62 protein-coding genes and 2 pseudogenes (2 of these 64 running past the window's edge) are annotated in these 56,914 nt (G+C 42.9%); 41 read left to right on the plus strand and 23 right to left on the minus strand.

Going from position 1 to position 56,914, the window contains the following annotated elements:
* A protein-coding gene (locus PPM_RS03060; protein WP_013369220.1) for a glycosyl hydrolase crosses the window boundary here: on the minus strand, window positions 1-133 show its 5' end (the start). The gene continues 1,838 nt to the left of window position 1, outside the view; only the first 133 of its 1,971 coding nucleotides appear in the window; the start codon lies at window positions 131-133; the stop codon falls past the left edge of the window.
* A 439-nt stretch (window positions 134-572) separates the two neighbouring features.
* Here PPM_RS03060 and PPM_RS03065 point away from each other — a divergent pair, with 439 nt between their 5' ends.
* The 3 genes from PPM_RS03065 (at window position 573) to PPM_RS03075 (ending at window position 3,123) form a co-directional block, all read left to right on the plus strand.
* On the plus strand, window positions 573-1,367 hold the full coding sequence (locus PPM_RS03065; protein ID WP_013369221.1) for a GNAT family N-acetyltransferase: 795 nt from the start codon (window positions 573-575) through the stop codon (window positions 1,365-1,367).
* 24 nt (window positions 1,368-1,391) lie between these two features.
* Window positions 1,392-1,658: a hypothetical protein gene (locus PPM_RS03070; protein WP_013369222.1), complete on the plus strand. Its 267-nt coding sequence runs from the start codon at window positions 1,392-1,394 to the stop codon at window positions 1,656-1,658.
* 130 nt (window positions 1,659-1,788) lie between these two features.
* Window positions 1,789-3,123: an SMI1/KNR4 family protein gene (locus PPM_RS03075; protein ID WP_013369223.1), complete on the plus strand. Its 1,335-nt coding sequence runs from the start codon at window positions 1,789-1,791 to the stop codon at window positions 3,121-3,123.
* Window positions 3,124-3,235: 112 nt separating this feature from the next.
* Here PPM_RS03075 and PPM_RS03080 read toward each other — a convergent pair whose 3' ends face one another.
* Together PPM_RS03080 and PPM_RS03085 are read right to left on the minus strand one after the other, a co-directional pair.
* The gene (locus tag PPM_RS03080) at window positions 3,236-3,997 is read right to left on the minus strand and encodes an SDR family oxidoreductase (protein ID WP_013369224.1); all 762 of its coding nucleotides are present in this window, start codon (window positions 3,995-3,997) and stop codon (window positions 3,236-3,238) included.
* Window positions 3,998-4,293: 296 nt separating this feature from the next.
* Window positions 4,294-6,729: a UvrD-helicase domain-containing protein gene (locus PPM_RS03085; RefSeq protein ID WP_013369226.1), complete on the minus strand. Its 2,436-nt coding sequence runs from the start codon at window positions 6,727-6,729 to the stop codon at window positions 4,294-4,296.
* A 312-nt stretch (window positions 6,730-7,041) separates the two neighbouring features.
* Between PPM_RS03085 and PPM_RS03090 the strand changes: the two genes are divergently transcribed.
* Both PPM_RS03090 and PPM_RS03095 read left to right on the plus strand, forming a co-directional pair.
* Window positions 7,042-7,887, plus strand: a complete 846-nt coding sequence (locus PPM_RS03090; RefSeq protein ID WP_013369227.1) for a zinc ribbon domain-containing protein — start codon at window positions 7,042-7,044, stop codon at window positions 7,885-7,887.
* 65 nt (window positions 7,888-7,952) lie between these two features.
* A complete protein-coding gene (locus PPM_RS03095; RefSeq protein ID WP_013369228.1) occupies window positions 7,953-8,741 on the plus strand; it encodes a TrmB family transcriptional regulator in 789 nt (262 codons plus the stop codon).
* Between the two features lie 8 nt (window positions 8,742-8,749).
* On the opposite strand, the gene PPM_RS03100 is transcribed toward PPM_RS03095, so the two are convergent.
* Entirely contained in the window at window positions 8,750-9,382 is a 633-nt protein-coding gene (locus PPM_RS03100) for an NUDIX hydrolase (RefSeq protein ID WP_013369229.1), read from the minus strand.
* A 172-nt stretch (window positions 9,383-9,554) separates the two neighbouring features.
* Between PPM_RS03100 and PPM_RS03105 the strand changes: the two genes are divergently transcribed.
* Both PPM_RS03105 and PPM_RS03110 read left to right on the plus strand, forming a co-directional pair.
* Window positions 9,555-9,848, plus strand: a complete 294-nt coding sequence (locus PPM_RS03105) for a hypothetical protein (protein ID WP_013308601.1) — start codon at window positions 9,555-9,557, stop codon at window positions 9,846-9,848.
* A 72-nt stretch (window positions 9,849-9,920) separates the two neighbouring features.
* Window positions 9,921-10,622 carry a histidine phosphatase family protein gene (locus PPM_RS03110; RefSeq protein WP_013369230.1) on the plus strand — a complete coding sequence of 234 codons (702 nt, stop codon included), beginning with the start codon at window positions 9,921-9,923 and terminating at the stop codon, window positions 10,620-10,622.
* A gap of 84 nt (window positions 10,623-10,706) precedes the next feature.
* On the opposite strand, the gene mscL is transcribed toward PPM_RS03110, so the two are convergent.
* The gene (gene mscL, locus PPM_RS03115; RefSeq protein ID WP_013369231.1) at window positions 10,707-11,201 is read right to left on the minus strand and encodes a large conductance mechanosensitive channel protein MscL; all 495 of its coding nucleotides are present in this window, start codon (window positions 11,199-11,201) and stop codon (window positions 10,707-10,709) included.
* Window positions 11,202-11,352: 151 nt separating this feature from the next.
* On the opposite strand from mscL, the gene PPM_RS03120 reads away from it, so the two are divergent.
* Window positions 11,353-11,796 (plus strand): carboxymuconolactone decarboxylase family protein, encoded by a 444-nt coding sequence (locus PPM_RS03120; RefSeq protein WP_014599438.1) that lies wholly within the window; start codon window positions 11,353-11,355, stop codon window positions 11,794-11,796.
* A gap of 18 nt (window positions 11,797-11,814) precedes the next feature.
* Window positions 11,815-12,744, plus strand: coding sequence for a sigma-70 family RNA polymerase sigma factor (locus PPM_RS03125; protein WP_013369233.1), 930 nt, complete (start codon window positions 11,815-11,817; stop codon window positions 12,742-12,744).
* Between the two features lie 84 nt (window positions 12,745-12,828).
* Here PPM_RS03125 and PPM_RS03130 read toward each other — a convergent pair whose 3' ends face one another.
* From PPM_RS03130 to PPM_RS03150, 5 genes are all read right to left on the minus strand, one after another.
* Entirely contained in the window at window positions 12,829-13,167 is a 339-nt protein-coding gene (locus PPM_RS03130) for a DUF4870 domain-containing protein (protein ID WP_013369234.1), read from the minus strand.
* Window positions 13,168-13,311: 144 nt separating this feature from the next.
* Window positions 13,312-13,995 (minus strand): MOSC domain-containing protein, encoded by a 684-nt coding sequence (locus tag PPM_RS03135; protein WP_043886083.1) that lies wholly within the window; start codon window positions 13,993-13,995, stop codon window positions 13,312-13,314.
* A gap of 459 nt (window positions 13,996-14,454) precedes the next feature.
* Complete coding sequence (locus tag PPM_RS03140; RefSeq protein WP_013369236.1) at window positions 14,455-14,736, minus strand: hypothetical protein; 282 nt, start codon at window positions 14,734-14,736, stop codon at window positions 14,455-14,457.
* A 30-nt stretch (window positions 14,737-14,766) separates the two neighbouring features.
* Window positions 14,767-15,918 (minus strand): MGDG synthase family glycosyltransferase, encoded by a 1,152-nt coding sequence (locus PPM_RS03145; RefSeq protein WP_013369237.1) that lies wholly within the window; start codon window positions 15,916-15,918, stop codon window positions 14,767-14,769.
* Between the two features lie 43 nt (window positions 15,919-15,961).
* Window positions 15,962-16,999, minus strand: coding sequence for a serine hydrolase domain-containing protein (locus PPM_RS03150; protein ID WP_013369238.1), 1,038 nt, complete (start codon window positions 16,997-16,999; stop codon window positions 15,962-15,964).
* 364 nt (window positions 17,000-17,363) lie between these two features.
* On the opposite strand from PPM_RS03150, the gene PPM_RS03155 reads away from it, so the two are divergent.
* The 3 genes from PPM_RS03155 to PPM_RS03165 all read left to right on the plus strand — a co-directional run bounded on the left by PPM_RS03155 (window position 17,364) and on the right by PPM_RS03165 (window position 19,133).
* Window positions 17,364-17,552, plus strand: coding sequence for a hypothetical protein (locus PPM_RS03155; protein WP_007428354.1), 189 nt, complete (start codon window positions 17,364-17,366; stop codon window positions 17,550-17,552).
* A 102-nt stretch (window positions 17,553-17,654) separates the two neighbouring features.
* Entirely contained in the window at window positions 17,655-18,437 is a 783-nt protein-coding gene (map, locus tag PPM_RS03160) for a type I methionyl aminopeptidase (RefSeq protein WP_013369239.1), read from the plus strand.
* A 183-nt stretch (window positions 18,438-18,620) separates the two neighbouring features.
* Entirely contained in the window at window positions 18,621-19,133 is a 513-nt protein-coding gene (locus tag PPM_RS03165) for a GNAT family N-acetyltransferase (RefSeq protein ID WP_013369240.1), read from the plus strand.
* On the opposite strand, the gene PPM_RS03170 is transcribed toward PPM_RS03165, so the two are convergent.
* Window positions 19,122-20,381, minus strand: a complete 1,260-nt coding sequence (locus tag PPM_RS03170) for a DUF438 domain-containing protein (protein WP_013369241.1) — start codon at window positions 20,379-20,381, stop codon at window positions 19,122-19,124. The two genes, PPM_RS03165 and PPM_RS03170, sit on opposite strands and share 12 nt — an antisense overlap.
* Before the next feature lie 14 nt (window positions 20,382-20,395).
* The gene (locus PPM_RS03175; protein ID WP_013369242.1) at window positions 20,396-20,623 is read right to left on the minus strand and encodes a DUF1858 domain-containing protein; all 228 of its coding nucleotides are present in this window, start codon (window positions 20,621-20,623) and stop codon (window positions 20,396-20,398) included.
* 237 nt (window positions 20,624-20,860) lie between these two features.
* Here PPM_RS03175 and PPM_RS03180 point away from each other — a divergent pair, with 237 nt between their 5' ends.
* The 5 genes from PPM_RS03180 to PPM_RS03200 are packed head-to-tail and all read left to right on the plus strand — an operon-like array spanning window position 20,861 to window position 25,205.
* The gene (locus PPM_RS03180; RefSeq protein ID WP_013369243.1) at window positions 20,861-21,580 is read left to right on the plus strand and encodes a hypothetical protein; all 720 of its coding nucleotides are present in this window, start codon (window positions 20,861-20,863) and stop codon (window positions 21,578-21,580) included.
* Between the two features lie 41 nt (window positions 21,581-21,621).
* Entirely contained in the window at window positions 21,622-22,023 is a 402-nt protein-coding gene (locus PPM_RS03185; protein WP_013369244.1) for a GntR family transcriptional regulator, read from the plus strand.
* 5 nt (window positions 22,024-22,028) lie between these two features.
* Window positions 22,029-22,994, plus strand: coding sequence for an ABC transporter ATP-binding protein (locus PPM_RS03190; RefSeq protein WP_013369245.1), 966 nt, complete (start codon window positions 22,029-22,031; stop codon window positions 22,992-22,994).
* Window positions 22,991-23,893, plus strand: coding sequence for an ABC transporter ATP-binding protein (locus tag PPM_RS03195; protein ID WP_013369246.1), 903 nt, complete (start codon window positions 22,991-22,993; stop codon window positions 23,891-23,893). The genes PPM_RS03190 and PPM_RS03195 overlap by 4 nt, the downstream gene beginning before the upstream one ends.
* Window positions 23,886-25,205, plus strand: a complete 1,320-nt coding sequence (locus PPM_RS03200) for an ABC transporter permease (RefSeq protein WP_013369247.1) — start codon at window positions 23,886-23,888, stop codon at window positions 25,203-25,205. The genes PPM_RS03195 and PPM_RS03200 overlap by 8 nt, the downstream gene beginning before the upstream one ends.
* Before the next feature lie 216 nt (window positions 25,206-25,421).
* On the opposite strand, the gene PPM_RS03205 is transcribed toward PPM_RS03200, so the two are convergent.
* Window positions 25,422-26,003: a TetR/AcrR family transcriptional regulator gene (locus PPM_RS03205; RefSeq protein ID WP_013369248.1), complete on the minus strand. Its 582-nt coding sequence runs from the start codon at window positions 26,001-26,003 to the stop codon at window positions 25,422-25,424.
* Window positions 26,004-26,096: 93 nt separating this feature from the next.
* Window positions 26,097-27,107 (minus strand): fumarylacetoacetate hydrolase family protein, encoded by a 1,011-nt coding sequence (locus PPM_RS03210; protein ID WP_013369249.1) that lies wholly within the window; start codon window positions 27,105-27,107, stop codon window positions 26,097-26,099.
* A 165-nt stretch (window positions 27,108-27,272) separates the two neighbouring features.
* Here PPM_RS03210 and PPM_RS03215 point away from each other — a divergent pair, with 165 nt between their 5' ends.
* The 3 genes from PPM_RS03215 (at window position 27,273) to PPM_RS29835 (ending at window position 29,782) form a co-directional block, all read left to right on the plus strand.
* Window positions 27,273-28,295: an MBL fold metallo-hydrolase gene (locus tag PPM_RS03215; RefSeq protein WP_013369250.1), complete on the plus strand. Its 1,023-nt coding sequence runs from the start codon at window positions 27,273-27,275 to the stop codon at window positions 28,293-28,295.
* A gap of 720 nt (window positions 28,296-29,015) precedes the next feature.
* Window positions 29,016-29,261: a hypothetical protein gene (locus PPM_RS29115; protein ID WP_129548660.1), complete on the plus strand. Its 246-nt coding sequence runs from the start codon at window positions 29,016-29,018 to the stop codon at window positions 29,259-29,261.
* A gap of 263 nt (window positions 29,262-29,524) precedes the next feature.
* The gene (locus tag PPM_RS29835) at window positions 29,525-29,782 is read left to right on the plus strand and encodes a hypothetical protein (RefSeq protein ID WP_014599442.1); all 258 of its coding nucleotides are present in this window, start codon (window positions 29,525-29,527) and stop codon (window positions 29,780-29,782) included.
* A 479-nt stretch (window positions 29,783-30,261) separates the two neighbouring features.
* Here PPM_RS29835 and PPM_RS28300 read toward each other — a convergent pair.
* The 3 genes and pseudogenes from PPM_RS28300 to PPM_RS03235 form a co-directional block, all read right to left on the minus strand.
* Window positions 30,262-30,545, minus strand: a pseudogene (locus PPM_RS28300) (Tn3 family transposase); the annotation flags it as partial.
* Between the two features lie 137 nt (window positions 30,546-30,682).
* Entirely contained in the window at window positions 30,683-31,534 is an 852-nt protein-coding gene (locus tag PPM_RS03230) for an SPL family radical SAM protein (protein ID WP_013369255.1), read from the minus strand.
* A gap of 120 nt (window positions 31,535-31,654) precedes the next feature.
* Window positions 31,655-32,095 (minus strand): YybH family protein, encoded by a 441-nt coding sequence (locus PPM_RS03235; RefSeq protein WP_013369256.1) that lies wholly within the window; start codon window positions 32,093-32,095, stop codon window positions 31,655-31,657.
* 138 nt (window positions 32,096-32,233) lie between these two features.
* On the opposite strand from PPM_RS03235, the gene PPM_RS03240 reads away from it, so the two are divergent.
* The 4 genes from PPM_RS03240 to PPM_RS03255 all read left to right on the plus strand — a co-directional run bounded on the left by PPM_RS03240 (window position 32,234) and on the right by PPM_RS03255 (window position 35,474).
* Window positions 32,234-33,127: a helix-turn-helix domain-containing protein gene (locus PPM_RS03240; RefSeq protein WP_013369257.1), complete on the plus strand. Its 894-nt coding sequence runs from the start codon at window positions 32,234-32,236 to the stop codon at window positions 33,125-33,127.
* A 123-nt stretch (window positions 33,128-33,250) separates the two neighbouring features.
* Complete coding sequence (locus PPM_RS03245) at window positions 33,251-34,579, plus strand: replication-associated recombination protein A (RefSeq protein ID WP_013369258.1); 1,329 nt, start codon at window positions 33,251-33,253, stop codon at window positions 34,577-34,579.
* A 47-nt stretch (window positions 34,580-34,626) separates the two neighbouring features.
* Window positions 34,627-34,974 carry an MmcQ/YjbR family DNA-binding protein gene (locus PPM_RS03250; protein WP_013369259.1) on the plus strand — a complete coding sequence of 116 codons (348 nt, stop codon included), beginning with the start codon at window positions 34,627-34,629 and terminating at the stop codon, window positions 34,972-34,974.
* A gap of 74 nt (window positions 34,975-35,048) precedes the next feature.
* Window positions 35,049-35,474, plus strand: a complete 426-nt coding sequence (locus PPM_RS03255; RefSeq protein ID WP_013369260.1) for a MaoC family dehydratase — start codon at window positions 35,049-35,051, stop codon at window positions 35,472-35,474.
* A gap of 70 nt (window positions 35,475-35,544) precedes the next feature.
* On the opposite strand, the gene PPM_RS29840 is transcribed toward PPM_RS03255, so the two are convergent.
* A complete protein-coding gene (locus PPM_RS29840; protein WP_228392912.1) occupies window positions 35,545-35,709 on the minus strand; it encodes a hypothetical protein in 165 nt (54 codons plus the stop codon).
* A 151-nt stretch (window positions 35,710-35,860) separates the two neighbouring features.
* The gene (locus tag PPM_RS30555) at window positions 35,861-36,073 is read right to left on the minus strand and encodes a tyrosine-type recombinase/integrase (RefSeq protein WP_414056449.1); all 213 of its coding nucleotides are present in this window, start codon (window positions 36,071-36,073) and stop codon (window positions 35,861-35,863) included.
* Between the two features lie 478 nt (window positions 36,074-36,551).
* On the opposite strand from PPM_RS30555, the gene PPM_RS03260 reads away from it, so the two are divergent.
* On the plus strand, window positions 36,552-37,151 hold the full coding sequence (locus PPM_RS03260) for a hypothetical protein (RefSeq protein ID WP_013369262.1): 600 nt from the start codon (window positions 36,552-36,554) through the stop codon (window positions 37,149-37,151).
* A 167-nt stretch (window positions 37,152-37,318) separates the two neighbouring features.
* On the opposite strand, the gene PPM_RS03265 is transcribed toward PPM_RS03260, so the two are convergent.
* Window positions 37,319-37,921, minus strand: a complete 603-nt coding sequence (locus PPM_RS03265) for a lysozyme (RefSeq protein WP_013369263.1) — start codon at window positions 37,919-37,921, stop codon at window positions 37,319-37,321.
* Window positions 37,922-38,552: 631 nt separating this feature from the next.
* Between PPM_RS03265 and PPM_RS27965 the strand changes: the two genes are divergently transcribed.
* From PPM_RS27965 to PPM_RS29390, 11 genes and pseudogenes are all read left to right on the plus strand, one after another.
* Entirely contained in the window at window positions 38,553-38,726 is a 174-nt protein-coding gene (locus PPM_RS27965) for a hypothetical protein (RefSeq protein WP_013369264.1), read from the plus strand.
* An 83-nt stretch (window positions 38,727-38,809) separates the two neighbouring features.
* Window positions 38,810-39,298, plus strand: coding sequence for an antitoxin YezG family protein (locus tag PPM_RS03275; protein ID WP_013369265.1), 489 nt, complete (start codon window positions 38,810-38,812; stop codon window positions 39,296-39,298).
* 117 nt (window positions 39,299-39,415) lie between these two features.
* A pseudogene (locus tag PPM_RS29850) lies at window positions 39,416-39,598 on the plus strand (hypothetical protein); the annotation flags it as partial.
* 671 nt (window positions 39,599-40,269) lie between these two features.
* Complete coding sequence (locus tag PPM_RS30375; RefSeq protein ID WP_013369267.1) at window positions 40,270-40,398, plus strand: hypothetical protein; 129 nt, start codon at window positions 40,270-40,272, stop codon at window positions 40,396-40,398.
* 523 nt (window positions 40,399-40,921) lie between these two features.
* On the plus strand, window positions 40,922-41,758 hold the full coding sequence (locus PPM_RS03280) for a hypothetical protein (RefSeq protein ID WP_013369268.1): 837 nt from the start codon (window positions 40,922-40,924) through the stop codon (window positions 41,756-41,758).
* Between the two features lie 359 nt (window positions 41,759-42,117).
* Complete coding sequence (locus tag PPM_RS03285) at window positions 42,118-42,531, plus strand: contact-dependent growth inhibition system immunity protein (protein ID WP_013369269.1); 414 nt, start codon at window positions 42,118-42,120, stop codon at window positions 42,529-42,531.
* Window positions 42,532-43,221: 690 nt separating this feature from the next.
* Window positions 43,222-43,440, plus strand: a complete 219-nt coding sequence (locus tag PPM_RS03290) for a hypothetical protein (RefSeq protein ID WP_013369270.1) — start codon at window positions 43,222-43,224, stop codon at window positions 43,438-43,440.
* Between the two features lie 8 nt (window positions 43,441-43,448).
* Window positions 43,449-43,958: a hypothetical protein gene (locus tag PPM_RS03295; RefSeq protein ID WP_013369271.1), complete on the plus strand. Its 510-nt coding sequence runs from the start codon at window positions 43,449-43,451 to the stop codon at window positions 43,956-43,958.
* Between the two features lie 492 nt (window positions 43,959-44,450).
* Window positions 44,451-45,413 carry an ABC transporter substrate-binding protein gene (locus PPM_RS03300; protein WP_014599447.1) on the plus strand — a complete coding sequence of 321 codons (963 nt, stop codon included), beginning with the start codon at window positions 44,451-44,453 and terminating at the stop codon, window positions 45,411-45,413.
* A 159-nt stretch (window positions 45,414-45,572) separates the two neighbouring features.
* Window positions 45,573-47,240 (plus strand): AraC family transcriptional regulator, encoded by a 1,668-nt coding sequence (locus PPM_RS03305; protein WP_014599448.1) that lies wholly within the window; start codon window positions 45,573-45,575, stop codon window positions 47,238-47,240.
* A gap of 60 nt (window positions 47,241-47,300) precedes the next feature.
* Window positions 47,301-47,462 carry a hypothetical protein gene (locus PPM_RS29390; protein WP_014599449.1) on the plus strand — a complete coding sequence of 54 codons (162 nt, stop codon included), beginning with the start codon at window positions 47,301-47,303 and terminating at the stop codon, window positions 47,460-47,462.
* A gap of 67 nt (window positions 47,463-47,529) precedes the next feature.
* Here PPM_RS29390 and PPM_RS03310 read toward each other — a convergent pair whose 3' ends face one another.
* Together PPM_RS03310 and PPM_RS03315 are read right to left on the minus strand one after the other, a co-directional pair.
* Window positions 47,530-48,504: a bile acid:sodium symporter family protein gene (locus tag PPM_RS03310; protein WP_013369275.1), complete on the minus strand. Its 975-nt coding sequence runs from the start codon at window positions 48,502-48,504 to the stop codon at window positions 47,530-47,532.
* Between the two features lie 84 nt (window positions 48,505-48,588).
* A complete protein-coding gene (locus tag PPM_RS03315; protein WP_013369276.1) occupies window positions 48,589-49,470 on the minus strand; it encodes an AraC family transcriptional regulator in 882 nt (293 codons plus the stop codon).
* A 250-nt stretch (window positions 49,471-49,720) separates the two neighbouring features.
* On the opposite strand from PPM_RS03315, the gene PPM_RS03320 reads away from it, so the two are divergent.
* Window positions 49,721-51,007: a cellulase-like family protein gene (locus PPM_RS03320; protein WP_013369278.1), complete on the plus strand. Its 1,287-nt coding sequence runs from the start codon at window positions 49,721-49,723 to the stop codon at window positions 51,005-51,007.
* A 77-nt stretch (window positions 51,008-51,084) separates the two neighbouring features.
* Window positions 51,085-53,439 (plus strand): beta-galactosidase, encoded by a 2,355-nt coding sequence (locus PPM_RS03325; RefSeq protein WP_014599450.1) that lies wholly within the window; start codon window positions 51,085-51,087, stop codon window positions 53,437-53,439.
* 111 nt (window positions 53,440-53,550) lie between these two features.
* On the opposite strand, the gene PPM_RS03330 is transcribed toward PPM_RS03325, so the two are convergent.
* Entirely contained in the window at window positions 53,551-54,534 is a 984-nt protein-coding gene (locus PPM_RS03330) for a glycoside hydrolase family 5 protein (RefSeq protein WP_013369280.1), read from the minus strand.
* A gap of 494 nt (window positions 54,535-55,028) precedes the next feature.
* Here PPM_RS03330 and PPM_RS03335 point away from each other — a divergent pair, with 494 nt between their 5' ends.
* From PPM_RS03335 to PPM_RS03345, 3 genes are all read left to right on the plus strand, one after another.
* Window positions 55,029-55,592 (plus strand): 5' nucleotidase, NT5C type, encoded by a 564-nt coding sequence (locus PPM_RS03335; RefSeq protein ID WP_014599451.1) that lies wholly within the window; start codon window positions 55,029-55,031, stop codon window positions 55,590-55,592.
* A gap of 127 nt (window positions 55,593-55,719) precedes the next feature.
* Window positions 55,720-56,514 carry a Nif3-like dinuclear metal center hexameric protein gene (locus tag PPM_RS03340; protein WP_013369282.1) on the plus strand — a complete coding sequence of 265 codons (795 nt, stop codon included), beginning with the start codon at window positions 55,720-55,722 and terminating at the stop codon, window positions 56,512-56,514.
* A gap of 78 nt (window positions 56,515-56,592) precedes the next feature.
* Window positions 56,593-56,914 carry the 5' portion of a glycoside hydrolase family 2 TIM barrel-domain containing protein gene (locus PPM_RS03345; protein ID WP_013369283.1) on the plus strand. Its footprint extends 2,021 nt past the window's final position, so the window shows 322 of its 2,343 coding nt (coding positions 1-322); it begins with the start codon at window positions 56,593-56,595; its stop codon lies off the right edge, out of view.

Here is a 56,914-nt window from a genome sequence, read left to right on the forward strand (position 1 = left end):
CTTCAACACCGGTGACCAAGGGAGCTGATTCTGCTTTTGCTAAGCTTGGAATTAAATTGAGAGATACCAACAAAAAGGATAAGAGAACAAAGCTGAGAATACCGAAAGACCTTCTTTTCCATGGATCTGGCATATTATTCACTCCTTGAATTAGTAGATGTTACCGCCTCGATTGACCTGCAACGTATATTACAGAAAACGCTTTCATTAGTGTGTGCATATTAAGTACACTTTGAAGTAATCGATGACAGGTGAAAGACCAGCTTGCATTTTTAAGCATTCTTTCTTCATTTGTATGCGTTTTCAATATTTGTCATTAATTTTTTAGGACCTCACCTCTCTTTAATTTCATCATAAATTAGAGGCGAGGCAGGAACCATACAATGAATTTCGGAGAAAATCATCCTTAAATTATGGATTTTTATACTTCGATAGCAAACAATCTTTATATGTTTTGAAACGTATAACTCAAGATTGTTAAGGCTACATGGGATAAGCGGGAAGGATCGTTTCCATTTGTGGTATCATGCCAATAAGAATATTACCCACATGGGAATGAAAGGGACTAATACATGATTTCTCATCGACTGCTTAGCGACGAAACTGTTTATCAATTAACGAACCAGATTCATAGAGACCAACACTTGTTATTCTATAGCTATTTAAGTCAACGTAAGGAGCAAGCTAAATTTGTTGGTCAATATGTAGATGACAAGCTGACAGGGGTCTTAGCATACTTTTGCGGGCTCTCCTTCCCTGCGTTTTCTTTCCACTGCATAAACCGAGAGAAACTTAACTTTTCAGCTCTTATTGCTTTTACTGAGGAACTCATTCAACTTAAGAAAAATACCGTTTGTGGTACAATCCTGTGTGATCGTGACCTACAACTTTTTCAGTCTCATGGGCTCATAACGGGTAACCCACAACGTTTCTTAACGATGAAACATATGGATCAATCGAAACTGCTTGATTCTAACTTGGCTGAGTTAGTTAAGGAAAACGAAGTTCCAGAAATAGTGGATTTATTACGAAATGGGGGCATGAAATTTTTTACGAGGAGCGAACTCGAACAATATCCTTTCCTTGGGATCAAGGAATGTGGTCATTTTATTGCCGTAGGTGGCTTTCACTTTTATGATTCTAAGCTCGTGGAGCTCGGAAACATATATACAAGCCCTGCTCACAGAGGGAAAGGGCTAGCAAAGCACTTGACGAGCCAACTTACAAAACTGGGCAGAACGCTATCATCAGATGTCTATCTGGGAGTACTGGAGGAGAACCAAGCTGCTGTACAACTTTACAAGGGTTTAGGCTATGAGGTTACGGCTGAACAGACGATTGTTGATTTTAAACTATCTATTGATTGACGAAAGAGGAGGAGGGAGAAGGTTTTGGAACAGAATGATATTAATATTCATCAACTGACTGATGAGATCTATCAAATTTTACACAAGAGAATGGATAAACTAGGTATAGCATACGGCATCGTAACTGAATTTAGTTATAATCCTGAGGAGCCAACTTCATGGACTATTAGTATCGAGAACTCTAAAATCGTGCTCACTTCGGCCATCTTATTCCAATATATGAAACAGCATCACAATTTGGAGGATACGTTAACTCATTTTATGCGCGATCACTTTTCATACTTCAATTAAACAGTATCCACCGTATTATAAAAACTTACTTAAAGATACATATCAATGTAAAGAGGTAAGACCCATAAAGAATGAAATTGCTGAATAAGCAAATAAAGGAAACTGGCTAAGTCAACTGGAGGGTGCAGATATGTGGTTTGGGAAGAACGAAACGCAACTGGATCGAATAAAAGACAAACTGAATCAGGCCATGCACAAAGACAAGGATTTCTCGGTGTTTGGAGCATCCTCACATCAGTACAGGGTTAAAGAGAAGCTTACAGCAAAAGAGCTGGCGGACTGGCAAGCCCACAATCAAGTCATCCTACCCGAGCCTTACGCGCTGTTTTTAACAAACATCGGCAACGGAGGCGCCGGACCCTATTATGGAATTTATCCGATTGAAAAGGCAACTTCCTATACCGAGCACCAGGCACTCCTTGCAAAATCCGTTCTGCATCTCGGGATGGCCAAAGAGGAATGGAACCATCTGATTGAGCCCTTGACCAAGGATGAGGACATCCCTGATGAGGAATACGATGACGCCCGTAATAAGGTGCTGGGCGGCATGTTGTGCATAGGTACCCAAGGCTGCGAATACGACATGTATCTCGTACTTGAAGGGAAATACAGGGGGAGAATTGTGTACACCTCCGATTTTCATCCCGATCATCCCTTTTTCTTTGTCTATGAAGACAGCTTTCTGGACTGGTACGAGCGCTGGCTGGATGAAATTATTTTGGATTATGATATCGGGTGGTTTGGCAGTCGAATGCCGGGTGATGAGAATGCACTGATCCAGATGTATCAGAGCGCTCCAAACGAAGAAATCCAAGCAAAGGCGCTTGATGGAATGTTCAAGTTTAAGGAAGTTGCCCAGCCAACCCTTGGTTTTTTGAAAAACATTGCGGAGCAAAGCCCAAAAAATCGGACCACAGCTGTTTGGCTAATCTGCAAAACTTCTTTTGACACGGGTAGAAAATATCTTCTGGAATTGTTGCAATCGGATGAACATAGGGATTTTCTGCAAGCTTTAACGATTCTGCACGCTTCCAGTAAAACAGCAAATTTAACGGAATTTATTCCAGTGATTTTGCAAAGTCTTGACAGGATTCATGACCCGGAAACGTTGCGTTATGCAGGATATATTTTAGAGGATTACGGTGAGATTACGCTCCGAAATTTTGCGCCTTTCCTGTGTCACGCCGACCCGAAAATGCAGACCACTGCCATCTATGCCGCGCGTAGTTGCGAAAACAAGCAGGGAAGCTGGCAGATCATCGAACAGATGTTGATAGGGAGCGATCCGCAGGTTCTAAAAAACATGATTTTATACTGGGGCATTATTCCACATGAGAAGTTGCTGCCTTACTATAAGGCGGTATGGCCGGAATATAAAAAAAATCCGAATTTCAAAGAAAAATTTATCGGTTGCTTGCGAGAACTACATTTGCCAGATGATTATTTCAATAAAGACGAATCGTGAGAAATGAGATTTGGGAATTATGATAACGTGCCAGCAAATTCTACAAGGTAAATCAATAAAAAGCGAAATAAAGGAAAGGGCAATCCCGCAAAAGGACAGCCCCATAAGCGAGCTATTCTATTGAATTTTTCGTTGCCTTATACATATTCTCTACGTGTTCGTCGACTTCATTTCGTGACATGCGTAAGCGAGCCACAGAAGTACCATATCCGATTTCTATTTTACCTTCTTCTAATCCTTTGAAAATTCCATCTGCGAAGTCATCTAATGGTTCTCCTTGCGTGTGCAATCCTGCTCCACCTAAATCTGTATTCACTGCCGGAGGGACAACTTCAATTACCTCTACAGACGTATCAGAAAGTTGGTGTCTTAGGCTAATTGTAAATGAATGAAGTGCCGCTTTCGTTGCTGAATAAATCGGAGCAATCACAAACGGCGTAAAAGCTAACCCAGAAGTGACATTAATGATAGTCGCCTCTTCTTTTGTTGCAAAATATGGAGCCAGCAGCATGGATAGATGGAAAGGTGCTTCAATGTTAGTTGTGATTTCTTTACTGAAATAATCCCAATTGTTTTTTGCATCCGTTTTTAGAACGTTAAAGCGTTGTTGAATACCGGCGTTGTTAACTAACACATTTACTTCTGGATAGTTGGTTGTTACCCAATCCGATACTGCTATACGCTCGGATTCAATATTCAAATCACTTACATGAGTAATAAGGCTAGGCAATTTCTCTTTCGCTTTTTGAAGTACATGTTCACGTCGTCCAGTAACAATGACTTTATTGCCAGCTTTTAAAAATCGTTCTGCAAAAGCTAATCCTATTCCAGTACTTCCACCGGTAATTAGTATTGTATTTCCTGAAAGTTTCATTATATGTTCTCTCCTTTAATCAGTTTTTGTTCTTGTTTCCTGAATGCGTTGTGTCTAAACTATAAATTTAACTTAGATAAAATTATATATAAAAAAACGGCAGGCTAGGATTTTATTCTCACATCCTAGTCTACCGTCTTTTATTTTATTTAGTCTGTCTAAAACTTATTTTTGCAGGGTGCCGGGAAAATGTACATTAGTGCTTTTTTGGATTCATTACAGGTCTGCACAAGCCGGATTGGAAATGACGAATGCAGTGGAAGTACAGCTTCATAGCGGCTATACACGCCTCGCACTTATCTAGCCGGGATATTGCGCGTTCCCTCCGTCATCGGGGAGGAGCAAAGCGGACACACCGGTGGCGTGCCTGCACTGGCCCCCGTGGTGCGGCGTCCACCTACTGTGTCGCGCCGCATCCACGCCTTGCAGGCGGCGTCCGTGCATTTCCACACAGGCACATCGACGCGTGGCTCTGTCTGTGACCTAGCCGTCGCCGAGGCCGTCCGTGCTGTAGTGGCTGCTGGGGTTGACCCCGGTCTGCTGCTCACGCGGGTTGCCGTGCCAGACGCTGGCGAACCACCACCGGCCCGGCTGCCATAACCCGAAGTACCCTTCGGTTGGCCAAAGCTGCTGCGACGCGTGTCCGGCTTGGAAGTCTCGGGGGGAGTGACCCCATAGGCTTCCAGCAAGAAGCGAGACACGGCGGCAGGCTTGCCGTGATTGGAGGCGGGGGAGGTGATGTACAGCAGCTCCTTCGCCCGGGTGACGGCCACGTAAGCGAGGCGGCGTTCTTCCTCCAGCGCAGCATCGTTATCCACAGCCGTTGCGGGGGCGGCGCCTGCCCGACGATCCTCTGGCAGCTCGCTGTGTAGAGCCGAGCTATGCGGAAGGATGCCTTCACTTGCTCCGATCCAATATACGCAAGGGAACTCCAGTCCCTTGGCACGGTGGATCGTCATGAGCCGAACAGCATCGCTGTCTTCCTCTCTGCGCAGAGATTCCATCTGGCGGTGGCGCTCTGAAAGCTCGTCCGCAAAGTTGACGAATGCCTCTACCGTGTCAAAGCGCTTGGCTGCCGTTTCAAGCTCCTCCAGACTTTCTTGCATCGTTTCTTTATAATGTGTCCACGCGCCCGTATCTCCGCTTTCCAAATACTTGTCATAAAAGACGCGCCGCATTTCTTGAATGGCATAGGCAGGCTTCATGGTAGTGAGACTGCGAATCAACCGAATGCGTTCTTTCACCTGTTCACGCTGAAAATCACGTAGTCGATCCCAGCGGCTGAGGTGGATTAGCGGGTATTTTTTAGCCTGCTGTTTCTCTTCGCGCATAATCCATTCCATCCCAGCCTCACGGGAGACATACAGCGGTCCAAGGGTACTTGGAATGGATTCCATTCGGCGGGGATTCAGCGACAAGCGCAAGTGATCCATTAAGGGACGAATCAGAGACTGATCGTAAAATACGGCTCCTGCTCCGTACTGAATAAATGGGACATCCCGCATAATTAATTGCTCAAAAATAGATCGGCTTCCGCTGGCTGTCCGATGTAAAATAGCGATGTCCCGGTAGCGAAGACGACCTTCTTCTACCTGTCCGAGCAGATGAGTAACAATATGTCCCGCCTCTTCCTCAGGCCCAGATGGGGTGGCAAACTGTGGCGGCAAGCCCTCACGCCCGGCAGCCGCAAGACGTTTGGAGCGTCGATGAACATTTTTGGCGACGATGTTGGAGCCCAGCCCCAAAATGCGTGCATCACTGCGATAATTAATATCAAGAGTAATGACCTTTGCATCTTTATAGACCTTATCAAACTCCAGAATGGATTCCTGGCGGGCTCCATTAAAGGTATAGATCGTCTGGTCATCATCTCCGACGACCATCAGATTGCGATGCTTCGCAGCCAATCGTTGCACCATTTCGTATTGCAGGGCATTCGTATCCTGAAATTCATCGACCATGATATAGGAAAAACGTCGTTGAAGCGGCTGAAGCACATCCGGATCACGCAGGAGAACGGAGGCACGCAGCAGAATATCGTCAAAATCCATTTTGCTCCGTTCCTGTTTCCACGCTTCATAGGCGAGCATGGCACGCTTGGCATCCGCTTCCTCGCGTATGGTTTCCGGCAGCTCATCTGCGCTACGGCCTTCCGCTTTCCAGGCGGAGAGGGCGGACAGCAGGCTTTCCGGCTGGAAAGCCTCACTCAGTCCAAGCTGGCGCAGCATCATTTTCATAACGGTATGCTGGGCCTGTGTTTCACCGAACACTTCATCTTGCACACCGCGATGTCGCAGCATCGCCAAAGCGAATGAGTGGAAGGTACGCGCCTGTACTGCGCGTGCAGCGGCAGGTCGCACACCGGGTAGTCCCGCGATGCGCAGCTTCATTTCGGCAGCTGCTTTGCTGGTGAAGGTCACCAGCAGGATGGACGATGCAGGGACATCCCGCATCGCCATGAGGTAGCCAGCACGGGCAGCCAGAACCGTGGTTTTACCGCAGCCAGCCCCTGCCAGGGTTAGAAGGGGGCCTTTACCATGGCGTACAGCCTGAATCTGCGGGCGGTTCAGATGAATGCCCGCGTTCTCTATAGCACGAAAATAAGCCGCGTCTTGGTCGGTGTCGGGTACCAGCGTTATACTGGTATCCATAGAAGCTCGACGTGCCTGAGGGCTCGTCGTTGAATAAGGAACCCCGATGGGTCGAGGGTAAAATGCAGGATTTGGGTTCATGATCCTGAAACCCCTTTCGTTCTTAAAATCTTCCATTTTCACAAATGGGGGTAGTTTTTGGTATGATAGAGTTCTAGTCAGCTTTAGTTGATGATAAGAACAAGGCGAATGGACTAAAAATGATGCTGAATTCATGCGGATCTAGAGCAGGAGCGTCAGAACGTTAATAGGTTGACGCCAATGCCTATAGCCTCAAACAGGCGATATGACCGCATTCCATTATACAGGAGTTCGAGGCTTGCCAACAGAAAAAAACTTTGGGATATACGGACGGTACAGTGAAATCCGGCTGGATATGGGGAGGAAATGACGATGAAGCTGATTCAACGTATAAAGGAAGGCGCTAATCGCGCAACAGAAAAGGCGCAGCATGCTGTCGAGATTAGTAAGATTAATTCGCAAATTACAACGATTCAGCAGGAAATGGATGTTCATTTCTTACGAATGGGTCAAATCTTTTACGAAGGCTACCGGGCATCCGATATGTCAGTGGCTGAAACCGAGATGACACAGTTGTCTACTGCTTGTGATGAGCTTCAGGATGAAATTGATGAGCTGCGCAGTAGAATTGCAGAATTGAAAAACGCCCATTTATGTACCTGTGGTGCAGTTGTGCCGCTGGATGCGAACTTTTGTCCCAAATGCGGACGCAAGTTAAATGGAGGGCAGGCTGCCTCCAAGCAAGTAGCGGCTGTGCGGGAAGAGGTGCCAACAGACGCTTATTCTTTTGATCTGCGCAAGCCTGAGGCAGCGAAGGATGCTGTGCCTGCCTACATGGAGTATGCAGAAGATGAAGTCATCGATCGGCATGAACAGGATGAGCGGTATGAAACGCACGATCCAACGGAATCAGACCGCAATTACACGGTGTCTGATTTTACTCCGGAAGAAAAAGCGGCATTCGATGAAGAGTGGGAGCGCCGTCGTCAGGAAGAACTGGAGAAAGAACACCATCGTCTTGAAGAACTGGAACGTGAACGGGAGCGTCAGGAGGAGCTGGACGAGCGCATTCGATATTGGAAGGCCAACAATTCGGGAGCAGAGAAGCCGGCAACAGCGTCAATGCAAATACGCGAAAATGTAAAATGCCAAATCTGCACAGCGGAATTACCCAAAGGCTCCAAATGGTGCCCGCGCTGTGGAGCTGAACAGATTTGACGCAGCCGAACAGGCTGCCGCAGTACACAGACATAACGCCGGGCAGCATAGGGGGAACAGAACATATGGAGCGTTTGCTGCAACATCTGCGGAATCTGGGTTTTACGGAGATGGAAGCCAAGGTGATGGTCGAGCTTTCGAGACAAAATGCGGCTTCCGGCTATGAAGTTGCTAAGCGTTTGGGGGCATCGCGCTCCAACGTGTACGCAGCTTTGCAGCGTTTGGCCGGGCAGGGATATCTCAGAGCGAGTGCGGGAGAGCCTGTACGCTACAGCATGCTGCCGCCGGGTGAGCTGACCCGAATGATCGAAGGGCAGATGCGGGAGTCCCTGCTGGCGGTGGAGAAGGAGATGCCACGAACAGAACCAGCCAAGCCGACCTTCTACAACGTGGAAGGTGACCGGAAGGTGCTGGAAAGTTTGACACGCGAGCTGGAACGGGCACAGCATGAGATTGTGCTGGATTTGTGGCGCGAGGAAGCCGAACTGTTGCGGGAAGCGTTGAAAAAAGCCGAGAGTCGGGGTGTGCGTCTGCTATGGTCCTGCGACAACGGAGAAAGTATGTTGGGACCGTGGCTACCGCGTACGTCTGGTACAGACGGACAGGAAACGTCAGGGCGTAAGTTTTCCTTTGTTATTGATCGGCGTTGGTGCATGCTGGGTATGCGGGGAGAGAATTGCCCGACACAGGCGCTTATTACCGAGCATCCGGTGATGACAGGTTTGCTGCTTGATCATTTTGCCCAGGATCTTATTCTGTATGAGCTGGAGCATGATATGGGCAGCGAGCTGTCGACCCGATATGGCTGGCGGTATGAAAGCATTATCGGCAAATATATGTCAGCCGGAGAATAGTATAAGGATTACTGGGAGGGAAGTTCCATCAGGGCCCGGCATACAGATGTAATATAGCCCGCTTGATGAGGCACGAATTGATCCGGTGTAATCAGGCGGCGAGTTTTTTCCGGGTTCGGCCCCGACGTAATACCTTGGGCTTCGATAAATGGAATATGGCCTTCAAACAGGGCTAGTGCTTGGTCAAGGTCTGCTTCGTACAGTCCGGCTACTTCTTCCTGCTGGAGACAATAGGCTTCCAGGGGCTGGTTGGACAGCAGTCCAAACACCGAGCTGACCTCCCGATCCCAAAAAGAGGTGCCCTGTGCGGTACCTTTACTTTCATACCGAACGGTCATCAGTGGTGTTAAGGAGGTAAAGGGAACATAAATGCCTAGTTCTTCCTCCAGCTCGCGAGCCGCCTGGGACATATCTTCGCCTGAAGTCAAATGCCCGGCGGCTGTAATATCGTAGCATCCGGGAAAGGTGTCCTTTGTATCCTGACGCTGTTGGAATAGCAAGCGGCGGCCTGTCGAGGTGTCTCGTGCCAGCCAGCAGTGAAAGGTATGATGCCAGTAGCCCTTGGCATGTGCTTCCTGTCGGGAGGCTGTGCCGAGGGGGTTGTCTTCATCGTCGTAGATATCCAGAAGCTCGCTAGTCATCGTGATTCCTCCTATAATATGCAGAAAATCAAGGTCTACTTTACAGTATAACGTGTTTTCCGTTCTGACGATATGATGGACGATGTGGAATGCGGAGTAGCTTTTGGGGTATGCTGGGAACATGGGGATTTGCGCCATAACATAGCTTTATGATTGAAAGGAGCGATTTTACATGGAATGTATTGTACATTTCCGAGTTATGCATCCAGAGGAGCCCAAGGAACTGCGTGGGCTGATTATGCTGGAAAGCGGAGGCAAGCCGGGGATTGATCAAATAACAGATATGTTCAAGAATATGGGCTATGATGTGCGTCCAGACAATCCCGAGGAATTGATTTTTAAACCCGTCGATGCCAGAGCGAACTATACATATATCCGGGTAATTGAGCTGGATACGGGTGAGGAAGTTTATCAGGAAGACAGGGATTTGCGCGCGATTTTGGAAACCTTGCTGAATAAGCATTAAAAATTAGGAAAACTCACTGTTGGAATGAGATAAAGCGATCCTGTCGCCATTCATAGGAACGGAGAACAAATAATGAGATTGTATATTATCCGACATGCAGACCCCGATTATCCTAACAACACCATCACGCCAGAGGGTCATTTGGAAGCCAAGGCATTGGCCAAACGGCTGTCCAGTCACGGACTGGACCGTATTTACGTCTCTCCTTTGGGACGGGCCTTGGATACGATGCGGTACACCGCCGACTCTCTCGGTATGACTTATGAAGTGGAGGACTGGACGCAGGAGCTGGCTCTAAAGCTGGAGGATACTCCATACGGTCGTCTTTCCCATTGGGATTTGCCTGGTGAAGTGATTCGTTCCGGGTCGCCTCTGCCGACTCATGATTCTTGGAAGGACATTTCCTATTATCAAGGGACGCAAAGTCCTGAAACCTTCGAGCGACTGAAAGTTCATTCTGATGAATTTTTGAAGCGGCAAGGCTTTGAGCGGGTCGAGGGCAGGTACCGAATTCTGAAGCACACGGAAGACAGGGTAGCCGTATTTTGTCATGGCGGCTTCGGGCTAACCTGGCTTGCACATCTGTTGGAACTACCGTTGGCTTTGGTCTGGTCCGGTTTTTGGATGCCGCCTAGCTCCGTAACCACCATCTTGTTTGATGAACGCTCCAAGGAATGGGCAGTTCCCCGTTGCATTGGCTTCGGTGATGTCTCCCATCTGTACGCAGAAGGTTTGCCAGTCAGACCTCGGGGTATTATCACCAACTTCAATTAATGATTTTTAGAGCCATGCTAAAAACGGCTTAAGACGATGCACCGTCTTAAGCCGTTTGTTGTATTCATAGGAATGTAGTTCGAGTCAGCGTGCTTCAACGAATCCCTCTAGCTTGGAAGTGCAATGTGCACAGCGGGTAGCAGCTATAGGGATTTCGGACAGGCAATGTGGACATTCCTTAATTGTTTTTTCCTGAGGAGGTTTTTCTTCCTCTTTGCGCTTCAGCATGTTAATCCCTTTGACCAGCATGAACACACAGAAGGCCACGATGAGGAAATCTAGCAGGACATTAATAAACTGACCATAGGCAAGGACCGCAATCCCTGCTTCCTTGGCTTGTGCCAAAGTCTTGCGTGTACCGTCAGCATTTAGAGGGTCGGCAGCTTGTAAAGCTACATATAAGTCTGGAAAATTCATACCGCCCAGAAGTTTACCAATCGGAGGCATAATAATATCGTTTACCACAGAAGTAACAATCTTGCCAAACGCTCCACCAATGATAACACCGACTGCGAGGTCAATCACGTTACCCCGTACAGCGAATTCTTTAAATTCTTTAATAAAACCTTTTCCACTCATGTGAGTGCACACCTTCTTTGCATAAAATCATTTATCTATAATACATGCTATGTCAATTGAGGGCAATTCCAAATTGATGTATTGCACTTTGTCACAAAATCACATGTTCATTTGTCTTCTGTATGTAAACCAATAATGGAGGCGATGTATCGTGAGTTTAAGATTTAACCACAGAGCAGTGAGTCCTAGTACATTCAAGGCAATGATGGAGATGGAAAAATATATTTCCGGTCGTTTTACAGACAAAGTATTGTACGAACTGCTGAAAATTAGAGTATCCCAAATCAATGGCTGTTCCTATTGTCTTGATATGCATGCAAAGGATTTGCTAAAACTAGGGGATTATGCTGACCATATTTTGCAGCTTGCTTTATGGCGGGAGGTTCCTTTGTTCTCGGAAAAAGAACGTGCTATGCTTGAATTAGCTGAAGCGGTCACTCATATTTCAGAGCAAGGGGTACCCACAGACTTGTATAATCGGGTCAGAGAACATTTTACAGAGGAAGAGTATGTAGATTTGATTACCGCAATTAATGTGATCAACAGCTGGAACCGGATTGCCATCGCGACCGGGATGTATCCAGGCAGTCTTTAATGAACAGGGGGCTACACTTTGACTGGCAAAGAACAAGGGATTGAACAAGAATCGGTGGATGTAAGCCTGGAAGAGCTGTATCAGAAATATCGCAAATATTCTTTTGCCATTGCTTATCGCATGCTTGGAACGGTTACGGATGCCGAGGATGTCGTTCAAGACTGCTTTGTCGAGCTGGAGAATAAGCCCCTGAATGACATACAGAACCCCAAAGCCTATGTAGCCAAAATGACGATGAATCGGTGTCTGAATCTACTGAATTCTGCGCGTAAGCAAAGAGAGACATATGTAGGACAGTGGCTGCCTGAGCCGCTGGGTGAGAGCGCAGACCTCCCTGCCGATTGGCTGGAACGTAAAGATATGATATCTTACGCATTTCTGGTTCTGCTGGAGCAGCTAAAACCGATAGAGCGAGCTGTTTTTGTGCTGAGAGAAGCTTTTCAATATGATTATAAAGAAATTGCAGAATTACTGGGCAAGACCGAGAGCAACTGTCGGCAGTTGTTCAGTCGTTCCCGTCGTATTTTATCTTCCGGAGAATCTGCTCCTGAAGCTCCAATCAGTCCTAATATAAATAACTCTTCCCGGGTAAAACTGCTGGAGCGTTTTACAACCGCTTTTCTCGCCTACGATGTGACTGCTATGCTGGAACTACTGGCTGAACAACCTATATTCGTGTCAGATGGTGGAGGTAATGTGCATACAGTGATGAGGCCGATGGTTGTACGCAAAGGCGTTCTCGCCCTGTTGACCTCTCGTCGGGTATTAACCGTTTTACGAGAAAGAGATGTGGTCTACACCGTCATTAATGGTGAGGTTCAGCTGGCATTTCTGAAAGACGGTGAAGTGAGAGAAACCTTATGCCTCATACTGACACCTGACGGGGAGCATATTCAGAATTTTTATTTAATGGTTAATCCAGATAAGCTGGGACACATCCATATATGACAGAAGAAGCTAGCGTAAAAAAATGAACTGCCCAAACATAAAAAACCTTGATTCCTTGCTTAGGATCAAGGTTTTTTGCTGTTTTTATAACTGCCGAGCTTGATGAAGAGCCAGATCGCCTATCCAGGGAAGCTTGAGCCACTTTCCTTGTCCCGCACGAATTAACAAGATAATCCACAAGGCAAGGCTTGCCAGCGTTAGCAGGGAAGCGAGGAAAGGACCGAGTATCGGAATGAATCCGACCAGCACATGTCCGATCATGAGGGCTACAAAAAGAAGTATGGATTGCAGTGCGTGAAATAATACGAATCGGCTTTTCTTTTCCAGCATGACAAAGGCCAGCGCGCCAATAAAGGCGAACAAATAGCACAGGACAGCTGCTATATTTTCATCCAATCCTGTGGAAGACTTATAGACTGACATGTCAGGCATATCCTCCTTTATAAAAGATTCAAGCTAAGTCTCCGTACTATACAAGCTATGAGGATAGGATTGATGGATATGCCCGATCTCGGTAAAAAAGTTGTCTCTACACAAAACATACTAACTCATTGAACCACTTCCACCTTACGAATTGCCTGAAAGTCTTTCCCGAGAATCCGTTTCGGTTCCCGCCAAACGTTTTAGAAACGTATTTCTCCAGTTTACGGACAATTCTTCCACTTCGAGAATTTGTTTAATACCCTCGATATGATCCTTCTCTTGATGCATAATTCGATTGGCAAATGAAACCGTAATTGCTTTCGGATGGCGATGAAGGAGGGATAGTCCGTCGGCTTTAGAGGCAACTCCCTCTTCCAGAACGCGGAAGTAGAATCCCGTGTAGCCTGTTTGCTGTACCTTCAAGGGCATGTCCGGTACGCCGTACTTGATGGACAACTTGTAGCAAGGCTGTCTTGGCTGGCTAACTTGAACGATAGCTTTGCCAAGCTTAAAGACGTCTCCAATGCAAACGTCGGATTCTAGCAAACCCTTTATCGTTAAATTTTCCCCGAACGCGCCGTAATCGAGCGGTCTCCGCAATTCATTTTCCCAGAACGGATAGTGCTCGTAGGGATAGACGCATACAGCTTTCTCTTTACCCCCGTGATGAACTAGATCGCCCTGCCCATCCCCTTCGAAGTTTAGATAAGATAAATACAAATATTCATCTGTGGCCGACTTGAATATCCCCGTAGAAACGTCCTTCTGATTAAACTGGATCTGCTTGGGCATGCCGACATTAAGTGAAAGGATTTTAATAGATGCCATTCGGATCACCCCTACTCTTTTTACATTTCGGTAATTCCTTCTTTTGACTCTGTTCGTCCCCGTTTCCATTTTACACTCCTCTATGCGCTATTTGCGAATTTTTGATTAGTCTCCGTTAATGGGATAGAGTCCTTTTTGGGCAACTCATCGTTCCGGGAGCGATGTTCTCGTTCGAACATACCCGATCTCGGTAAAAAAATGAATTAGAGAATGTGTATAAAAATACAAAAAAGGCTGAACGAAAAGAATTCGTTCAGCCTTTTAAATGGTTATGCACATGTTTTGCACATGTTGTATACACTTTATCCACCGCATATTAATGTTTATCCACAGAAATAACATGATTTATACACAAATTGTGCACAATCTGTAGATAATATTACGATAATTCATACTTTGCACACAGTTTGTCCACAAACTATCAACATATTGGGTGTAATTGTGGATATACTTCCGTAATTATCGATCACCAGTTTTTAAATGGCGGCGTGGGTGCGTGATTTTACCCATTTTATTCTTGTCATCCTCTTTGGGGATAAGTCGTTCATCGGTACGTCCTTCGTGATGGTTATCAAAGGCATATTCGGTCATTTTCCACTCGGAAGTACCCAAAATAACATCAGCTGGAAAGTGCTGGCCTCTGTGCAAATGTTGCTCATGTCCATCCTCATCCACATAAATACCATCCACTTCTACCTTTTCACCCGTTAGTGGGAGTAAATCCTTTCCTTTGTGTTCCATTGGTATCCCCTCCGTCTGGCTTATTCTTCGTTAATTTGTCCGGACAGAGGTTCTTTTATCCACAAGCTGCAGTAAAATATCCTCGGCAATTTGGTCTGCGGGATGAGGTTTGCGAAGTAACTCAATCGCCTGCTTCATTTCCTTAGCAAGAGAGGGGGTGGAGATCAGATCCAGACAATGTTGAATCAGTTCCTCTGTTGTGCGAGCAATGCGGGCAGCTCCTTTTTGCTGCAGATACAGAGCATTATTTAGTTCCTGCCCGGGTACGGGTTTGAACACCAGGATAGGTAAACCCGATGCGATGCTTTCCGAGAGTGTGATACCACCGGGCTTTGTAATCACCAGATTGCTTGCTCGCATAAGTGCCGGGACGTAGCCCACGAATCCGTAGGTGTAGATGTCGGGGTGGTCCGCATACAGCGCATCCAATTCTGCTTTTAGCTGCTGGTTGCGTCCGCAGACGATCAGCAGTCGTAGCTGCGGAAGTCGGCTTAAATGACGACAGATATCCAGTATGCCGGATAACACACCATATGCACCTGCCATAATGAGCAACGTGGTCGTCTCAGTTTGTAACGGTGGGATTACCTGTTGCTGATCAGGGACTTCGTTGACAGATAGGTTATAAAAAGAAGCGTGAATCGGAATCCCGGTCGCGGCAATACGTTCGATAGGTATTCCTCGCTGTGCGGCTTCCTGCTGAAGATCCTCAGTGGCTACATAGTAGCGATCAATATCGGGATGCAGCCAGCGCCCATGCAGGTCAAAGTCTGTAACCACGTTGACAATAGGCAAATTCATTCCCATTTTGCGGCGTAACGCCGGGAGAGCGAGCTGCGGGAACGTATGGATTACGAGATCCGGCAACTCCTTTTTCAGTGTGAGAGCAAGTTGACGCATTCCGAATGAATGCAACACATGGCCAAAGGCCGATTTAGCTTGCATACCGCGCGTGATGTTATAGACCCAGCCGTAAAGCTGTGGAATGGTTTTGAAGCTTTGCATATATACAAATTTGGTTAGCCCATTCAACCATGGATGTGATTCAGCCATCAGGTCGAGTAGTTGTACCTCGCAGTGTCCGAGTCTTCGCAGACTATCCATGATTGCCCGGGCGGCCTGCACATGGCCTTCCCCGTAGCTGGCGTATAATATTAGAATTTTTGGTGCTGAGACTTCCATGATTGTTTAGCCCCCTATATTCAATAAGCACATGTAGCTCATTTTAGGAACGTTCCAAGTTGAGGGAGGATACGGCTGGCAAAACGAAACGCTCTAGCAGTGTTCGTGGGTTTTTCCAACGGCTCACCTTACTGTCTGCTGTAAATACCACGACTGCATTCGCTTCCGGTATCAGATAAATTTGCTGTCCTCCATGTCCGTGTGCACACGCATAATCAATGTCGTGGAGTCGTCCAGTCCACCATTGGAATCCGTAATCTCCGAATTCCGGATAGCCTTCAATCTGTCGCTGCGTCGCCTCATGCAGCCAATCGGCTGGAATCAATTCTCTGCCATTCCAGATGCCTTGATGAAGGCAGCAATCGCCGAATTTAGCCATGTCTCGCGACGTCAGATACAGTCCGATGTGGCCCATGGTGTAGCCCTCTGGATCTTGTGCCCAACCACTTCTCCCGAACCCTAACGGTTCGAATAAATGCTGGAGAGCATACGTATAGGCGTCAATCCCACAGCAACGGGTGAGCAGAACGGACAACAGATGTGAATCCACACTGCGATATTGGAATACGCCGATTTGATCCTCCTGTACAGGTAAGCGTAGGGCAAAGGACGGCCAGCTTTTGCTGCGATGAAAACGGTGGATAAAGGCTTCACCGAGCTTTTTGCCCGTCTGCCAATACAAGCCTGACGTCATAGTCAACAGATGACGAATCGTAATCCGTTCTAGCAGTGTTTCCTTCCGCTTGGGTAAATACTCAGGCAACAACTTATGCACAGCGGTCTCTGGTCCGGGCATATCCCCACGTGCCATAGCAATGCCGACGAGCGTGGAAGTGAAGCTTTTGGTTGCGGAACGCAAATCGTTCAGGGAGCTTGCTTCATGACCGTTGTAATAGCGTTCCCAGATCAGCTTGCCGTGGCGAAGCAGCAGAAAGCTATGCATTTTCGGAAATTTGGCTCGGATTTCGTGGTCTGCCTGATCAAGTAGGGAGGCATCGATGTCTTCCTCTTCACAAGTTCCGAGGTTCAGCGCAGACAGACGGGCAACAGGTGCAGTGAACAGTGGAGCATAACGGCTCATCCTTTTTCCCCCCTTGTTATGTTTATTTATTTTACCCCAAACACATACGCTCCAAAAGCCGATAAATAAGGTATACCTCTATGCAGCAGCTAATTGAGAACTCCAAATGATATGAAGCGTAAAAGATAGGTAAAATCAATGTGAATTTACTGGAAAGCTGAAAGCTGTATCTGAATATGGTATAATGGGGTAGTGATTCAGCCAAAAGAAAATCGGTTAATAATAGTGTCAGGTACATGCCTCGCATAAGGCATTCCCGACCTAAGCTGCACTAGACATACTACTTCACTGCATAAGGACATCAATACTTTTCGGCATTCTCTTCAACGGAGCACTTATTTTCAACGTTTTGGGAGGGAGTTACATGGCAACGAAAGGTCATAATGAAGTTAAGGAAAGTCTGCGGGAAATGACTCGAATTTTCCGGCCTAAGGATCCCAAAAAATTTGTAAAGGAATATGTGCGAAAATACCGGATAACAGGAGGGTATGAGGAAGAGTTGACCATGGTGGTGGAAAACGAACTCGGCCGCATAAATTCTTCAGTATCTTAAGGGTTCGCTTACGAACAACTAGAAACACGACTTTTATAAACCGTCTATCCACAGAGGAGACGGTTTTTTTGTGTCCGTCCTGCATACAATGGGATAGGTTTAGTGAATTTGTATGCTCAAAGGAGGCGGATTCCAATAGAAATAGCGATACGAACACCGGAGGAAATCGGCTACATGAGGGAGGCCGGACGTATTTTGGCAGATTGCCATCGTACGCTGGAAAGTCGTATTCTTCCGGGAATCACAACGCTTGAAATCGATGCTTGGGTGGAGCAATTTCTAAGCAAGCGTGGAGCTACGCCTGAACAAAAGGGCTATAAAGGGTTCCCTTATGCTACCTGCGCTTCGGTCAATGAGGTGGTATGTCACGGCTTTCCCTCGGAGCGGGTGCTTCATGACGGGGATATTGTGACCATCGACATTGTGGTCAACAAGGACGGGTGGCTGGCTGACCGGGGATGGACCTACGCAGTGGGTAACATCAGCCGGCCGGTAGCAAAGCTGTTGCGGCAGACCCATAAGGCGCTAATGCGAGGCATCGACGTTGCCCGCCCCGGCAGGACATTAGGGGATATCGGGCATGCGGTGGGAAAAGCGGCAGGCTGGCGGCGGTACGGTAACGTCAAATCTCTGATCGGGCATGGGATCGGCCGCCAAATGCATGAACCGCCGGACGTTCTCCACTACGGTCGTGCTAGAACAGGATTGCCACTGCGCGAAGGGATGGTGATTACCATTGAGCCGGTATTTACCCTCGGACCCGAAGGCGCGGTGCTCTGGGGGGATGATGGTTGGACCATCAGCACAGCAGACGGCAGTTGGGGCGCTCAATATGAGCACACCATTGCGATTACAAAGAACGGTCCTTATATTTTGACCTCGTAAAAGAGTATTGTGCCATAGGGAGTCCAATGTGCGGGTCGTGTGCATAAGACTCTCTTGGTAAGTTTTTTAGGATGGCCTATCCACTTCACTAAACAATGAGCTTCTTGTTATAGATCATAGATCGAGATTCGGATCGTCGATATAATAGGAGGCATAATATTGGAAACTAGGAGTGGAACCCACATGATGATCAGGGAAGCGATGATATCAGATGCCGAAGACATCGCCAAGGTGCACGTAGACTGCTGGAGAACGACATACAAAGATATCATGCCTGACGAGGTTCTGGAACGTCTTTCCTATGAGCAAAGAATAGAATTATGGAATGCGAATCTATCTACTGAAGACGGTCACCTCGTATATGTTGCTGAAAATGAAAAGGGGGAAATTATCGGATTTGTGAGTGGAGGTCCGGAAAAGTCAGGGGAATATCCCCCGTATGGGGGAGAGATCACGGCTATTTATGTTTTGAGTGAATACCATAGTTTAGGGCTCGGCAAAAGACTTTTTCTACGCTTGCTTCAACATTTTAATAGTATGGATATTCACTCTGTCATGGTGTGGGTGCTGGCAGATAATCCAGCGTGTACTTTTTATGAAAGACTGGGGGCCAAGCCTGTAGTAGAACAGCATATTATAAATATGGGTGGCAAAAACCTGAACATGGTGGCTTACGGCTGGCTGCTATTCCGATAGAATACGTTTTTGTCCTTCCAAGGCGCGAATAGGAGCGATGTTTTGCGTGAATTCCAGCGTTCCCAGATAGCGTCCTTCGTTATCCCGAACGGCAAAATAACGGATGTAGACAAATTTGTCCTTGATTGGAATCCAAAAATCCTCAACATCCTTGCGGCCGGCCTTAAAATCCTCCAGCAGTTTCTCAACGACATGCACGCTTTGCGGCGGATGGCAATTTTGCACGGTACGACCAATGACGGCCTTTGTGCGGGCAAAGATCCGTTCTTTACCGTGAGAGAAATAGCGAACAACATCATTTTCATCGATAAAGGTCAGGTCCACAGGCAGATGATTCAACAGCAGTTCCAATTGTTGTACAGATACAATCCCTGTCTCAAATCGCACGAACCCTTGCGGAGTGCCAGAAGTGTCTTCTTTTTGCTCAAGGGCTTCTACAGGCTCCTCTGCCCGTTCAGGTATCCATTCACGCTCAGGAGCGGTCAGGCAGAAACCGATTTCCTCGCTTTCCCGGGCTATTTTTAGCCATTCATCCTCGGTCAGCTTACTGAGTGCCATCGGCAGCAAAATATTTTCTTCCTTGAATACCATTTCATTCACTTCGCTCATGATATGGGCAAGCGCCTTCCCGATCTGCTCACGATCTCCGTTATATTCGGTGAGCAGCTTCTTCGCATCCTTGATTGCGGCGCGAATGCCGTCGTCCACTCCCCACATTACTTTGGTTGGACCAAAGATCCCATAACGTTCTAGATAAGGAAATACTAGATTTTCTTTGCGGCTATAGTGTTTGTCTACATCCATTAGCAGACTTAAATCCTCAAGCAGCTTGTAAATAACCTTGGGACTGTCTTCTTTTTGAAATTGCTCTGCATGCAATGCCAGCTTAAAGTTGACTAGCCGTTCGATCTCACGATTTTCCAGCTTAAAGGTGTGAACAGGATGTCCCGGTTGTTCCTCAGGTCCTGCAGGACGGTGAATATCCTCAATAGAGCCCTTGAATATCGACGTATGAACGGAACAGAGGCGCTGGACTTCCGACACCGGAATTCCTTCCTCAGTCATTAAGGCATGCTCCATCGCTGAAATTTCTGCCACGCTCACTCCACCAACAGCCTCTGCAAAACGAGCTTTGACTTCCTCCACGCTTTTCCCAGCATGTAGTTCTTTAATAATTTCCTTCAGTGTTCGCTGACGCTCCGTTAATTCCTGTGCTGTATGTTCACGGTTGTTAATTAGCTCGCTCATGATCGTTAACCCCTTTATTTTTGAATGGTAAAACCATGTTGCATAAACGTCTGCTGCACAGTTTCCATACCTATTTTCTTCAATGCAATTCCCTTGGACAGTGTCATAAAACGTCCTGCGGTTTGGAGCATACCGGGCTTGGCAATATCGTCAAAACCTAGTTTTACCATAATGTCCTTCACTTCAGGATGACGATTAACAAGGTTAAATATGGACTCATCCCAATGCAGTATTTTATCCATTTGTTCATCCCCTCGATTGAGAACGTTTTTCATTTACAGAGTAGCATAGGTCCAAACGAGCTATTGTGATTGTACGCACAATATTGTTCAGGTGGTTGACAACTGTAAATCTTGGTTTATATACTGTGTATAAGGATATATACAGTAATAACACTGAATACTGTCGTAACACCTTCGAAATGAAGAGCGAACGAGGTCGTTATTCACAGGCAGTGCAGAAGGGATCAGGATAAGAAAATGACGATCATGAAGCAAGCATGGATGATTACCCGTCAGGATTTTCGCAAGAATCCATATGCAGCACTATGGACGTTGCTGTTTATTGCGTATTTGGGATTTACCATGAGTTTTGCGGTAAGTGTGCAATGGGGTGAGCATGCAGCCTTGAGTCCAGTAGCTGATTTCATCATGCTGACGTTGATTCCGTTTTTAGGGTTCATTTATAACCGTCGAGCGTTCAAATATTTGCAGGAAGATTCTTATACGCACATGCTAGCCTTTTTCCGCACCTTGCCTATACCGATGAAAGCGGTAATTATGAGTCGAATTCAACAGGCGGTGTTGGCGTTTGTTGCGAATAGTGTGATATTTTTTGCTCTTTTGTTTACGTTGTCAGGTACGCTTCGGGTATATGCCAGCACAGGTTTCTTTGTATCGTTTGCTCTGACCTGGATAGGCTACGGAATGCTCATTCAAGCCATTTATATTCACTTGGAATTTTTGAAAAGAGGAACAGAGTACTTCTGGCTATCTATTGTGATCATGCTAATGTGCGGGATGGTTACGATTATAGCTCGAGTATGTGGGGCCAATCTGGTATCGATAACGGCTTCTTACAGTAAGGAATGGTTGCTGTTGTCCCCGGTGATGTGGGGAGCATTGTTAGCAGGAGTTCTGGCTATGTCAGTGTCCTATCGGGTGACACAGCGTAAACTCATGAAACGGAACTTAACTTAGTAGTATGTGTACAAAAATAACAAAAAAGGGGGGGAAAGCAGGTGAATATTCCAGTGCAAATTGATGAGAATAGCGCGGAACCGCTGTATGCGCAGATTGAAAAGCAGCTTCGTTCACTCATAGTAACCGGACAAATTGCAGCGGGAACGCTGCTTCCCTCCATTCGTGAGTTTGCGGGGACGCTTCGTTGTAGTGTAATCACCGTCCGGCGGGTCTATCAGGATTTGGAGAACGAAGGCTTGCTACGTACCCGGCAGGGAACGGGCACCTTTGTCGCTCTGGTCGAGGATGATATGCGCTCAGGTTACCGCCTTAAAGCGGTGACCGAGGCATTGGAAACGGCGATTGCCACAGGCATCGCTGTACAGATGACAGAGCAGGAATTATTGGAGCTTTTTGCAGAAATGGTGAAAAGAAGGTATGAAGTCCAGGTGAAGGAGTGACAGCTGTGAACAATCATGTGGAAGTTCCTACGCAAATACAGAGGAAAGCACCAATTATTGAGATGAGCCAGGTCTATAAAACCCGGGGTAACCGGAATATTGGGCCGATTAATTTAACGGTTGAACCAGGATATGTGGTCGCTTTGGCTGGACATAACGGATCAGGGAAAAGCACATTGATTCATTTGCTGACTCAGCTTGTTCATCCGGATTCCGGTGAGATTCGTTGGTTCGGCCAAGCATACCCCGACGGCATGCCGGCAGATACACGACAATGGGTTGGATATATACCGGAGCAGCCGGTTCGCGAGGAGGATCGATTAACGGCAGAAGCAGCAGCGGCTTTTCGAGCATTGTGGTATCCCGGCTGGGATGAAACACGTTTTCAGCGTTTAATGGACCGCTTTCAGGTTCCATCACATACGAAATTATCGCGTATGTCCAAGGGACAGCGTCGGAAATTCGAACTGGCTGCTGCCTTGGCGCCACACCCTCGTGTGTTGCTGCTGGATGAGCCTTCATCAGGTTTAGATCCTTTTGCTTGGAAAATCATGCTAGATGAACTGCGGGATTGTATGAAGAACGGCAAAACGACGATCATTATTGCTACCCATATCATGGACGAGATCAAGCGTTTGGCGGATTATATTGTCTTGATGCACGATGGCAGGCTGCTTGGCAAACTGGAAAAAGACCATCTGCTCGAAAATGGCAAGGAAATGTGGTTTGAAGGTACACCAGAGGAGGCATCGGAGCTTCCGGGAGTTGTAGAGACGGAGAGTGATGGGAATTTACAGCGAATTATAACGCTGGCAGCCGGGGAGGCCAGTGCTATATTGGAACAAGCGGGGATTCGCCCCATCCGTGTGCGGCGTCTGGAACTGGATGATATTTTAGTATATTGGTCTGCAGGACAAATATCTGCGAATGCAGAGACATTTATGGAGAAGGAAGGGGTAAAACAATCATGAGTATGCTGCAATTGGAAAAGGTCGTGAAGCAATATGGGAACCATACGGCGGTAAATGGAATATCGCTGAATGTGAACGGCGGCGAGATTTACGGACTGCTGGGAGGCAATGGAGCAGGCAAAACGACAACGATGCGCATGGTGCTCGGTCTGATTTACCCTGACGGGGGAAGCATCCAATATGAGGGCAAGCCCTACAGCAAGGAGCTTCAGCGGACAATGGGCTATTTGCCCGAAGAGCGTGGGTTGTACCCCAAGGTGAAGGTGAGCGAGCAAATTAACTATTTGGGCAGGCTGCGCGGAATGTCGGCCAAGGAGGCAGACAAAAGTCTACGCTACTGGCTGGAGCGCTTTGGAGTGCCGGAATATTATGACAAGCGGATTGAGGAGCTATCCAAGGGAAATCAGCAAAAAATGGGTTTTATTGCCGCGGTTGTGCATCGCCCAACGCTGCTCATTTTGGATGAGGCCTTCAGTGGACTAGACCCGGTGAACGTCGAATTGCTTAAGGATACGGTGAAGGAATTACGGGATGATGGGGCTGCGATTTTATTCTCAACCCACCGTATGGAGCATGTGGAGGAACTGTGCCGACATATTACGATTTTGCATCGCTCAAATACTGTGGTGCAAGGAAGTGTGCAAGAGATTAAAGGCCGCTATCCACGTGAAAAAGTTCGTCTCATCACTACGGGTGAAGTGAGCGGGCTGGAACAGCTGCCAGGCGTACGCAGCATAGAGAATATGGATCGTGGCTGGATGCTGCATATTGAGCAGCCGGCTGCGGCGAAGTTAATTTTGCAAACAGCGTTGGGGCAAACGGATGTGGAGCATTTTGAGATCAAGGAACCTACGCTCAACGAAATTTTCATAAGAGAGGTGGGGGATTCCCATGAATAGACTAGGTACGGTGATCGGTTTTACGTTTCGTCAGAAGGCGAGGACCAAATCTTTTATCATTACGACACTGGTACTGGCCTTGCTTATTACGGTTGGCATGAATCTGCCATATTTGATTTCTTTGTTTAAAGGAGAAGGGGCCGGAGGTTCCGGTACAACGGCAGCTGAGCATCAACGCTTGGGGCTGATTGCCGGGAGCCAGACAGAAGTGGCGAATCAGCTGGAGCAGTTTACCAAGGAGCAGTCCAACCCGGCAGCCATCTGGGTACGTTATGACAGCGTACAAGCGCCAGCAATGCAGCAAGCCTTGAAAAATGGGAAGCTGAAAGGTTACGTGCGGTTTACGGAGCCTGCCGCCAAGGGAGACACATTTCCCAAAGTGGAGTACGTCTCTGTAGAAAAAGAGCCATCTCCGGCTGTAATCACATTGGTGCAAACGGGACTTCAGGAAGCAAAGGTCAAGGCTATTATGGGCAATAAATCGTTGACCAGCGATCAAATTCGTGAAATCAGTACACCTGTAATGGTGGATAGCAAAGAAGTAGACAGTCCATCTGAACCAGGGGGAGCTGTAGGGACAGAGGAAAAAGAAACCTCAATGATTAACTATGGTTTGGTCTATGTATTGATGATATTATTCTTCACCTCTTCCATGATGACAGGGAATATGATTGCTGCAGAAGTAACATCGGAAAAAAGCTCACGGATCATGGAGATTCTCATCACAAGTGTTTCGCCGTTGACCCAAATGTTTGGGAAAATTATCGGCATCTTCCTGGTTGGTCTGCTGCAAATTGCTGTTTTTGCAGCCGTTGTGTGTGCCAATCTTATGCTGCCGCATAATAATGTGATCCTTAGCTCTGCCGGGCTGGATCTGTCGCAACTGAATATCGCGGTGCTAGGATATGGTCTCATATTTTACATCCTTGGCTACTTTCTATATGCAGTACTGTTCGCTGCGGTGGGCTCCATTGTTAGCCGTACCGAGGAGTTGGGGCAGGCCATTATGCCAATTACCGTGCTGTCACTGGCAGCCTTTTATATCGGTATCTTCAATATCGCCGCACCTGATACGATTTTCGTTAAGGTGGCTGGGTACATTCCGTTCTTTTCTCCTACCGTTATGCTGTTGCGGATTGGTCTGGAACGGGCGAGCTTGCTGGAAATCTGGCTGTCACTTGCCATTCTGGTCGCCTCCATTTTGTTGTTCGGTTGGTTGGCCGCCAAGATCTATCGTACGGGTGTCTTAATGTACGGGAAACGACCTTCATTCAAAGAGCTAAGAAAAGCAATGAAGGCTTATAAGATTTAATGGATTTAGGAGAACATTGTGAGTAACCATTATAGTTGAGACAAATGTAATTAATAAATGAGATTTTTTTCAATATATGTTTGAGACAAAGTGGGGGCCTTGATTCATCAGAAGTACCGATGGATCAAGGCTTTTCCACTTTATATGGTGATGATTAATAATTGGTGATGTTTTGAGAGGAGAAGTTAGACTTATCATTAAATAAATCAATAAAGCTTATGACTGAGACAAGATTCCTTTAACAAACAATGAGACACTGTGCTTGTAGAACTCTTCCTCGGTGACGAGTTGGGACTGATATTGCCGGTGAATCAGCTCGCTCATCTGAAATCCGTAGCACATCGAGAGGAAAGTCATGGCGGCAAGACGCTCATCCTGTCTGGCTATAACTTTTTTCTTCTGCAGGCGTTCAAAATATTCAACCAGCAAGGAGTGCAGCTTCACCGGCGGATCGGCCAGCACTCTGTCCAATTCGGGAAGCATTCCTTTGTCACGGATGCCAATCAAAATGATGTCCGCATTTTTATGGAAAAACAAACGGTACTGCTGACTTACATTCAGCAGATCTACTTCTGGATTATCGGTCGCATCCTCTTTTAACAGCTTCTCAAATTGCGGGATATCCGAATGTCTTTCAATGATGGCTTCCAATATGCCTTGCTTGCTTCCAAATTGCCGGAAAATCGTAGATTCATTGACTTTAGCTTCCGTTGCAATGGCTTTGGTGCTTACTCCCCGATAGCCCTTCTTTTTGATGAGCCGTGTTGCGGCTTCAATGATTCTGTCTGAAGTTTGCATTGCATTTCTCCTTTTACATATGTTAAACCTATTCTACTACAAGATTTTGCATATGCAGCAGGGTCGGGGTTCATCATTTTCATAAACGTTTATTTAAGGCAAATCACTTCTTTTTTCCCAGCGGCTTGGTTCAGTAATCTTGACATGATCAGGCACAAATTGCGTGAGCGAGCCTAATTTATCAAATGTAATCTGGATTCGGTCAGAGGGCAACAGCCATTGTTCGGTCTCGATTGCGCAGCAATCCGGTATCGTCCCCATTCCTATAATCGTGCCCGGGAGCGGCGTGAAAACTTTGAGAATCTCCTCCATCACTTTTGCAGGGTGTACAGAATACTCGGATGTGCTTCCCTTCCAGTGCAGTCTCTCCCCGATCCGTACATCCACATCCAGTGCCAGCGGGTTGCCGATTTCATCCGGCGTAGCCAGAAATGGTCCTATTCCTTTGCTGCGATCAAAATCTTTGCAGCGCGTCGGTCCAGTCAGCGCCAGGAAATCAGGCCACTGCACATCGCGAACAGTACTGTCGTTAAAAATAACATAACCTGCAATGCAGTTCCCCTTCCCCGTAACAAAGGCCAGCTCCGGCTCGATATCCAGGTAGGAAGAGTACGAAGGCCAATGTATCGTATCCCCATCGCCAATTAATGCATTATGGTTACACTTGTAATAACTGAAAATTACTTTATTCGGATCTTTCTGGAATTTTTCAGCAATTTTTCGTTTAAGTTCTTCTCTTTCCGGTCCTGTGTATTCTCTTTGCAGCAGATTTACGCCAGCATTTCTCAGATGTCTTGGCGTCAGCCCGAAATCGATAAGCGCAGCCGGATGCGGAACCGGCGGCAGCAATTTTACCGCTCCAATCGGGCAGACTTCATTTTCATTGAATTGATGCGACAGTTCGACAGCATATTGCATCAATTCCTTAGCGGCATCATAACTTGCTGGCAAATAATGAAGATAGCTGTCCATACTTTCAAGACTGTCAACGAATGTCCCCTGCTTTTTCATAATTGCGGCAAAAGACAGGACAAATTTATCGTTAATTACAAACCCAAACAAAGGTTCCTGAGATGTCTTGGTTTGAAAGGTTACTAGCTTCATGTTGCAGCGCCTCCATCCATGTTGTTTGATGTTGTTCTGTTACTATCATATTGCATAAAACAAATGAATGCAAGTGCTTGCTTGCATCTATGTTTTCGATTCTCTATACTAAAGACATAATCAGTGTGCTTTACCCCAAAAACATGTACGCAAAGGAGAATTTTCATGAAGTATGGACGTATTATCCAAAAACCTCGCGTTAAATTTTTTGAAGTCGCAAATGGCGTCTTTGCCGGTATTTCGCCGTATCGCGGCATCAGTTGGGCCAATGCCGGGTTCGTCAACAAGGGCGGAGGGCTGGTGTATGACACATTCTTCGATTTGTTCCATGCGCGGGAAATGCGGGAGGCTTTTAAGGAAGTAAGCAACGGCGGCTCTCCCGCATATGTGGTGAATTCGCACTATAACAGTGACCATGCTTGGGGAAACAAAGTGTTTGAAGATGCTTGCATTATTATGCACAAGGAAGCGTCCAGAGAGCGTCTCACCGAAAATATCGCCTGGATGGATAGCGTCATCAGAAGAGGAAAGAATTCTCCGGAATCGACTTCGGGCGAGCGGTTTTTTGCAGCGGAATTTGAAGGATTCGACCTGGAAGGCGTAGAATGGGTGCTCCCGAATATTGAGATAAAGGACGATATCAACATCCGTCTTGGCGATATGGAAGTTATGATTTACAACGTAGCTCCGGCCCACTCTGACAGTGACTTGCTGCTGTGGATGCCAAAAGAAAAGGTGCTGTTCGCCGGCGATGTTGTGTTTAACGGTTGTACGGCATACAGCGAAGAGGGAACCCTCAATTGGGTTAAAGTGCTTGATCGCATTATTGATGAAATTAAACCCGAAATCGTTGTTCCAGGACATGGCGCCATCTGCGGCCTGGATTTCGTGAAGGAGCAAAGACACTACCTCCTGAACCTGATTAGCGAGTTTAACAAGCATTACAATGACGAAATTGATACCTTGTCCCTGACCAAGCAAATTGATATTTCCCGCTTCCTTCATTGGATTCAGCCAGAACGGTTGTATGTTACAGTGGATATCCTATTGAAAAGCAAACGAGGGTTACCACCCCTTCCAATTTGGAACGAGGTGCCTGCTAAGCTGGAAGACATGAAAGCTTTTTTGGCCGGAAAATATGGCGATCAGATCAAGCCATGGGACCCTATGTGTGTTTGGCAAGAATAGCAAGCTGAAGTTAGCGTACGAAAAACAAAAAACGGCCTTGTCGCAAACGATGAACTGTGACCCCAATTGAGGACACTTTGAATAAAGCCCGCTTAGGCAGCCAATAGAGAGATTCGTCATTAATTACCTCCAGGGAACAGTCGGATAATAATTTTTTTTAGTGAATTATCTTGTTGACCATTCCACGGGCAAATTTATCAAAGGCTACACTATGTTAACCCTAGGTTGGTCGGACGGGTTTAGCTTTGCTCCACTTGATTTTGTTATGCTCTCTTCCGCCAAAATCACCAATCGGTTGTGAAGAATTAGCATCTACGACTTCTTTATATACATTTCCAAAAAAAGACACCGTAAATAATGCTGTAAATAAAAGCGATATGATAAAAATATATGATTATAGAATGGTCGGAGGTACGGGGCGGTCTTATTATGATACTATCTTTCAAGCCCCAAAACAGTGGATTTGTCCATCGTCGTTTGAACGCTGGAGGAACTCCTGCACCTTAACCTCAACTGGGGAGGTAGGAGACGTGGAGGTTCCGAAACCGGTTCTCTATGCTGTCGGATTCGGGAAGAGGCCGAAAGAATGATAAAACGCTAATGACTGCTGTTGTCAGTAGCGTTTTTTATAGTACGCTCAGCATGGCGTCATCTCTAGGGTGAGAGTCCCGAACGTAGGCTGGCTAACGCTACCGTTACCAAGAGCAAGGGTGTTCAAGGGTGTTCATCGCGAGGTGGAATCTGGAGGAAGCTGGAGGCAAATGCACGAGCCAAGGTACACGAACTGGATTTGAGGCAGGGATCACAGATGAGTCACTTATGCATAACGAAATCCGAAGTCGCCAAGGGCATCCCTGTAGACTCCAGTGGTTGCGGGCAGAAAAATGGCGCTCTTATCTGGGGAGGCGTGCGAGTACAGGGGCTTGCCGCCCGTTTCTACTCAATCTGGGGTTATATCTAGAATAAATGAGGAGTGTTGTTTTCATCAGAAGTACAGCAGAAGCATTGCAGGTCTTTTGAAACGACGGTTCAACGGTATTTAGTTGAACTAGAAAACATCAATATGGAGCAACTACATGCAAAACCGTATGAGAAAGAAGGTCGATTGGGCAAATGTATATGTATTTGATACAATTCATTCATTTGCGTAATGTTGACCAAAGTTTGGCCGGAAGCGAAGCCGCATTGGGGATCATGGGAGAAAAAACAGAGAGTGGTAAGGCAAGGCAGTGTCTGAGCTTGGAAGTTTTCCACCCATTCGGATACGGGTCCCGGATTCGCCGCAGTACACACCGCAGCAGCCGAAGAGTAAGGAGCAGTTTATAGAAGGACTTCGTGGTGTAGTGGAACGGATGAAACGTACTGAAACACCTTGCGTCAGGCACCAGGATTTGAATAAAATCCTTCATCCCGGTTTCGATGCATTTAATGCTACAGAGTGGTTTTTACTAGTTAAAATGCAATACAGCATCATCTATTGCAGCTAGGGCGTTTGCAACATTTTTTAGAAAATAACGATGTATAAATTGCCAAGTAGAAGTGGTGTAACGATGTTAAATGTAAAAAAACAGCAGCAAAGTCGCGGCTGGAATGGCGTTGTATCTGCTTTGAATGTTCTATATGTTGGGTTCGCACAGCTCTGTCATGGCAAAGCCCCGCCCGAAGTGATTCTTCTAAATTCATATTTTTTACAAGAAAGCAATTCTAAAACCATGATAACATTGTCACGCTGAAAGTCGCTATTTTAAGTTGAAATTAAACATTGAAAAAGCTTGTCGCTTGCAAGCTTTTTTTGATGTCTTTTGAGCTAATAAAGATAATATGAAACCTATACAAGGTGAATGTATACTTATGCATTACAATAATGAGGATATGCTCATTAATTATGATTTTTATGGCTTACATGAGTTGGATAGCGATAATTTTCTCACTAATTATGACACCGCACAATTGCATAACAAGTCAAAATCTTTTGAATCTTTTCCTGTTGGGGAAATCCGAGCAAATGCGTTAAACCAAAGACTTGATCGGTGTAACCGGCTGTTCCGTATAATGCACCTCGATGGCCAAGTCCGTTTCATGGTGGAGCAAACCGTCGATGACGTGTACGGCATCCCAAGTGTTCGTATTGATGACTTTCGTGTAGAAAGAGGAGAATTGGTCGCTCACGAACCGATAAATCGTAGCTCCTTTTCCCGTCCCGTAATGGGGATTCGCATCTACGTGAAGCGTCGAAACTCCAATCTGGACGGTAATTCTATAATTTAAATTATTTTACATACACAAAGAGCAGCCTGTTTAGTTGCTCTTTGTGTATGTAAAACATATTGAGTTTTCATCAATTGAATCTCCTAATTAGAGAATATGACTGTCCCATTTTTTGTAGATTAATCAATTGTACATATTTTCCCCTTTAGAGGATACTCTCTACTGGAAGATAAGAATATAATCTTTTCGTCAAAATATTTATTAAAATAGTTGTTCGTTTTTAAATGAATATCAGGCTGATACCATTTAGAAAACCCATTTCGCTGAAACAACAAAGGCATACCCAATTGCTCGGATCGCTTCCCCTTTAAACCATCTCCAATGTTCAGCGAATCAATATATATTCGATCAACAATCCCCTGTAATCTTTTGGGGAAATCTGGCGTGAAAGGCAAAAGAGGAGAAATGGATGCCTGTGTAGCAATTCCTGCTGCATGGACATTTCTAAGAGCCTTTAAGCGCAGGTTGATCCCTGGAGCTAAAGGTGCAAAAAGTCGCTTTACATCTTCTCGGTCTGTTTCAATAGTCATAGAAACTAATAACCCACAACGTTGTTGTAATTCTAAAAGTATATCGAGGTCTCTAACCACCAGAGGACTTCTTGTTTGGATTTGAAGGAAATCCGGTGGAGATTCAATCATCTCCGTTAATATTTTTCTTGTGATCTCAACCTTACGCTCGATGGGTTGGTATGGATCTGTAGCAGTAGACATGAATATATTGATAGGTTTATTTCTTCGGCGGAGACTATTAATTTCTTTACTATAGTTTTGAACAGCATTTATTTTAATATCAATCCATTCTCCCCAAGGAATATCTTTATATTTTTGAATGGGCATTTCTCTAACATAGCAATAACTACATCCAAAAGCACAACCACTGAAAGGATTCAAAGAGTGAGTAAATCCAACAGTAGATGCTCCTTTGGTTTCGCTCAAAATTTTTTTTGCCATCGTATTATCAATCTGCATGTTGGATACCCCTTCATTTTAAATATTTACATAAATGAAATTCCGAATGAACAGAAACTCCCTCCATCAGTTCAACTGATAAAGGGAGTTTTAATTAATTATAGTAAAAGGTGTGTTTATTTAGAACGTATCAAGACCCGATATAATCCCAGGATGGCGGACAAAAGACCAATGGGAATGTACTGTGCGCCATTCGCCATTAATTAAACGAAAAACTTCAGTAGTATTCCAACTTTTTTGAAGTTTTTCTTGTCCATCTTCTCCTGCTACGTAATTGTATAAATTATAACTCAACACAGCCAAATCACCAGCTTGAGTGACAGCGACATCGGGATTGAGATATTCACTCCGAATAATATTAGGATTTTTATAGCGTGACAAAATATGTTCTCTCACCGCTGAATTACCTACAATAAGTTTTTCAGTCACAGGATCGAAGTATGAAATATCATCACTGTAACTATCCAGGTACCCAAAGCAGTCTCCTTGATTCCACCGTTCATTATTGGCGCGTTCTATATTCAATACAGTTTCAGCTACTTCTTTGATATTTACACTCATTTTTTTTACTCCTTTTTTTTAGATGTTGGAAATGATATGATCATTTTAGGTCATTCAACACGAACGATAAAGGCAAAACCGGGGAAATAAATGATACTTTTCGGACATTCTACATTTTTAGTATAGGAGGTTTATGTAGTGGTTCGCATATCAAAGCAGAAAAGAAATATAGAACGTCTTAAATATCAACCTGTACTACCTTATCCATACGATGTAGAAATTTTTCGAGTCTCTGATCTTAAACAACGGACACCCAAAGAAAGGATGAGTGTAACTTATAGATATGAATTCTATATGCTTATATGTGTTACTCAAGGTGAGTGTATACAATGGGTCGATTTTGAGCCGATTTCCTGTAGCACAGGAACCTTTCTTGCCATATCCCCAGGTCAAGTTCATAATTTCGGACATGATGAGAATTGGGATGGATGGATTATTTTGTTTCGTTCGGAGTTTCTTATACCTAACACATCAACATTAAATGAGCTTAAACTAGCTTTTGATTTTGGAAGGCTACCAAGCATTCTAAATTTAAATCATAATGAGTTGCGTCGTAGCATCGCTTCTATCGAACAAATGATCGAAGACTTGTTGATTGAAGGGACAGAAGAAGATATTCATATGTTGTTGCGTTACCAACTCTACGCATTTGTAACTTGGCTCAGTATTCTTCATAAATGCAAACGGATGAATGAAACAATAGATTCTCAAACATCGCTGCGTTTTATAAGCTTCCAGAAACTCGTTGAAAAATACTTCGCTAAGTTGAGCCATGTCAGTGAATACGCTACTCGCCTAAACTGCACGGAAAAAACTCTAACTCGGGCAACTATGGCAGCAGTTGGAATAAGTGCAAAGGCTTTCATTTCGGCCCGGATTAATCTTGAAGCAAAACGTCTGTTAATGCATACGGACTATTCTATTAGTGACATTGCGGAAAAACTTAACTTCAAGGAAGCAACCCACTTTAGTAAATTTTTCAAACGTGAAACAGGTTGTACGCCTGCAGAATTTCGACAGCAGCATCTTTGAAATTATTAACTTACTCGAGTGTCTACTACTATATTTCATAATTGAATAAAACACTAATTGTAGTTATATATTAATGTTATCTTATGAACTCTTTTAAAATGCGTTGTTTAAGGAAGTGATTTTATGATCCAAGGATCTTTATTTGATGACGAGTATGATCAGGGGCGGCCTTTAGCAAATCGGGTACGTCCACAAAATTTAGAAGAATTTGTAGGTCAAAAACATTTGCTTGAACCCGGAAAAGTATTACGTGAAATGATTGAGAATGATCAAGTTTCATCTATGATTTTTTGGGGGCCACCAGGAGTGGGAAAGACAACGTTAGCTAAAATAATCGCCAATCAAACCCAATCTAAATTTATTGATTTTAGCGCTGTGACTAGCGGTATCAAAGATATTCGTAGTGTCATGAAAGAAGCTGAAGGAAACAGGCAATTAGGTGAGAAAACACTTTTATTTATTGATGAAATTCATCGTTTTAACAAAGCACAGCAGGATGCCTTTCTGCCTTATGTGGAAAAAGGAAGCATTATATTGATTGGAGCAACAACCGAAAATCCATCGTTTGAAGTAAATTCAGCCTTGCTTTCTCGTAGTAAAGTGTTTGTGCTTCATCCACTCAATCATGCAGATATTTTAGAACTATTGCAAAAAGCATTAGCGAACCCAAAAGGGTTTAATAATCAATCAATCGAGATCGAAGACGGCGTTTTATCAGCGATTGCTGAATATTGCGATGGAGATGCCAGAGTAGCTTTAAACACACTAGAAATGGCTGTATTACACGGGAAAAAATCAGATGGGTCCATTGTAGTGAATAAAAACGATTTAGTACAAATGTTAAATCGCAAGTCATTGTTATATGACAAAAATGGTGAGGAACATTATAACATCATATCTGCTTTGCATAAGGCGATGAGAAATAGTGATGTTAATGCTGCAATTTACTGGTTATCGCGCATGTTGGAGTCCGGAGAAGATCCATTATTTATTGCCCGAAGATTGGTCAGATTTGCAAGTGAAGACATTGGTTTAGCAGATAACCGAGCTTTGGAGATATCAGTAGCTGTCTTCCAGGCTTGTCAGTTTATTGGTATGCCAGAGTGCGATGTACATCTAACCCAAGCTGTCATTTATCTCACCTTGGCCCCGAAGTCCAACGCAGCTTATTTGGCCTATAGAGCTGCCAAAAAAGACGCCCTGCATTCCGTAAATGAACCTGTTCCCTTGCATTTACGAAATGCTCCGACTAAGTTGATGAAAGAACTGAATTACGGGAAAGGTTATAAATATGCCCATGATACACAAGAAAAATTAACAATGATGCAGACCATGCCAGATTCTCTCATCGGACGGGAATATTACCACCCCACTATACAAGGATCTGAAATGAAATTTAAACAACGGATGGAAGAGATTTCAGCATGGTATGCAAGCCACAAAGAAACCTAATTGCGTTTAATGCATAGAAGATCCAATAGAAATCGAGGTAATTCGTCATGACAATAGAAGAAATTATTGAGCATTGCTTATCATATCCAAGTTCATATGAAGATCACCCTTTTGGAGACGGATGGACTGCGATGAGACATCAAGGGAACAAAAAAATTTTTGCCTTGATATACAATCATGATGAGCATCTTTGCGTCAACCTAAAATGCAACCCTGATCATGCTGATTTTTTGCGAAAAGCGTTTGAAGAGGTAAAGCCTGGTTATCACATGAACAAGGAACATTGGAATACAGTAATATTAGATGGTGATCTACCAGAAGATGAAATTCACGATATGGTGCATCATAGCTTCAAATTGACCAAGCCAAAAAGCTCCAAAAAACATACTAGCTAGAGAATAAATTTCTTATTGATAATTAAATTTTGCGGAAGTCATTATGTAAAAGTATCCGTTTCGAGAGGTGTAATATGAAGTTTAATGAATTCTTTGTAGGGCAGCGGTTCGAGACTGATTCTATAAAAGTAACCAAAGAAAAAATTATAGAATTCGCATCTGAATTTGACCCTCAGTACATGCATTTGGATGAGAAGAAAACTCAGGAAGGCATATTTGGAGGAATTATTGCTTCAGGAATCCAAACATTAGCTCTAACATTTAAACTATGGGTAGAGTGTGGTTTATACGGTGAGGATGTAGTGGCTGGTACTGCTATGGATAATATCCGATTTATGAAACCTGTATACCCTGATGATGAGTTACATGTAGTTGTTGAAGTCATTAATCTAGAAGATAACCGAAAGAATACAGGAATTGTAACTGTGAATTTATCCACTTTTAATCATACGACTCAAAAAATTTTTGAAGGGGACCTTTCTGTAATAATAAAAAAATAGCGTATCTTTAAATAAATGAAATTGACGGGATATCCCTCATTCACGTATTGGGATAATACCAGCGTCGCTGTCACCAAGTGCAAGCGTATAGGTTAGATTGGAAATTTGTGGATAACCTCGTTGTACTCGTTTGTGTTTCGGTAATGGCGAGCTTTGAATACACCTCTAATGACTTGCGGCTTTCATGGCCGGAGTACGGTTGTATGAGTGCGTCGTCAATTCTCTTCTTTATCAGCCAGGTTAGTAGGAAGTGGCGTAGTTTATGTGGCGTAAGGTTTTATGTAAGACCGGCTTCTTCCGAATACTTGGCTAAAATTTTCCAAATACCTCGATCCGTATATTTCTCTTCCACGATGACTCAAATAGATACATTGCCTGTTTTTTATTCATCGCGTCAACATACATGGCCAGTACTTCTTTAAATGACTGTGGGAAAATGGAACAATGCGATCCTTGCAGTCCTTTCCGTTATTAATGCGAATTTGGCAGCAATGAAAATCAATGTCCGTCAGCCGAATATTGATGAGTTCGCTTACCCCGATTGCGGTATACATGAGCGTCTTAACAATCAGTGTCCGGAGGTATAACGACAGGATGATTTCCTGAAATTTTCCAACAAAAAAATGACTTTGGTAGGTTCAATTTGGGCGTATTGTTGTTTGTGATTTAGATAACATAAAGTTAACCTTATTCATAAATAATGTTAATTTTATGTCATTCATCGCTTCAATTGCTCTGATATAATTTCTGCTAGGTAGATGAGTTTTGCTTTCAGGATGTGGGTCAGATAAGCCTACAATGGTTACGCGAGGTGCGAGCGAGCCTCCCAGTAAACAAGTAACAACTCAACCGGAACAAAATACTGAGGCAAAACTGATAAAGGCATCGGAAAATAAAGAAAAAGTATCACCCCATTTGTTATACAGCAGTGAAGGAGTACTCGCTGTATGGAAGTAGCTTTTAGCACATGGTGATATAAAAACGATGGAATAGGAGATTTTAATCCATACGGGGATTAATTCAGTTAGGAAGCGAGTAAACATGCGAAAACATAACTTTATAGTAGGAGTGTGAGATATGAAAAAAACATTATTGGCTTGTATTATGATAATGTTGATGCTAGCATCAGCTTGTGGAAATGTTGACACGACATCAAATCCAAATACTTCTAGTGAGCCTAAACCTGAAACGGAAGAGTCTATTATTCCAAAAAACACATCCGAATATTGTACTGTAGAACGTATAAGTCTGGATAGTGAAACTGAAAAATATTTCTATGGAACTTGGAAAGTTGAGAAGCTTTTAGGATTTGCAAATTCATATAATGATGCTTCTGAATATCCAACAGGGCAAAAATTTATTGGAGACGAAATTATAATCAAAAAAGACTTTTTTTCATCAAAAGGACTTAAAAACTATAGTAATTATCAATATGAATTAAAAAATCCATTATATGAGATTACAGCGACATGCCATAACTCTGACTCTTTTTATAGATTATATAAAATAGATATCCCAGACTTAAATATAAATGATGTAGTAAAAGCAATAGATATAAGTGACCCTTCTACAAAACTTAGCATACCTGTAAGTGTAAGTTTTTTTGTTGTTAATAACGAGAGGCTTATCTTGTTATCAGAGGCAACTATTTTTGAACTTAAAAAAATTACTGATTAAATGAATTAAGGTTATGTAATAAGTTCTGTGCTAATAAAATAGAAAATATCCAGGAAGGTAAGTATATCCTATAAGCGATTCTGAAAATGCCTGTGAATATAATTTTTTAAACAAGAAAGGTCAGCCTAAAGGCTGACCTTTCTTGTTTATGTCGTATAACGATTAAACTATAGTGTATATACTGGATATTTGTGAGTATACTTCCTTCCTTTACAAAATAAAGTTGCTTCTTCATTTCTTCTTTTTTGTAAATTTCTATCATATGAAAATGCTTTGCTGACTAATTTTGAACAAGTATCAATTTGACTTTGTGAAAGTGGACCAACAAAAGTTGGATATATATGCGCATTGGCAAGCATAGCTTTTACATCATTGGTTTTTAGCACCCCAGGACCTGCATTAAAAGTGAGCGAAACAAGTGCATCAAACTGAGATTGTGAAAATTTATGACCGCTAGGAAGTACCAAGTTATTTACTGCCGCTACAGCACTTGCAGTATCATTAGAAAAAAAAGTATTTGCTTTAGACTGAGAAATTGGTGAAGTATAACCTAAATTTAAAGATTTTGATAGAGCATCAGCTTGTACTTGAGAGAGAAGAGAATCATTTGGATTACCTGTTGTATTCTTAGTATATACTTTAGACTTTGTTATCAAATGTCCCCATCCAACTGTTGGATACCCATAAGGATCTCCATAAAATTTCAAGGAAAATCCCTCATGTTTTTTGATAAGCTTTGCTCCATCTGTGCCTAAAGAAAAATTTGCCATAATAATCACTCCTGAAATTAATATTAGTAGAAGAACAATAAGGAGGAATCATAGACAGAGCACCATTCCCAAGTTTTCCGCAATGCCGTATTGCCTTCACATATATAAAGAGAAATGAGTCTCTTTTTTACAACCACTCTCCAAATTTTATTTCAATTCACTAATATCAAAAGTTTGTATAACCTCAATCATTTTGACATAGAGTTCCTGTTAATCTATAGGAGGAATGAAAATGAAATTTAACAAGTTGTTCTGTGGATAAATGAATTCGAAGATACGAAGGTATTTTACTCCAAATTGGATTATTTAATTCCGGATGATAAGGATGATAATGAATTTACGGTTTATATGGGCTACACGTAAGTGGTCTTCAAAAAGGCGGATGATCGATTCTTAGGGCAGTATGGTAAGCCTTATTATCATATAGCCATCAACATTCCAGAGAATAAATTTACAGAAGCGAAAAAAAAGGGTATCTTCTCAAATCAGTCTTATTGAAGAGGATCACGAAGATGCAGTGTTTTTCGATTTCTGGAATTCTCATTCATTCTATTTTGAGAACCCGTCAGGAAATATCGTAGAATTCATTGCTAGGCATAATATAAAAAACCAAAAGGATTATTCATTTTCGATGAAGGATTTGATCGGGGTGAGTGAGATCGGTATCGTTTCGAAAAACGTTCCAAATGCAGTGAAAAAGTTAAATGAACTGGGGATACCGAACTTTGGAGAGTCATCTGAAAACTTTGCTCCCATAGGGGATGAGCATGGTCTATTCATCATTGTGCATAAAGGAAGAGAATGATAGCTTTATAGTAGAGCATTCAATAGATGGCGGTAGGACGAAGAAAATTACAATAGAGAATAAAATTGGAGGTTGATAGAATCATGGATCAACAGATGGATCAACAGATGGATCAACTATATCCCTTAATAGCAGAACATGTTTTAAGTATGATACCTGACGACAACTGGAACGAGATTTACTTATATGCCGAAATACTAGATGGATCTAGAGAGGTATATTTTTATTTCAATACTACTGAGAATGAGGCTTTTATATACTCCCATGATATTCCTGAAAAATACAGTGTGGATGAAAAAATTTACGACAAATTATTATTAGAATTGCAAACGAAATTTAAAGAATTAAGAAAAATATTTACAGACAATGATCAAGACGCGTGGACAAATTTAACCTTAACATTGAAGTATCCTGGTAAGTTGAAGATTCATTATGATTATGAAGATATAATAGCTTCAACACTAACCCCAACTCAAAGACAAATGATTTTTGAGTATCGATATTTAGGTTTGCTTCCTGAGAATGGAAAAAACAAACTATTTGTAGAAAATTATTTTAATAGTCAAGATTAATAGCTCTGTAGAACCAACCTAACTATGACAAACTATTGGGGGAGTTTTGCATAAATGGGGGCTACCCAGTGCCGAATGAACTTATCATTCAATCAATAACACTTATAACCCGAGTAATTTTTAACTGGATTTGATCACATAGATTCGGGTGATAAGGAATTTATTTCTGGAAAAGTTGCTTTCGAGCTAGGTGATTTAGAAACAGCGAAAGAATTTTTCATCATCGCCAATAGGAAATCAGAAGGTAGATGTTTTGGAAGTCCACAGAACACTAAATATCTCAAATTTTTCAAAAGTTAAAGATTTAATTGCGGCAATAAGCTATGGATTTTTGTGTAATTTCATGAAAACACTATTAACAACTCCACAACATGGACTATTCGCCCGTGTTGTGGTTTCTTTATATCCACCGCTATATGCCGAACAATACAAACATACAGGTGGCGGCTTCTGAAAAAGACCCCATCCACTGCCGAGTAAGTCATCTATTCATTCAAAAACACATATAACCCCTGTAGTACCTGTATAAAGATTTCTCGATTATGTTTGTACGCACATTAAAATGCCTTAATTTAACCTAAATAATGCTATTCCGTTACATTGAACAAGTTGATTATGGTCAGGTAATACCATAATTCCCCTTTTTTATTACCTTCGTTTTCTTGCGGTTTTACAAAAATTCATCGAAATCGTACAATACGCCGCCTTGATATGGAAGATGAGAAGGTAACAACTCGCATCATTGAGGATAAATCGTACGACAATGAAAGTAGAGGCGGCTAAAACGAATACATTTTTGATTTTGTCAGCAACAGAACGGTACAATTATTGCGATTTTTACTCCGAAGAAGGAAATCTGGTGGTGACCAGTTTACATAAAAAGTAGGTCACGTAGTAAGGCTAGCCGTCAACTCCCACCTTTCTATAATACAAGCGGAAAATCTATCAGAAGTTTTGCCCGCGGGGGACGCATGAATGACGTACAGCTTTCAATAGACAAAGTTGCTATTGAATATCGTGGAGTGGCAGTGAACTTCTACAATCAACTAGCCCTGTCCTTTCGGGATTGGTTTGATATTAAACTCGTTATTCGCCATTAAGAGTATGTATACCACTGGAATTAGGGATGGACGAGACCCACCTGTACTTGTGTTATCAAACCGTGGTGGCAAAAGAAATCAAGAAGGTACACATTTCAAATCAAAACCCATCCTGATTTTTTGGTGAAGTTATGCATGCTGCTTGATGTAATATGCGGGCATTTCTAAGAGGCTTATTTCAATCAATGCGAGTCGGCAAATGATATTTCAGCGCAAGCCCGGGGTGACAAAAGTGCTAGAGCGCGTTTAGAGGCATTAAACGATCATGTTCTTGATAATAGGCGTAATATGGGCAGAATTACGTAGGGTGGAATTCTGTATATATACGAGATGAATATGGAAACAATGGTGTAATACGAATTATTTATAAGCAAACTTCCAAAGGGATTGATTGATTGGCACGTAGTACAATGGCACTAAGTTTTTCTATGGTAGAATTGTTTTTTTATTGCTAGTAATCTGATATAAAGTCGTGTGAAAAGTTAAACTAAGTAACACTAACAATAGAAGGGGAGAAAGTTTGGTGGATGAGAAAGTTAAATATATTAATGAGATGTTCAAATATCTAACACAAAATAATGATACAAAAGAATATCAAACGTTTTTTGCTCTACTTGAAAAAATAAAATATAATTCTAGCTTGCTTGAGTATTACGGAGAAGAATTTGTTGAATATATGATAGATCTACTCCTGCGTATAGAAGATAAATATGATCAAGCTTCACTAATAGAAACGATCATTGAATGTTTAGACATTTACACATTTAGTGAAAACTACCTTAAGGAAATCTTTGATAAATATATGTTATGTGTAGCTGAAAAAGCTGTTAATGTGAAAGGAATGTCAGCTTGTTTAATAGGGTTTATACAAGCGGGAATTAGTGAAAAAGAAATAATTAAGAAGTTGGAAGAGAATTTAGAGAAAGAACACTTAATAAACGTACTCTCAAAAATGTACATCAATTTTCTTGCTAATTCTGTAGAAGCCAAATCTTACTTGATGAAGGAAGTACAAGAGGCTTATTATTTAATCCAGCGTTCTGGAATTATCGCTCAATTTTTATTATTAGTGCATCCACACGTTCGGAAATATGCGGGAATAAGTCAGATCACATTCTTATACGATTCATACAGAGGTGTGTATGAGGATTGCTGGCCAAGAGGGTTACTTCCTAATATGAAAGACACGCTTATTAGGTCAAAGGTGTTGTCATCAAAGGAAGTAAGTATTTTAGAAGAGTTGGATAGGTTAATCAATATGCAAGAAAAAGAATTAGATTCGATGGGAGTCAGAAAATTGTATGAAGATTTTTTCGAAGGTAAAGATCCACTTGAGGTAATCTTTACTTTGCCAGTGTAGAAAATTATGTAAGACGATTCTACCTAACCACTTGATGATATGTTCCTTGGATTAAGCGGGCGGTAGATAACGAATCCAGCAAATTCGATTATTCTTACCCCTGCTAAGATTGAATCGAATCGGATTATCATCCAAATAGTGTGACGAGATGCGAGAATCTAATCGAATTCATTCGGAAATTACCGTTAATATTTAGGCTGTTTTGTTATTGATATATTATTCCGATGTGACATATTCTAGATTCAAGAATCCTTATGCTTTTGTGTGTGATTCCAGCCTGTAGAGTGTTTACCATATAAGGGGAAACATCTCGAAAGGAGAAATCATATGATTAATAGAAAAAAGCATTAAAAGAGTTTTTGACAAATGAAGAATATGAAAGTATTGTGGAAAACGCAACACAATTTTCAGATATGACGCTACCTGTATGGCACTTACAGATTACAGGGAAATGTCTCTTTGAGTTATCAAACTCTGATTTGATTCGTTGCATTAGACAAGACATTTTTACCAATCTAGCAATATTTGAAATTATTGAAAGGATTGATGAACAGAATACACCTTTCTATGCTGATATTGATTCATTGGAATTGATGGAGAAATTATCATCTGTTAGTTCTAAAATGATTTCAGTGTATAAGGGTAAATTAAATAGAATAATTGAAAATATTGAACAGAAGCACTTAATAGATTTAGCAGATATCTGGATGTTTGATGAACAGAAAGAAACATACAAAGACTATATCAATAAAATAAAAAATAAAATCCAATGATTTAATTTAATTAGGTGCTTTTAAATATGGCTGTTCGCCAAAAGAAGTGTGGTCAAGCCCCCATTTAGTGAATAGTAGGAACTGTAAGAGATATTTTATGTAACCATTTCACAGTGTGGATATGAACCTCTGAATTTTATTTTGTAATTTGACCTTGAAAGCCTGTAATCTTTCAAGGTTTTTTCTTTGTTCGCCTTAATATTACATAGATTTTGATTTGGGTAACGTGAACGTGTAGTAATGAACCCAATATTCTCTAAAACAGTTAATATGAACAATATGAATTGATGGAGAAGCAGCAAGGTACGATTTATTTCATTCGGATTATATTATAGGTGAGCCCAATACGACATCCGAGAATTGACGAATATATGCGATATACTATTGTATCCCTTCGCTAGAAACTAATCATATAAAATTGTACAAATTTTATGAAAGAATTAGATGAGACTGAGCGGATTGTGTTCAATGAAATCAAAAACTCTGCTTATGAGAGTGTAGAAGTGACATGGAAACGAACTTCCATGATATAGATATTCGTCAAATAGTGGTCGATAACTTCGAAGGAAAACAAGACGTAGCAGACAAAATTGTTAACGTCATAACGGATCCAGATGATAAACAGCGCTGAGTCGAATTTTAGCCCAAAATTTTTTAGGTGCTCCAGTTAAAAAAGGGGATAAAGAAGGGATGAAAGAGTTTGTTACCTCAATTGTAAATGACTCGAAAAATCTCGCTAATTCGAAACCTTTTGAATGGAATACAACCGAGTCTGTAGACACTTTTGTTAAGAGGGATGCAGTTGTTTTAGTTAACCGACAAACAAATGAAATATTGACTTTCTTAAATAAAAAAGGAGATCGTTTATCAAGTAAGTTAAAATCTGAATTAGATTTAATTGGAGAGTGAGGACGACTATGAATAACTATATAATATCTTTTACAAAAAAGTTTGATTATTTTTTCGAGCAAAAAGAAATCTCAAATATTATTTATTTACATGATGAGGAAGATAATGAGAGATTAGACCATGTCCTTTTCCTTGAGAAAGAGGATGGTAATGTTATAGGCCTGTATATAAGAGGCATGAATCCGTTAATCTCAGTGAATAGAATTTATGATTTGGATGATTTTAATCTATTTGCAAGTTATGAAGGATTGGTTGAATCTAAGGAAAATATTAAACACAGAATAGAGTATATAGATTTGTTTTTTAGTACTCAATACAACGAATTATTGGGTTTGTATTTGGCTAATAACGATGCGTCTAGTTCTATATTTATATTATTTTTACAAGATGAAATTTATGTAGAAAAAGATTGTAGTAAATATGAGGCTAGCAGGGCGCTTGTAAAAAGGTTTTCGGCTGAAGGCTTTATAACATACGAAAAAAAATGTGAGACTGACTGGAAGAAAATAAGCTTCTAGCCGGAAAAAATACTTTTTATTTTAATGTATTGCGACCTTCAGTGGAATTACTCAATAGAAATTATCTTTAATTATAAATAAGATTTTTCGTTTGGGGAGCAATTGCAACTACTACCAAAAACTCAGATGATTCTTAAGAGGTTCAATGAATTAGTCGGTGATTTTCAGAGTACGTAGCCTAAGCGAAGGCGAGGGAATGACCTTTTTATTGAACTAACGGGCAGAACAGTTGAACAGCTTCTCAATGTTCTGAGGGGAGGATTACAAGGCGACCTTATCATTACGAACTATCGCTTGGCTCGTCTGCAGAGTTTATGTCCAAAGGCGGGGATGGCTGCTAGTAGTTGGGTTGAGATAATAATACGATCATTGACATTTATCCAAATAAACCTTTGTGTTTTTTTCATTGTTTCCCCTTTTCACACTACCTATAATAATGCCGTAAATGATAACCATTTTCAATTAATAGAGAGAAGGAAAGGGGTAACAGGTGTGAAGAAACAACGTGGAAAGCAAATTATACTCTGGTTAGGGAGTTTCCTCTTGTTATTGATAATATCGGCATGCAGTACTTCTAATGCTAATAGCAGCGTGTCTGATGAACAGAAAGAGGAAAGTGAGAAAACTGTTCAATATACAACGATAACAGGTCAACAGGTTGAAATACCTGCAGATCCAAAACGAGTTGTTTATATTGGCCAGACAATTGGTGATTTCTTGGCGATGGATATTCCAATTGTCGGTAATAACCTTCCCCAAGATACTCCTAGTTACTATGAAGGTAGATTTGAAGGAATCGTTGATGTTGGAAATCCTGGTGACTTAGAGACGATTCTGAATTTAAAACCCGATCTGATTATTAATGGTTATTACAAGGCAGAAGCAGATCATAATGAGGCATTGTCGAAAATTGCTACTACTATCCCCTTTAACCCAGCTCTTCCTTATACAGAACGTGTAAAGGAGATTGGAAATATCTTCGGCAAACAGGAAGAGGCAGCTCAAATAATTGCTAAGTTTAAAGCACAGTCGAAAGAAATGTTTGATAAGTTTCAATTAGCAGATGGGGAGACAGCGACAATTTTCTACCAGTTGGGTAAAACACTTTATGTTATGGGCAATCGTAGCCTGGGTGCTATTATTTATGGGGAGAACGGTTTTGCCGTCCCACCAGCTGTACAGAAGAATATTCTTGATAAAAAAGGCGTGTCTTTCGTTAATATTTCAGAAGAAGTGCTTTCAGAATTTGCTGGTGATCATTTGTTTGTAGTTGTACAAGATGATGGTGAAAGTAAAACAGAAGCTGACCGACTGCTACAAAGACCGATATGGGCAACTTTGCCTGCAGTTCAAAAGGGAAATGTTCATGTTGTTCCCAGTGAATGGAATACAGATAATTTGTTAGCTTTGGAGCAATTGTTTAAACAGATGCCACAATGGATGGACCAACAGTAAGAACTTATTTTGGCACATTCAGTTCTTTATATCGCTAGTTTTCTAAAATAGCACATACTCCAACTATTAAAAGCTGAACTATAGTTATAGTTGAAAGCAGGTCATTATATGTTACAATGACGATAATGATTCTCATTTTCAATTGTTGGAGAGTTGCTTATGAATCTAGCACCCCTGTATATTAGGCTGCAACACTATGATAGGTTTCAAGTTGACCAGATAATTCCAGCGAACGGCCACAATGAGGGGATGAATGACAATGAAACAAAATTATGCACATTATTGATAGCACTCAGTCACGGCATACGGCTGTATGTAGACAATATTGCAATCGATCTGCGACAAGGAAGCTGCATTCTGGTTTTGCCTGTACAACGCTACACTATGGAATCAAGTAACAAAGAGGCACAGCTTGCACGCTTTACCTTTGAAACCTTTAAAGTAGAAGGAATGACTTTGAATCCGGTTGCTCATCCACCTTTGCTTTGTGGTTACCCCTATAATCTGTTGATTTCTCAAGTCAATCGAGTATTAGGAAATGAAGCATGGACAAGTAACCAATGTTGTTCCTATCTATCCACATCAGAAATGGCTATGATGCAAGGTAGACTTCAGCTCATTCTGGGGTTGATGGCTCAGTTCGATGAGCAAGTTTCCCAGTTGCAGAACAATGAAAAGATAAACTTGGTTCAACAAACCGTACAGTATATGGAACAGCATTATGATGAGGACTTAACAGTTGAAAAACTTGCTAACATGGCTGGAATGGTCAGGTGGCAATATAGTCAAAAGTTTAAAATAATGACCGGCAAAAAGCCAAATGATTATTTGGTCCAATTACGTATAAACCACGCAAAAAGACTTCTGTGTAATTCCACCGAGACATTGGGCAAAATATCTCGAAAAATTGGGTTTAAGGATGAATACTATTTCAGCCGGTGCTTTCATAAATTAACTGGACACACCCCGCGTGAGTATGAGAATATTCATCTTCGTACCGGGCAAAAAACAGTTATCGATTCATTTGGCAGAAAGATTCATATTCCCAAAGATACAACACGTATCGTGACTGATGGCAAATTTACGCTTGGAGAATTACTTGTTTTAGCCATGCCCCCTATAGGAGCGGCCATCTCTATCATGAAAGATAACGTGATTTATCACAATAAGTTGCGAAATATTCATAATATCGGGCATTGGGCAGATCCAGATAAAATTGCACAACTGCAGCCGGAGTTATTATTGCTTAGCTATGTTCATCCCGAACAAGATTTGCAGAAACTAGATGCGATCGCTCCTACTGTTATATTGAACAGTAAGTTTAGACTATTTGAGCGGTTACGGTATATTGCTAAACTAGTTGAACGTAGTAAAGCGGCGGAGAAGTGGATTACCAGATATGAGAACAAAGTAAGATGGGTACGCAGGCAATTAGCAGATGCTTATGTTGCTGGGGAGACAGCTACTGTTTATCTCAAGTTTGGTGCAAAACTTTATATTATGGGCCAGAGCGGATTGGCTGCCACCTTGTATGAATCTCTTGGCTTTCGTCCTTCTGCCAATGTGATGCACCTAATCGAGCAAGGGCAAGCATGGATAGAAATTCAGCAGCATCAAATGAACCACTATGCGGGAGACCGTAATTTCGTCTTGGCTTCTCGCCAGGAATTGCAAACCGTTGCTCACTGTCCACATATCGCGGCTTTAGCCGATCTAAGTAGCAGTAAGACTCATTTTGTGGATAGTATATGGAATTATGATGATCCCATTACACGCGGACAGTTGCTAGAGGTGCTGCCGTATATTTTTAATAAGAAAATTAAGTGATCAGCGCAGAGCCGTGAGTTGGCAAATGTCTTAGAATTATAGCGGGAGCACCGGCGGATTGTGTACCTGCAAATAACTGACGCTGGTGACGAAATGCTAAATAAAGCGCAGGAAGAAGGACGAAAGCTTAGAAGAAAACTATTTGAAAACCTAACCGAAGAAGAAAGAGAGTCCTTATTGTCTGTTTATGAAAAACTAAATAAGGTAATGAGTGAGGATTGATACAGGTAATCATAAAGAAGCCGCCATATTGGCGGCTTTTTTATTGATAATTAGAACCGCTTCGATTTTAAGAAGCAGAGACCGTACTGCGCTTATTCTTAGCGTTGGCGCGGTCGCGACGACTCAGCAGAAATCCGACCAGAGATGCCGTGGACTGCTGGAAAATCATTCCAAGTACAACGGGCAGCGCTACCGGAGCCGGGAAGTAGGTAATGGCAAGCACAGCCCCCGCGCTAATATTGCGCATGCCGCCGTTAAAGACAAGCGCCGTACGGTCTGCATTATTCCACCGCATCAGCCCTGATATGAGGTAACCTATCGCATACCCTGTGGAGGCAAGGATAATGATGGAGACGCATACTCCAACAAGCTTGAGATTAAAATCGACCAGGTAAGGTGCGATGACAGATCCGTTAATCATGACGACAAGAGCCATGGCCAGCTTGGAGAACGGGCCCAGCCGAGGTCCCCACACCTGCTTAATCTTTCCTTTGGTCCATTCGTTCAACACCATGCCAACTAGTGAAGGAACGACAATCATCCAGAACAGGCTCTGCATCATCGCCCAGGTATCAAGCTGCACATTCGCTCCGATCAACAGAGACATGATGCCGGGTACGGCGAACGGAGCCAAAATTGTATCAATAAGAATGATCGCCAATGTCAGCGCTGTATTGCCTTTGTAGATACTGACCCACACAAAGCTGGAAATGCCGGTAGGGATAGCCGCGCCAAGAATCAGTCCAGTAATCGTATAAGGATCATCACTGAAAGCCAGATGCCCAAGCATCATGGCGAGAAGCGGCATGGCTAGGTGAAGAATAAACAGACAGGCAATCAGCGGACCAGGATGCTTGATCACATGGATAAAATCCTTGAACCCCATACCGATACTGCCCGCGAAGGTCATGAATGCAAACAGCCAGGGAGAAAGCTCGGTATATTGGGACAACGGCGTACCGATGAGGACGCCGATGAGAATGCTGATGGGTGTGATTAGCGGCATAGCTGCATTTAGTCTTCGATTCAACGTTAGGAGCATACAAAACTTCCTTTTTTGAACTTAAGTATAGACCTTGCTCTTTGATCCGTAAATGATCCGTGTAGGGGGAAGATCATCTATGATTTAGCCCTTTAAATTATGTCGGTAATCCAGAGGAGAGCAGCCCATTATTTTTTTGAATAGCCTGGAGAAGTAATAAGGGTCCCTAAAACCAAGTTGTAAGCTGATTTCTTTAATAGAAGCATTCGTTAAATCCAAGAGCTGACTGGCCCTCTGAATTTTCATTCTTAAATAGTAATCGACAGGAGAGTAGCCGGTTGATTGCTTGAATATCAAGTTTAAATGCTGCTTGGATACCTGAACATACCGGCTCAGCTCATCAAGTGAAACGGTAGATTCCAATTGTTCTCCCATATAACGTGTGGCCTTATCGACATGGCTCTGGTATGTGCTGTCTTCCTTGCGAGAAGCAACGGATACAACAAAACTTAGCAGATAACGGATAGTTTGCGACACTTGAACTAAATGTATCATGGAGTATGATTTGTTCAGTAAAAGGTCGTAACACTGATGAAATAGCTCCAGCAGTTTGATTTCATCACTGGCGGCCATTGAAATATACATTTTAAACGGCTCAAACAACGCCATAAAATCATCCATTTGATCCCCTTGAAGATGAAACCAGTAAATTGTCCATGGATCTTCATCGTCAGCCCCATAAGCATGCGGCATGTCCCTAGGAATGTAAGCAAAGCTTCGCTCTTTCAGGACAATGGTTAGGTTATCCTTGGTTCGCACCCAGCCTTGTCCACTCGCACAGTAAATGAATATATGAGAGTTACAGCCGTGTGTTCTTTCGCGAAAATGATGGCGGGCATGGCTGAAGTAGCCTATATCCGTAATATATAAATTTTTTGTAAGCGGATTTGTTTTTAATTTATTCAGCATATAGGGTGGAAGGACATATACCTTTTTACGCTCAAATTCATCAGCTTTCTTATTCATAAGCTATTTATCTCCCAGCCGTAGGCGGCTCTAATGATGAAATACGTATATAGTCCATCATAAACAGTGGATTGTCAATTGTATGTGATATCGCTTACTTGTAAGCTTTTGTATAAGAGTGACTATGAGGGAGTGATGAGTTGAGCGTGAAGAGAACTGTACAGATTGAACAGGCTGTAGAAGGGCTGCGGAAGGCTATTGAATTAAAGAGCATTGAACCCTATGGACTGGGGCTGGGAGGGGAGTTCACATGACTAGTCTGATGAGAAATGTACCGCACAAACTGACGATTACGATGTGGGACTTCTCTTGGTACACCATGACCCAGGAGGGGGAGCCCTACAGCGATCTGGAAGCTCGTTTTCAGGAAGCAGTCGAAAGAGGCTACAATACGATCCGAATATGCGCCATGCCCTTCATGTTGTTTACGGCGGATGGCAAACGTACTGGCTCCTTGGAGTTTGCGAGCCTTGGGAAAGTGGGCCAGCGTACGCGCTGGTATAACTGTCGGGGCGGCGCAGTGCTGGATGGGCATGCTCATTTGCTCGAGCTGTTTAGGCAGGCCAAGGCACATAACTGTTACATTATATTATCCTCTTGGGAATATCAGCAGAGTCCGACCTTCCTGGCTCATACTGAGCTTAGAGATGAATTAGCTGCGATCCCTCCTAAGGAAAGATTTATGGCCATTGCCAAATCAATGGATCAGTTGATTCGTTTTGTTACAGCAGAAGGCTATAGGGATCGGATTGTCTATACAGAGTTGCATAACGAAGTGGAATTTGGGCAGTTAAACGCTGTCGGAACGTCTGTGGGCATAGCGGAAACGAACATACCAGCGCTTGTTGAAGCAATGCAGCCCTATGTAGAAGAAGCGATTGAATATCTTCGCCAATGCCATCCAGATATGATGATGACAGCCAGCTATACGTTAAATGAAGCCTACCCCAAAGCTTACGTGGCGCGCAATATGCAGGTGGCCCATTTTCATCTTTATATTAAAGGGGTGCTGAATGAGCTTATGGAAGCGGCAGGGCTTGATGATGAGCTGGCTCCGTTCCCCAATCCCTTCGTCCAATCCCTATTGAGGGAAGAAGCCCCTCCATTTGCAGAATGGATTCTGCCTCCAGAGCAGAATTGGCGGATGGAAGGCAACCCCGTTGGCATGAGGCTTATTTATTTGCACGACTGGGTAGATCCGGATCAATGGGATTTATTTTTGTACGATCGGTACGGGGATCATAAAATGGCCATGTTGCAGAAGGCCGACTCCCGATTGGAAGAGATTCATGAATGGACCCGTCATTCCGGTATTCCAATTGTCATAGGAGAAGGTTATGTAGGCTATACGCCGCTGTATGCCCAATTTGAAGAAGGTCCAGTTGGTAAATATATAGCCGAATATGTGTTGCGAAAAGGAATGGCACTAGGGTTCTGGGGAATGACTCTCTGCTCCAACTGTGCTCCGCATCATCCATTCTGGAATGATATAGCCTGGCAGCGCAAGTGGAACCAATTTATCCTAAATTCAAATTAGAGTTTCTTTCTTAGACAACCTGTTGTCTCTAAGATGCCGGTGTCATTCAATATGAATGAGTGAGGGGAGTGAACTTCATGAGAAACTATCGAATTACGGTCCAAGATGATCACAAGCAGATTGTGAAAGGACATCTTAAACTTGGCGGCACCAACCCAAAGGGAGAACAAATCGGATTCACCAACTATTTTATGGAGAAGGATGGAGAGCCTTTTTTCGGGATTTGTGGTGAATTCCATTATACACGCTATGATGAACGCTATTGGGAAGACGAAATTATTAAAATAAAAATGGGTGGCGTCAATATTATTGCTACTTATATCTTTTGGAATCTACATGAAGAAGTTGAAGGTAGTTTTAATTGGAGCGGAAACAAAAACCTCCGTCATTTCATTGAGTTGTGCGGCAAACATCAGCTATATGTCATTATCCGGATCGGCCCCTTCAATCATGGCGAAATCCGAAACGGCGGTATACCGGATTGGCTATTCGGCCGCCCATTTGAGGTTCGTTCTAATGATGAGGGGTATCTGTTCTATACAAGAAAAATGTATAACGAAATTGGTATTCAGGTTAAAGGGCTGTTATATAAGGAGGGTGGGCCGATCATCGGCACCCAAATCGAAAACGAGCATCATCATTCCTCTGCTCAGTGGGGATTGACTGTAGGGATTAATGATACGTGGTTAAACTCTGGGAGTGACGGTAATTCACCTATGTTAAAGCTTAAAGAAATAGCTTTGGAAGCAGGGATTGATACCCCGATCTATACATGCACAGGCTGGGGAGGAGCGACAACGCCTGTTCCTGATATGCTGCCATTATGGGGCGGGTATGCCTACTGGCCGTGGATCTATTACGAAGAGGGACGTTTGGAGGGGAAGGACGAGCATCCTGCGACACCGGAATACATTTTCCGAGACAAGCATAATAACAAGATTCCGAAGAGCTACAATTTTGAGCCCCTATACGCCCCGGAAGACTATCCGTACGCTTGCTGCGAAATGGGTGGCGGCATGGTTCAGTTTTATAAATACCGGTTTGCATTTCCTTATCGTAGTGTTCCAGCGATGACAGTCATGAAGGTTGCAGAAGGCTGTAACCTGATCGGATACTATATGTATCATGGGGGCTCCAATCCTCGAGGTAAGGTTAACCCGTTCACAAACGATCTGGCTACACCTAAAATATCCTATGATTTTAATGCCATGATCGGAGAATTTGGTCAGATCAGGGAGTCATACCGAAGAACAAAGCTGCAGCATTATTTTCTTTCAACATTCCAAAAGCAATTCTCTCTGACGAAGACTATACTGCCAGAGGACACGTCCCGAATGGACCCTTATGATGTGGATACCTTACGATATGCGGTGCGCTCCAGTGCCGGGTCGGGCTACCTGTTTCTAAATAATTTCCAGGACCATGTTGAAAATCATGACCTGTACGATTTTAATGTAAGCATCGAGCTGGCTGAGGAAACGATTGTAATCCCTAGTCAAGGTGAACTAACGTTAGGACGTGATAGCTTCGCTATATTGCCATTTAACCTCAATTTGGATGGAATAAAGCTCAAATATGCAACAGCACAGCTGATAACAAGGATAGAAGAAGAAGAAATATATTATTTTTTCTTTGTACCGGACGGGATGAAAGGAACGTATGCATTGGAGTCAAAAGATATCATCAGTGCCACAATCGACAAAGGTTCGATAGAACAATTGGATGGGAATACGATCATTCAGATTGCTGAAGAGGAAGAGAGTCTTATCCGCCTGGTATTTGAAAGTGGCTTAAAAGTCGCCATCTACACGATGACTGATGAACAAAGCTTGGAGTTTTGGAAGGTTAACCTGCAAGGTCGGGACAGAGTTATCTTGACGAGTGCCAATTTACTTGTATCCGAAGATGAGATAAGACTGGAATCAACAGATCAGGAGATTGTAGCACTGAGTGTATTCCCGGATTTTGACGACTCAATCACATCTATATCTGGTGGAGAGTTGTTTGCAACAACAGAAAGTGAATTATTTACAATGTATCTGTTAAGGGTTCCTAAGAAAGAAATACAATTTAATCTGAAAAGGGTGAACCATGATAAATTCGTTCTTGATTTCGAAATAAATGCCTTCAATGGGATCAAAGAGGCTCTGTTGCGTATCGATTATACGGGAGACATTGGTTATGCATTTATTGACGGTGAACTGATTCACGATAATTTCTGTAACCACACAACCTGGGAAATAGGTTTGAAATCATTTGAACATCGGCTTATCGAGCGAGGGATGTACGTATACGTTGCTCCAATTCGAAAGGGCAAGGTTCTAAACAGCAATACGACCATGGCTGGCTGGAAAGAGACTGCGGAGGAACGAATCGCGGATATTGGCACGGTCAGCATCGTACCCGTGTATGAAATTAAAATCACCCTGTAAATCAGGGAGTGCAAGATCAGAAGCGCTCAGCGAATACTTTAGTACAAAGTATTAAAAATAAATAGCTCATGGTCGTTCAACCATGAGCCTTTTTATATTCTTATTGTCTTTTTAGAAGATACCCGCTTTTTTCGATGTTTCTTTGATCCCGTTGGCTCCCTCTACCACGGTGCGACCCCAATCGGTCAGATTGCCGTTAGGTCCTGTCACAAGATCAAGATAATTAAGGTTGGAGCTATTGCCATACCAGGACCAGGCTAACCAGCCTACGCTTTTAGATTGGCCGTATCTCATGATTTCTGTCTCGTCGACGTCTGCTCCCTGATGGTAACCGCCAAATTCACCAATAATCAAAGGGAGCCCTTGATACAGAACGTTATCAATATTGGTTCGAACCGTTTGAACATCTTTGCCAGCAAATTCATACATATGAATGGAGAAAACGGTATTTTTCAAAGAATCAGCTGCAAACACAGATTTACCAAAGTCATTGATAGACTGAGGGTATTGTCCCCATCCAGCACAATCGACGATGAGCGTATTTTTGATGCCTGCGTTTCTCAGCTTGGGAATCGCTTGCTTATACCCATCTGCCCAACCGCCTCCATTCCAAGAGCCATACCATTCGTTCGCAATGTTCACGATAACCCGATCTTCCTTGCCGATCAGAGCATCTTTTATACTAATCCAGTAATTCACTGCTGCATCCAAAGACGCATAGTCGTCTTTACCTGTAGCGTCATGAACTTCAAGTACAGCAATCATTTTATGGTTGGAGACGAGAGAGATAATATTTTTCACGGAATTAATGTCATCCTTGGTGTACTGGTTTCCGTTAGAAAGGACAATTCGGACTGTATTAGCACCTGTTTTAGCAATTGCTGGGATAGCAGTATAAAGATCGTTTTTGTACCAAGTGTGAGCATGATTGACGCCTCTCATAACGAACGGTTTGCCTGTAGAGTCATACAGATTGGTACCGCTTACATAAAATCCTGAAGCAGCTTGCGCCTTGGAGAAGAATCCCCCCAAACCAATCATGATAAGCAGACCAGCGAGTCCAGACAATAATGCTTTTCTTAACAATGCGTTCACTTCTATTCCTCCCTAAAATATATTATTCAACTTCCTGCTATATAGAGGTGGAGTAGGTATGTAAGTATGTAAATAGCAGTAAGCTAAACACAATGTAAAGCGCTTTCATTTTTGAAGAAGTTATTTTTCGTTATTCTATCATTTGTGAATTTGTTATTCAATTGATTTTTTAATTTATTTTTGTTTTTGGAGTATATCTGTATGGAATTCTTATTAAAGTGTGATTTTTAAAGGTTTTATGATGGATTTTCTCTCTATTATAATGTGTTTTCTTGATTTTTTACGTTGGTAATTTAGTTAAAAATATTAAAATAAAACCTAACTAATTTTTATGATTTCTTTGTTGAATATAAACCAACCTAACAATATGTTTGGTTAGCTATCAGGAGTCATCTGAGGAACCGACAGTATAGCCCATGTCAAGCTTCACCCCGGTATTAAATTGTTGTATGATATTCTCGTAATACTTTTACCAGAATAGATAGGGGCAGATGATGAGAAAACCAATCATAGCAGTCGATATGGACGATACGATCTGTCATCTCGTCAAACGGGCTATATACCATAACAATAGTGAATTTCCCACTCATCCGCTTCATTATGAAGACATGTTAGATTGGAACACCGATCATCTACGTCATCCCAAAAGCACACATGATGTATTTTATGGACGACCGGGTTTGTTTGAGGAACTTGAGCTATATGACGAGTATGTTGTAGAAGAAATGGAGAAGCTTTGCAATGCTTTTGATGTCATTATTGTGACAGCGGCAGAACCAAAAACCGTCGTGGAGAAATGGAATTGGCTTCAGAGGCATATGCCATTCATTCCGATGGAGAATTTTTTCCCATGTAAACGAAAGAATCTGATTAACTATGATCTCCTGATTGATGATGGTCCCCATAATCTAGTGCCTGCGCTGGAGGACGGGAAGAAGGTGCTTTGTATTCCTCATCCATGGAATTTGAGAGCAAGAGAGCAATATGCATTCCCGGTCATGGCATCTTGGCAAGGAGCAAAAGAACGAATCGACTCCATTTTGGGAGTTCTGAAATAAAAAAATAGATGCATTCGCAAAAACAGCTAGCTCCCTTGGAGCTGGCTGTTTTGCTAGAAATAATAGGCCCCATGATAGAATAAAATGGTACAATTGATACATATTTTTCATGGGGAGGGATACATGTATGATCATGACTATGGGGCAGATGGTGATTCATCTGACAAAGGGAATAGACATACCCAATACGACCGTAGATCTGCTTAACCCAGAGCTTAGGGATACTGAGATTCAAGGAATTGTAACCGCTTTCTGCGCGTCACAGTATGTAATAGAACAAGCTATTTCGCTTGGCGCGAATTTTATTATTACGCATGAAGGTATGTATTATAGCCATCACGGTATCCAGGAATGTTTACTACATGATCCTGTCTATTTGCACAAATCTCGCCTGGTCGCCGACTCAGGCGTAGGGATTTATCGTTTTCATGACACCATACACCGTTATCAGCCAGATGGAGTGATGGTTGGACTTCTTCAGGTGCTTGATTGGCACCCTTACGTTGTGAAACAGCAGCCCTCTTCCGCCATTTTGGCTATTCCGGCTATGGAAGTTAAGGAGATCGCTGAATATATGAAAGCCAAACTTCATATTCGTTATGTACGAGTAGCTGGTGAGGTATCCATGCCGTGTGAACGAGTGGGAATCTTAGTCGGATATAGGGGAGGTGGTGAACTAGCCATACCATTATTTCTACATGAAAATGTAGACCTGGTCATTGCTGGTGAAGGGCCCGAATGGGAAACACCAGAATATGTGAAAGACGCTGTCTATCAAGGGCAAAATAAAGCACTTATCATGCTGGGACATGCTGAGAGTGAAGCGCCTGGTATGAAGTATCTTGCTGATACACTTTCCCTCCAATTTCCAACGCTCCCCGTCTACTTTGTCGAGGATCGCCCCGTGTTTGAAATATTGTAAGCGAGACCATACCTATGATGATCATCCCACATTGTTGTTTATATCCGTTCATCTACTTTATGAAATGGAGGCAAGATAATGGGAAGCAGAGTGATTATGCCGTTCAGAACAGATTGGACATTCGTAGAGGGCAACTACACAGGTGCTGAGAAGACAGATTATAACGATGGGCATTGGCGGGACCTTCATCTCCCTCATGATTGGAGTATTGAAAAATCGTTTGATCCACATATGCCGTATGGCGGCAATCAAGCCTATTTGCCCAGGTGGTCCGTCGGGTGGTACAGAAAGCATTTTAATGTGGAGCCCTCCTCTCCAAAACAGCGCGTATACATACAATTCGATGGCATTCACAGTAATAGTGAGGTTTGGCTCAATGGGCATTTTGTGGGCAAGCGGC

It is taken from the genome of Paenibacillus polymyxa M1 (genome assembly GCF_000237325.1).
GTDB lineage: Bacteria > Bacillota > Bacilli > Paenibacillales > Paenibacillaceae > Paenibacillus > Paenibacillus polymyxa_C.

What these genes read in the sequence shown, in the direction of transcription:
- PPM_RS03065 (WP_013369221.1), top strand. Translation starts at nt 573, where the DNA reads ATGATTTCTCATCGACTGCTTAGCGACGAAACTGTTTATCAATTAACG.
- PPM_RS03075 (WP_013369223.1), top strand. Translation starts at nt 1,789, where the DNA reads ATGTGGTTTGGGAAGAACGAAACGCAACTGGATCGAATAAAAGACAAA.
- PPM_RS03080 (WP_013369224.1), bottom strand. Translation starts at nt 3,997, where the DNA reads ATGAAACTTTCAGGAAATACAATACTAATTACCGGTGGAAGTACTGGA.
- PPM_RS03085 (WP_013369226.1), bottom strand. Translation starts at nt 6,729, where the DNA reads ATGAACCCAAATCCTGCATTTTACCCTCGACCCATCGGGGTTCCTTAT.
- PPM_RS03090 (WP_013369227.1), top strand. Translation starts at nt 7,042, where the DNA reads ATGAAGCTGATTCAACGTATAAAGGAAGGCGCTAATCGCGCAACAGAA.
- PPM_RS03095 (WP_013369228.1), top strand. Translation starts at nt 7,953, where the DNA reads ATGGAGCGTTTGCTGCAACATCTGCGGAATCTGGGTTTTACGGAGATG.
- PPM_RS03100 (WP_013369229.1), bottom strand. Translation starts at nt 9,382, where the DNA reads ATGACTAGCGAGCTTCTGGATATCTACGACGATGAAGACAACCCCCTC.
- PPM_RS03105 (WP_013308601.1), top strand. Translation starts at nt 9,555, where the DNA reads ATGGAATGTATTGTACATTTCCGAGTTATGCATCCAGAGGAGCCCAAG.
- PPM_RS03110 (WP_013369230.1), top strand. Translation starts at nt 9,921, where the DNA reads ATGAGATTGTATATTATCCGACATGCAGACCCCGATTATCCTAACAAC.
- mscL (WP_013369231.1), bottom strand. Translation starts at nt 11,201, where the DNA reads ATGAGTGGAAAAGGTTTTATTAAAGAATTTAAAGAATTCGCTGTACGG.
- PPM_RS03130 (WP_013369234.1), bottom strand. Translation starts at nt 13,167, where the DNA reads ATGTCAGTCTATAAGTCTTCCACAGGATTGGATGAAAATATAGCAGCT.
- PPM_RS03135 (WP_043886083.1), bottom strand. Translation starts at nt 13,995, where the DNA reads ATGGCATCTATTAAAATCCTTTCACTTAATGTCGGCATGCCCAAGCAG.
- PPM_RS03140 (WP_013369236.1), bottom strand. Translation starts at nt 14,736, where the DNA reads ATGGAACACAAAGGAAAGGATTTACTCCCACTAACGGGTGAAAAGGTA.
- PPM_RS03145 (WP_013369237.1), bottom strand. Translation starts at nt 15,918, where the DNA reads ATGGAAGTCTCAGCACCAAAAATTCTAATATTATACGCCAGCTACGGG.
- PPM_RS03150 (WP_013369238.1), bottom strand. Translation starts at nt 16,999, where the DNA reads ATGAGCCGTTATGCTCCACTGTTCACTGCACCTGTTGCCCGTCTGTCT.
- PPM_RS03155 (WP_007428354.1), top strand. Translation starts at nt 17,364, where the DNA reads ATGGCAACGAAAGGTCATAATGAAGTTAAGGAAAGTCTGCGGGAAATG.
- PPM_RS03165 (WP_013369240.1), top strand. Translation starts at nt 18,621, where the DNA reads ATGATGATCAGGGAAGCGATGATATCAGATGCCGAAGACATCGCCAAG.
- PPM_RS03170 (WP_013369241.1), bottom strand. Translation starts at nt 20,381, where the DNA reads ATGAGCGAGCTAATTAACAACCGTGAACATACAGCACAGGAATTAACG.
- PPM_RS03175 (WP_013369242.1), bottom strand. Translation starts at nt 20,623, where the DNA reads ATGGATAAAATACTGCATTGGGATGAGTCCATATTTAACCTTGTTAAT.
- PPM_RS03180 (WP_013369243.1), top strand. Translation starts at nt 20,861, where the DNA reads ATGACGATCATGAAGCAAGCATGGATGATTACCCGTCAGGATTTTCGC.
- PPM_RS03195 (WP_013369246.1), top strand. Translation starts at nt 22,991, where the DNA reads ATGAGTATGCTGCAATTGGAAAAGGTCGTGAAGCAATATGGGAACCAT.
- PPM_RS03200 (WP_013369247.1), top strand. Translation starts at nt 23,886, where the DNA reads ATGAATAGACTAGGTACGGTGATCGGTTTTACGTTTCGTCAGAAGGCG.
- PPM_RS03205 (WP_013369248.1), bottom strand. Translation starts at nt 26,003, where the DNA reads ATGCAAACTTCAGACAGAATCATTGAAGCCGCAACACGGCTCATCAAA.
- PPM_RS03210 (WP_013369249.1), bottom strand. Translation starts at nt 27,107, where the DNA reads ATGAAGCTAGTAACCTTTCAAACCAAGACATCTCAGGAACCTTTGTTT.
- PPM_RS03215 (WP_013369250.1), top strand. Translation starts at nt 27,273, where the DNA reads ATGAAGTATGGACGTATTATCCAAAAACCTCGCGTTAAATTTTTTGAA.
- PPM_RS03230 (WP_013369255.1), bottom strand. Translation starts at nt 31,534, where the DNA reads ATGCAGATTGATAATACGATGGCAAAAAAAATTTTGAGCGAAACCAAA.
- PPM_RS03235 (WP_013369256.1), bottom strand. Translation starts at nt 32,095, where the DNA reads ATGAGTGTAAATATCAAAGAAGTAGCTGAAACTGTATTGAATATAGAA.
- PPM_RS03245 (WP_013369258.1), top strand. Translation starts at nt 33,251, where the DNA reads ATGATCCAAGGATCTTTATTTGATGACGAGTATGATCAGGGGCGGCCT.
- PPM_RS03250 (WP_013369259.1), top strand. Translation starts at nt 34,627, where the DNA reads ATGACAATAGAAGAAATTATTGAGCATTGCTTATCATATCCAAGTTCA.
- PPM_RS03255 (WP_013369260.1), top strand. Translation starts at nt 35,049, where the DNA reads ATGAAGTTTAATGAATTCTTTGTAGGGCAGCGGTTCGAGACTGATTCT.
- PPM_RS03260 (WP_013369262.1), top strand. Translation starts at nt 36,552, where the DNA reads ATGAAAAAAACATTATTGGCTTGTATTATGATAATGTTGATGCTAGCA.
- PPM_RS03265 (WP_013369263.1), bottom strand. Translation starts at nt 37,921, where the DNA reads ATGGCAAATTTTTCTTTAGGCACAGATGGAGCAAAGCTTATCAAAAAA.
- PPM_RS27965 (WP_013369264.1), top strand. Translation starts at nt 38,553, where the DNA reads ATGAAGGATTTGATCGGGGTGAGTGAGATCGGTATCGTTTCGAAAAAC.
- PPM_RS03275 (WP_013369265.1), top strand. Translation starts at nt 38,810, where the DNA reads ATGGATCAACAGATGGATCAACAGATGGATCAACTATATCCCTTAATA.
- PPM_RS30375 (WP_013369267.1), top strand. Translation starts at nt 40,270, where the DNA reads ATGAATGACGTACAGCTTTCAATAGACAAAGTTGCTATTGAATATCGT.
- PPM_RS03290 (WP_013369270.1), top strand. Translation starts at nt 43,222, where the DNA reads ATGAAAGAGTTTGTTACCTCAATTGTAAATGACTCGAAAAATCTCGCT.
- PPM_RS03295 (WP_013369271.1), top strand. Translation starts at nt 43,449, where the DNA reads ATGAATAACTATATAATATCTTTTACAAAAAAGTTTGATTATTTTTTC.
- PPM_RS03305 (WP_014599448.1), top strand. Translation starts at nt 45,573, where the DNA reads ATGAATCTAGCACCCCTGTATATTAGGCTGCAACACTATGATAGGTTT.
- PPM_RS03310 (WP_013369275.1), bottom strand. Translation starts at nt 48,504, where the DNA reads ATGCTCCTAACGTTGAATCGAAGACTAAATGCAGCTATGCCGCTAATC.
- PPM_RS03315 (WP_013369276.1), bottom strand. Translation starts at nt 49,470, where the DNA reads ATGAATAAGAAAGCTGATGAATTTGAGCGTAAAAAGGTATATGTCCTT.
- PPM_RS03320 (WP_013369278.1), top strand. Translation starts at nt 49,721, where the DNA reads ATGACTAGTCTGATGAGAAATGTACCGCACAAACTGACGATTACGATG.
- PPM_RS03325 (WP_014599450.1), top strand. Translation starts at nt 51,085, where the DNA reads ATGAGAAACTATCGAATTACGGTCCAAGATGATCACAAGCAGATTGTG.
- PPM_RS03335 (WP_014599451.1), top strand. Translation starts at nt 55,029, where the DNA reads ATGAGAAAACCAATCATAGCAGTCGATATGGACGATACGATCTGTCAT.
- PPM_RS03340 (WP_013369282.1), top strand. Translation starts at nt 55,720, where the DNA reads ATGATCATGACTATGGGGCAGATGGTGATTCATCTGACAAAGGGAATA.